This is a genomic window from Actinoplanes philippinensis (assembly GCF_900113015.1).
Lineage (GTDB): Bacteria > Actinomycetota > Actinomycetes > Mycobacteriales > Micromonosporaceae > Actinoplanes > Actinoplanes philippinensis.
On the sequence record NZ_FONV01000018.1, the window covers coordinates 57,672 to 114,788 of the forward strand.

Here is a 57,117-nt window from a genome sequence, read left to right on the forward strand (position 1 = left end):
ACATCCGCACGTACCGTCCGGTGCCGGTGGCGTTGACGACGTCCTTCAGACCGTCACCGGTGGTGGTGCTGTAGAAGGTGGTCCAGTTGACGTTGTCCGGCGACACCTGCAGCTGGTAGGAGCGGGCGTACGCCGGATCCCACTGCAGCACGACCTGGCTGATCTGGGCGGTGGCGCCCAGGTCGACGGAGATCCAGCCCGGGTCGACCCAGCCGTTCGTGGAGCTGGTCGCCCAGCGGCTGGCCGGGTCGTTGTCGAACGCCTTGTCGGGGCTGCACGGGTTGCAGTTGACGTCGTTCTGCCAGGTGGAGGCGAGGGCCGGCTTGCCGTAGGAGAGCAGCCGCGTGGTCCCGTCCGGCGGCGTGTCGCCGTTGCCGGAGTAGACCTGGAACTCCCAGAACGAGTATCCGTACGCCTCCAGCGCCCGCTGTGTCAGGTTGATCCGCACGTACCGCGCGGTGCCGGAGACGGTGATGCTCTGCTGGCCGCCGGCGCCGGTCGTCGTCGCGTACGCCTGGGTCCAGGTGCTGTTGTTCGTGGAGAACTGGATGGTGAAGGCGCGGGCGTAGGCGGCCTCCCAGTTGATCGCGATCCGGCTGACCGCGGTCGAGGCGCCGAGGTCGACCTGGAACCACTGGGTCGCCGAGTACGCGCTGGCCCAGCGGGTGCCGTTGTTGCCGTCGACGGCTTCGGACGCGAGGTAGGCGCCGGCCGCCTCGGTGGACGACGCGGTGGCCGCCTTCCCTTGCGAGACGAGCACTTCGGCGGCCGATGCGGGGCCGCTGGTCACCGCGACGAAGCCGGCCATCAGGCCGGCGAGACCAACGGCAAGGGCAATCCTTCTGGTACGGCCGGAGCGCGGCCGTTGTCGGGCAGGAGTGATCATGGGACGGGACTCCTCGGGGTGTGACGAAGCGGTTTCCAGCGGGGGAACAACCTGTGAAACCGCTCTCTTGCCCGCCACCGTCGCAGCCTCGTAGAGGGGTGTCAATGCCCTCCGAAACCGGTTCCGGCACCGGTTCCGCGTTAGCGCTGCTCAGAGCCGGTTCACCCGGGAAGTTCCGGAACCGTACTGCCTCCTGCCGCCGGTCGACGGCCGTACCAGAAATGCCTTTATTGCCCGGCTTGCACGATGAAAGCGCTTCACCGCGAGGAGCCGGGACGGCCGGATTCAGGCAGCGCGATGTCGGCAGTCGGCGCGGTGGCCGTGGTCAGCCCGATTCAGCCGGCGCGGTGTCGACAGCCGGCGCGGTGGCCGTGGTCAGGCGGAGACGGCGGCGGCGCCCTCGACGAGCAGATGGTTGATCTGCTGCGGGGTCATCGGCTCGGCGGGCAGCGGGGTGCCGGCCGGGGCGCGCAGACCGTCCAGCATGAAGCCGACCGCCCGCCGCCACGCGTCCGAGCCGGCAGCAGCCGCGGCCCGGGCCAGCGGCGCGTGCGAGGCGAGGAAGAACAGCAGGTCCGAGGCGGTGAAGTCGGGCCGCAGGGAGCCGTCCCGGCGGGCCCGGTCGATGATCGACTCGGCGGCGGCGAACGAGTTGTCACAGACCGCCATGAGACGGCTCGCATCCGGGAACCGACGGGTCAGCACGTCACCGAGCGCCGGGTCGGTGGCCTGCAGCTCACACACCTCGGTCACGTATCCGGCGAAGCCCTGCCACGGATCGGGACAGGCCAGCGCCGCACGGGCGGCGTCGCCGAGGCGGGTGGCGGCCAGGTCGGCGATCACCTCGTCGATCAGCGCCTCGCGCGAGCCGAACAGGTTGTAGAGCGTCCCATGGCTCACCCCGGCGTGGCGGGCGATCTCCTTGAGCGACACCTGCAGGCCGCGCTCCTGAAAGAGATCGGCCGCGGCGGCGCGCAGCCTGGCCGCGTTGCGCTGCGCGTCCGCTCGCATGCCCCTCCGTAACTTGACCCGGTGGTCAACATGTCTGCTACCGTTGCCGGGACAAGTTGACCGCAGGGTCAGGATAGCGGAGGAGCGGCCGTGCCGGAGACCCCAGCCGAGCAGATCGACGACGAGCAGACCCCCGCCGAGGAGCTGCCCCCACTGATCATCCTCGAGGGCGCCGAGGACGCGCCCGTCTGCGAGAACGGAGTGTGCCTGTGAGCATCCACATCGACGTCTGGTCCGACGTGGTCTGCCCGTGGTGCTACATCGGCAAGCGGCGCCTGGAGACGGCGCTCGGCCGGTTCGAGCACGACGTGACCGTCACCTGGCACAGCTTCCAGCTCGACCCGACCATCCCGGCGGGCACCCGTGAGCCGGTCCACGAGATGCTGGCCAAGAAGATCGGCGCCCCCGCCTCCCAGGTGCGCGCGATGACCCACCAGGTCACGCAGCTCGCCGAGGCCGAGGGCCTGACCTACGACCTGGGCCACGCCATCTCCGTCAACACCCGCGACGCGCACCGGGTAGCCCACCTGGCCGGCCAGCACGGCCTCGGCACCGAGATGCACGAGGCGCTGCTCAAAGCTCACCTCTCCGACGCCGCGGTGGTCGACGACCCGGACACGCTGGTCCGGCTCGCGGCCGAGGTCGGCGTCCCCGAGGACGAGGCGGCCGACGTGGTGCGCGGCACCAAGTACGGCGCCGAGGTCGACGCCGACATCCGCCGGGCCCGGCAGCTGGGCATCAGCGGCGTCCCGTTCTTCCTGATCAATCAGAAGTACGGGATCTCCGGCGCCCAGCCGGCCGACGCCTTCCTCAACGCCTTGCGCAAGGTCCACGCGGAGAGCTGACGAGCGGCCCGTCCCCACGGTGAACCGGCCGGCGCACAACGCCTCCCCTACGGCGGGCCGGCCGCCGGACTCGCCTCACATCGCGAACCGACCCGCGGACAGGCCGCCGCACACGTCCGGCAGCGGCCGCCTCACACCGCGGGCCGGACCGCGACGGGCCGCCTCACCCCTCCGACCGCGGGCCGCCTCACCCGTCCGACAGCGGCCGCCTCACACCGCGAGCCGGACCGCGACAGGCCGCCTCACCCGTCCGGCAGCGGGCCGCCTCACACCGCGGGCCGGCCCGCGGACAGACCGGTCAGGAAGTCGTCGCCCGCCGCGAGCAACCGGTCGAGGTCGGCCGCGCCGCTCAGACTCGTGTAGAGGAAACTCGCCCGGCCGTCGGCCACGTCGACGGCCGGGTTCTGCACACCGGCGAGCGCGGCCAGCACCTCGGCGGTGACCAGAGCGGACAGGCTGCCGGTCACGTCGTAGCCGGCCGCGCCGGGCCGGGCGTCCAGCCGCAGGTCGCCGGTGAGTTCGGGCGTCTCCATGGTGATCACGAGAGTCAGCACCGTACTGCCGTGGTCGATCTCCAGGTGCGAGGTGAAGCCGGACGGCACCACCGCGGCCAGCACCGCCACGGTCGCCTCCCGCTGCCGGAACCGGCCGTGCGCGGCGCCGCGCTGCCGCACGTCCGGCAGGCGCTCCATCCGGCCGATCGGCACGGTCGGCGTTTGCGCGGCGGGTTCCCAGGTCCAGCGACGGGCGAGGGCCTGCTCCCGGATCCGCCGCACGGACTGGCCGGACTGGCGCAGCTTGCCGGCCTCCTGACCGGCCTTGCCGAACGCCACCACACCCTGCACGATCAGGGCCGCCAAAGCCACCATCGCGCCGATGACCGTCCAGTCCATCGTCACCCCCTCCATCCGCCTACCAGCCATTGGTACCGAAGACGGTCAACCCCGCCGATCTTCGGCCGGCCGGCTGAAGGGCAGGCGGGCCGAGCGTCCGACGCGCCTTCGCCAAGGTACGGCTGGCCGACGGCCATACACGTCCGGGGCCTGCCGACACGCCTGAGGTCAGGCCGACCGAAGGTCCAGCAGGTCGAGGGCTCCGGTGACGCGGACTGAGGTGCGGCCGACAGACGGTCAGGCCGGTCAGGGAGCCTGAGGTGCGGCCGACCGACGGTCAGGCCGGTCAGGGGCCTGAGGTGAGGTGGCTGAGGCTCGGCCGGCCGAGGGTCAGGCGGGTTTCGGGGGCGGGGAGCGGCTTGCCGTAGAGCCAGCCCTGGGCGTAGTCGCAGTCGTTGGCGCGTAGCCAGTCGCGCTGGACGACGGTCTCGACGCCCTCGGCGACGACCCGGTGCCCCATCGCGTGGGACATCGCCAGGACGGCCCGCACGATCGACTCGTCGGGGCCGCCGTCGCCGACCCCGGTGACGAACGCGCGGTCGATCTTGACGATGGAGACGGGCAGGCGCTGCAGGTAGCTGAGCGACGAGAAGCCGGTGCCGAAGTCGTCGATGCACAGGGTGATGCCGAGGTCCCGCAGTTCGTGCAGGGTGTGCAGGCAGGCGTCCGGGTCGTCCATGAAGCCGGACTCGGTGACCTCCAGCCACAGTCCCTCCGGCGGGAGCCCGGTACGAATCAGGATCTCCCCGACCCGTTCGGCCAGGCCGGGTTCGCGTAGCTGGCGGACGGCCAGGTTGACCGACACGTGCACGGGGGCGGTCGCGCGCCATTCCCGGGTACGGGCGGCCGCCTCCTCCAGCAGCCACGCCCCGGCGGTGACGATGAAACCGGTGTCCTCGGCGATCGGGATGAACTCGACCGGGGAGACCGGCCCCAGCGTGGGGTGGGTCCAGCGCATCAGCGCCTCGAACCCGTCGACCCGTTCGGTCGCCAGGTGCACGAGCGGCTGGTAGTGCACGTCGAGCTGGCCGCCGTCGAGGGCGCCGCGCAGCGCGCGTTCGAGGATGACCCGGCGTTGGAGGCGTTCGCGCAGGCCGGGGTCGAAGACGGCGTAGCGGTTGCGGCCGGACTCCTTGGCCCGGTACATCGCGGTGTCGGCGTCACGCAGCAGCTCCACGGCGCCGGTGCCGGCGTCGGCGGTCGCGATGCCGATGGACGCGGTGACGTCGACCGGCCCGACCGACAGCGGCAGCGGCTCGTCCAGGGCGGTGAGGAGGCGTCCGGCCAGACGTTCGGCCGCCGGGTCGCCGTCGGGCGCGGTCAGGGCGACCACGAACTCGTCGCCGCCGGCGCGGCAGACCAGGTCGCCGGCGCGGACGGTGGCGGTGATGCGGGTGGCGGCGGCGCGCAGCATCTCGTCGCCGACCTCGTGGCCCCAGTGGTCGTTGACGAGTTTGAACCGGTCCAGGTCGATGAGAAGCAGGCTGATCCGGGTGTCCGGGCCGGTCCAGCGGGCGACGGCGGCGGCGAGGCGTTCCCGGTTGGGCAGGCCGGTCAGCGAGTCGTGTTCGGCGCGCCAGCGGGCCTCCTGTTCGGCGCGGGCGCGGGAGTTGTTGGCCCGGACCACACGGGCGACGACGACGCCGATGAGTGCCAGTGAGAGCGCGGCCCGTACCAGCAGAAAGGTCTGACCTCGCGGCGGCGCAGCCACGCCGAGGACCGTCGGCACGCACAACGTGGCCGTGATCATCGCGATGCGGCCCCGGCGCAGCTCGTGGGAGCGGGTCAGCACACGTTCGGTGAGGACGGGCACGGTGGGGTGCAGCACGCAAGCGGCGTTGGCGAAGTCGGCGGCCAGGACGAGGGCGCCCATGGTCTTGAGCGGGATGCCGTCGGGGCCCTGGACGAACCAGCCGCGGTTGGCGAGCACGATGTTCGCCGCCAGCAGGGCCATGCCGCTGGTGACGAAGAACCACATCGCGGGGGCGCGGGCGCGGCCGAGCAGGAGCACCGGCAGGGCGATGGTGACCAGCAGTGCAGGGGCCAGGGGCAGGGCCGCCGCGACCAGGTTCTGCCAGCGGGGGTCGCCGGCGGTGATCCACGGTTCGATCCACAGCGCCCAGACCAGGAGTGCGGCGGCGACGCCGATGAGGGCGGCGTCGACGCGCGCCGGGTCGTCGGCGGTGGCCCGGGTTCGCCGGACGAGGTCGGCGACGCCCGCGGTGAGCAGCAGGTAGATGGGTAGCAGGGCGATGTCGGGGAGCATGGCGAGCACGGTGCCGCCGGGGGCGAGCACCCGGGTCGACTCGCCGGCCAGCGACATCACCATGGCGGCCAGGATGAGCAGCCACGGGCGGCGGTGGCCGGCGGGGAGGTTGTGGCGGATGCCGACGGCGCCCGCGATCACGCAGACGAGGACGCCGGCCAGGTAGGCGTAGGTGGCGGCGGGAGGAGCGGCGACGCCGACGAACACCGCGGTCGGCATGCCCGCGCCCAGCAGCGTCCAGGAGGAGACGGCCCACCGGTCTCTCACCCTGGTCCCATCGGCCTTTCCGTACGGCGGCTTAGCGCCTGCGCCGGGACGGAGCAGGCGGTGACACAGGACTCCGCGGCCATCACCCGAGGGCGATGACCGCGGAGAATGCCGTCACCCGAGCTCTGTCAGAGAGTCAGGGTCCAGCTGTTGATGTAGCCGGTGTCGGCGCTGGCGGCGTCCTGGACCCGCAGGGTCCAGGTGCCGTTGGCCGCCTCGGAGGAGACGTTGGCGGTGTAGGTGGTGTCGATGTTGTCGGCGCTGCCACCGCTGCGGTTGCGCAGCGTGTAGACGCTGCCGTCCGGGGCGACGAGGGCGACGACCAGGTCACCGACGTAGGTGTGGACGATGTGGATCTCCACGGTGCTGGTCGACGAGGCGTTGCGGGCGCAGCCGCTGATCGCGATCGTCGAGGTGACGGTGGTGTTGTCCGGGATCGTCACGTCGGTGGCGTTGGTTCCGGAGCAGCTGCCGCCGGCGCCGTTGACGGTCAGCGAGAACGTTGCCGTCTTGGTGGCCGCGGTGCCGGTGCCGGTGATGGTGATGGCGTAGGTGCCGGGGGCGGCCGCGGTGGTGGTGGCCAGGGTGAGCGTGGAGCTGGCGCCGGCGGTGACCGACGACGGGCTGAAGCTCGCGGTGACCCCGGACGGCAGGCCGGAGGCGGTGAGGGCGACCGTCTGGGCGCTGCCGCTGGTGACGGCGGTGGCGATGGTGGCGGTCGCCGACGAGCCCGGGTTCACCGAGGCGGAGGCAGGGCTGGCGGTCAGCGAGAAGTCGTTGCCGGTGGAGCAGGTGGCGTCGTTGCCGGCGACGTTGACAGCGGTCCAGGCGGCCTGGACGGCCTTGTACTCGGTGGAGCACGAGCCGTACAGGTCGGTGGCGGCGCGCAGGGTGTAGGCGCGGGCCGTGTTGGCGAGGTTCGACGCCAGGTAGTAGCGGGTGTTGGAGGTGAAGTACGAGTCGAGGGCGCGGAACCAGATCTTCTCGGCCTTGGCGCGGCCGATGCCGGTGACGGCGGGGGCCGAGCCGCAGACGGGCGAGGTGCCGTACGCGGTGGCGCCGGTGCCCTCGGCGAGGTTGAAGAAGAAGTGGTTGCCCGGGCCGGACGAGTAGTGCACGTCGATGCTGTTGGTGTTGGAGGCCCAGCAGCCGTGCGACGAGCCGTCCAGGGTCGGGTTGTACATGTACCGCAGCGGCGTGTTGTTGCCGTTGATGTTGATCTTCTCGCCGACCTGATAGTCACCCGGGTCCGCGGAGGTGTTGGCGTAGAACTCGACCATGTTGCCGAAGATGTCGCTGGTGGCCTCGTTGAGGCCGCCGGACTCGCCGGAGTAGGTGAGGCCGCCGGAGACGACCGCCTCGGTCACGCCGTGGGACATCTCGTGGCCGGCCACGTCGAGGGAGACGAGCGGGCGGTTGTTGCCGGAGCCGTCACCGTAGGTCATCTGGGCGCCGTCCCAGAAGGCGTTGACGTACGCGCTGCCGTAGTGGACCCGGGACGGCACGCCCGCGCCGGTGCCGAAGATGCCGTTGCGGCCGTGCACGTTCTTGAAGTAGTCGAACGTCTTGGCGGCGCCGAAGTGGGCGTCGACGGCGGCCGACTGGCGGTTGGAGTTGGCGCCGGTGCCCCACGTGTTGTCGGCGTCGGTGAAGGTGGTGCAGGTGCTGGTGCCGTTGTTCATGTCGCAGGTACGCCCGTTGCCGTGCGACGGGTCGATCATGCTGTAGGTGGAGCCGGAGAGCGTCGTGTCGACGGACACCGCGCCGGAGTAGACGCTGTTGCCGGTGCCGGCGACCGTCTCGATCTCGTCGAACTCGCCGATGTAGGCGCCGGTCTGCGCGTCGCTGATGACGTGCAGGCGCGACGGGGTCTGCTTGTCGGGGGCCCAGCCGCTGACGACGGTCTCCCAGGCGAGGCGGCCGTTGCCGGTGCTCGCGTCGACGAACAGCTCGGGGGCGCCGGTGGCGGTACGGGTGCCCTCGAAGTTGGCCTCGGCGGTCTTGGTGGCCTTGGCGGCGCTGACCTTCGGGGTGACGCTCAGCGAGAGCGGGGACAGCAGGCCGACCGAGGCGCCGTCGTAGGCGCCGCCGGGCTTGCTGTGCACGACGAAGTCACCGCCGTAGACACGCAGGCCGTGGTAGAGCCGGTCGTAGCGGACGTGCGCGGCGCCGTTGGCGTCGACCAGCGTGCGGTACACCCGGTAGCTCTCGCCGTCGGCGGCCACGATGTCCGCGGGGCGGCCGGCGATGTGACTCTCCGCCCGGGCGGCGGCCTGTGCCTCGGACGGCGGGGCGACGGGGGACGGCGGTGCGGCTGAGGTGCTCGTGGCGGTGGCCACGAGCGCGCTACCGACCAGCAGGGTGGCGCTGGTCAGCGCAAAGGCTCTCTTCACTCGGTTCCTCCCCGAACCTGATATTCACACATGACTATGTGTGGCGTTCAGTATGGGGATCAGTAAACGACAGACGTATATATCTCTACGGTCATACCGTGGACATACGTCCAGCGTGACGGCGTGCTGACGGACGGTTTCGCGGCATCAGCGACTTGGGCCGTTCCGTCACCACCCCGCTCGGACGGGGACAGTCCTGCGCGATCCGGCTCTGCGGCCCGGCAAGATCGGCGCATGCATTACGCGGTGGCGACGCCGGCCGGGGCGTCGATGGCCTATCAGGATCTCGGCGCCGGCCCGGAGGTGCGGGTTATCGTGGCCGAGCCCAACCTCGACCGCGGGGCCGCGCCGCTACATCAGCGGCGAGCTGTCCCGGGAGGAGCTCGCGCCACTGCGCGACGCCGGCTGTGACGTACGGGTGGTCGCCGGCGCCGGGCACGTGCTGATGTGGGACAACCTGGACGGTTTCGTCGAGGCGCTGCGCTGAGCGGCACAGCGCCTGTACCGGGAGCCGGCGCGGGAGCTACGGGTGATCACACCGCGGCCCGGCCGCACGGGGTGCGACCGGGCCGGCCGGCGAGCGTGGCGATCAGCGCCAGGTGTCGGTCAGGGTCACCTGGCCACCGGCCGGGACCGTGGCGGTCCGGTTGCTGCCGGACTCCCAGGTGACGCTGCCGTCGGTGTTCTTGCGGATGTACTTGTACTCGAACGCCGTGCCCGCGGGCAGTGACACCGTGCCCTTCCACACCGGGTAGGAGGCGGCGGACAGGGCGACCGCGCTCGCCGGGGCCCAGTTGCCGAGCGCCGCCTGGTTGCCGACGACGAAGATGTTCTGGCCGAGCGTGGTGGTCGCCGTGACGTTGAAGCCGGCGCCGGCCGTGGCGGTGCCGGTCGGGGTGGGCGAGACCGAGGTGGTCGGGGTCACGCCGCTGGCGCCGACGTAGAGGGCGACCGCGTCACCGGCGGCGATCGTGGCGGTGAACTGGCCGGACGAGTTGACGGCGTAGGTCGTACCCGTGCATCCGCCGTTGGCCGTGGGGTCGCCGTGCTGGACGTCGCAGTAGGTCCCGGCCGGAAGAGACGTCTGGAACGTTCGCGTCAGCGAGGCGCCCTCGTGGTTGATGGCGACGTAGCCCTTGCTGCCACGGCCGAAGGCGATCTGGTCGGCGCCGTTGGACCACCAGTTGGTGACCGCCGTGCCGCGGGTGGCGTTGCGGAACCCGACCATGTTGCCGATCTGCCGCCACGCGTGCTGGCACTTCCACCCGTCGGCGTAGCAGGCGCTGACCGCCCCGTTGTTCGGCGGGCCGGCGTCGTTGTTGCTGAACTCGTAGCCGGAGTTGACGTCCGGCGCGCCGTACGGCCAGGCCAGCGTGAAGACCTGGGCCAGCGTGTACGCCGAGCCGTTCTTGTAGCTGAGGGTGTCGCCGCCGCGCTCGGTGTCGTGGTTGTCCACGAAGACGGCCGCCTGGTTGCTGGGCAGGTAGCCCCACGCCGTGCCGAAGTTCGACAGGTAGGCGAGGTTCTCGTTGAGGAAGACGCGCTTGAGGTCACGGGCGAACCGGAACTCCTGGACGTCGCCGGTGCCGGTGTACTCGGTCGGCTGGACCGCCTCGCCGGAGCCGAAGATGACCTCCTGCTTCCAGTACGCCCCGGTGTTGCTCAGCTTCGCCTTGATGCCGGACAGGTCGCCCGCGGCGATGTGCTTGGCCGCGTCGATCCGGAAGCCGTCGACGCCCAGTGACGCCAGGTCGTTCATGTACCCGGCGATCCTGCCGCGGACGTAGTCGCTGCCGGTGTTCAGGTCGGACAGGTTGACCAGCTCGCAGTCCTGCACGTTGCTGCGATTGGCGTAGTCGGTGATCGCGGTCCGGCAGGAGTGGAAGTCCGCGTCGGAGTAGACGCCCGGGTAGTTGTACTTGGAGTACGAGGTGCCGCCGGTGCCGGTGCCGGAGCCCGCGGACATGTGGTTGATCACCGTGTCGACGACGACCTTGACACCGGCCGCGTGGCAGGTGTTCACCATGTTGGTGAAGGCGGCGCGGTTACCGAGGCGGCCGGCGATCTGGTACGACACCGGCTGGTAGGAGGTCCACCACTGGCTGCCCTGGATGTGCTCCTGCGGCGGGGAGACCTGCACGTAGCCGTACCCGAGCGGGCCGAGGGTGGTGGTGCACTCGCGCGCGATCGAGGCGAAGCTCCACTCGAACATGACAGCGGTGACGTCCTTCTCGCCGGGCGGCGACGCGAAGGCGTCCGGGCCGGTGAGCACTTGGGCGACGCCGAAGCCGCCGACGCCGACGGCGAGGGTGGCGGCGGCCAGGATGCGGGTCAGACGTCGCCGCCTGCGGGGACTGTCCACATCTACCTCCGGGCAAAGGGGGGAAGGTTGCAAGCCCTTGCAGCAACAGGCTTGAAACTTTCTGAAAATCTTTGCGGCAAAGATAGATACCAGCGAGTACAGCCGTCAAGACATCCGCCGGAAACAAAAACGCCGCCCCGGAGGGCGGCGTCTCTGTCGACGAACCTAGCCGAGGCCGTTCTCCGAGAGGAACGCCTTGGCCACCACGGTGATGTCCTTCTTGTCCACCTGCACCTGGGCCAGGTAGCTGGTCAGGTTCTCGGTGGTCAGCTTGCCGGAGACCGCGTCCAGAGCGCCGGTCACCGTCGCGCTGTTCGCCTCCTTGCGGATCAGCGGGATGATGTTCTGCGAGGTGAACAGGTTCTTCGGGTCGGCCAGCGTGACGAACTTGTTGGTCACGATCGACGAGTCGGTGGAGAACAGGTTGGCGACCTGGATGTCCCCGTCCTTGAGAGCGTTGACCGTCAGCGGGCCACCCGGGTCGAGCGGCTTCCACTCCTTGAACTCGACGCCGTACACCTCCTTGAGGCCCTTGAGGCCCTGCTGACGCTCGGAGAACTCGGGACCGCCGCCGGCGACCAGCGTGGGGGCGACCGCCTTGAGGTCCTCGATGGTCTTCAGGTTGTTCTTCGTGGCGGTGTCCGCGCTGACCGTCAGGGTGTCCTTGTCCTCGGCGGCCGACTGGGCCAGCACCTCGGTGCCGGACGGCAGCACCTTCTTCAGCTCGGTGAGCACCGCGTCGGGGCTGCTCACCCCGGCCGGGATCCCGTTCGGGGAGAGCGCGGCCAGCAGGGCGCCGTTGTACTCCGGGAGCAGCGAGATCGAGCCGTCCTGCAGCGCCTTGAGGTAGACCTCGCGGGCGCCGATGTTGAACTTGCGGGTGACCTTGACGCCCTTGGCCTCCAGGGCCTGCGAGTAGATCTCGGCGAGCAGCTGGCTCTCCGGGAAGTTCGCCGAGCCGACGGTGACGGCGCCACCACCGGCGGCGCCGGACGAGGCCGGTTCGTTGGACAGCGGATCAGAGTTCGCGCCGCACGCGGTGAGCGTGAGCGCCATGGCGACTGCAGCGACGATGCGCTTCATTCTCTACGAGCCTTTCAATCCGGGTGAGACGATCAGGCGCTGGATCAGCGCCAGAAAGAGATCGACGAGTACGGCCAGGGCGGCGACGACGATGGCGCCGGCCAGCACTCGGGAGTAGTCGTTGACGGCCAGGCCGTCGATCAGCAGCCGGCCCAGCCCGCCCAGCCCGACCGCGGCCGCCACGGTGGCGGTCGCGACCACCTGCAGGGCGGCGTTGCGGAAACCGCTGAGCATGATCGGCAGCGCCATCGGGAGCTCGACGCGGGTGAGCACCTGCCAGGGGCGCATGCCCATCCCCCGGGCGGCGTCGACGACCCGGTGGTCCAGGTTGCGCATCCCGGCGTACGCCGAGGTCAGGATCGGTGGGATGACCAGGACGGTCAGCGCGATCAGCACCGGCAGCAGGCCCAGCCCGAGCAGGGTGACCATCAGCATCAGCAGGCCCAGGGTGGGCAGCGACCGGCCGGCGTTGCCCGCGTTGATGGCGATGAACGAGCCCTTGCCGGTGTGCCCGATGTAGAGCCCGACCGGCAGGGCGATCACCGCGCCGATCAGCAGGGCCAGCGCGGTGTAGCCCAGGTGCGACAGGATCAGGTTCGGGATGCTGCCGGGGTTGCTCGGGTCCCAGTGGGCCGGATCGGTCAGGTAGGAGAAGTTCATGCGGCACGCGTCCACGGGGTGACGGCCCGCTGCACGAGCACGATGATCAGGTCGGCGATGGCGGCGAGCACCACCGACAGGATGATGCCGACCAGGATCGGCTCCAGGTAGAACAGCTGGAAGCCGCGGGTGAACAGCTGCCCGAGGCCGCCGATGCCGATCAGCGAGCCGACACTGACCAGGCTGATGTTGGAGACCGTGGCGACCCGCAGACCGGCCAGGACGACCGGCAGCGCGATCGGCAGCTCGACGTCGATCAACCGGCGGGTACGGCGGTAGCCCATCGCGGTGGCCGCCTGCACCACCACCGGATCGACCGAGCGCAGGCCGTCCGCGACCGTACGCGCCAGCAGCGCCACCGTGTAGACGGTCAGCGCCACCACCACGTTGACCGGGGACAGCACCTTGGTCCCGAGGATGACCGGCAGGAACACGAACAGCGCCAGCGACGGGATCGAGTAGAGCACCCCGAACGTGTTGATCAGCGGGTGGTAGAGCCACGAGAACCGCACCGCCAGATAACCCAGCGGCAGCGAGATGGCGAACCCGAACAGGATCGGCAGCAGCGCGAGATACAGATGTTCCTGCAACGCCTGCCAGACGATCTCGTGGTTGTTCGTCAGATACTGGATCATGAGCGGCGGCTCGCCAGATAGTCGGCCAGGTCGTGGTGGCTGACCAGCCCGTCGGCGGCCCCGTCCGGCCCGACCCGCACCGCCACCCCGCCCGGCGAGCTGATCACCAGGTCGGTGACCACGCGCAGCGAGTCGTCCTTGGTGAAGACGCCGGGCAGCCCGACCGGCCGGCCGGCGTCGTCCAGCTCGATGCCGTCCACCGGGCGGACCGGCAGCTCGGCGGCGCTGTCGAAGGAGAGGCTGCGCAGGCCGCGGTCGCGTCCCACGAAGGAGGCCACGAAGTCGTCGGCCGGCGCGGCCAGCAGCTCCCGCGGCGTCGCGAACTGGGCCAGCCGGCCACCGGTACGGAGCACCGCCACATGGTCGCCCAGCTTGATCGCCTCGTCGATGTCGTGGGTCACCATCGCGATGGTCTTGCCCAGATCCTGCTGCAGGCGCAGGAACTCGGCGTGCAACTGGGCCCGGACCACCGGGTCGACGGCGCTGAACGGCTCGTCCATCAGCATGATCGGCGGGTCGGCGGCGAGCGCCCGGGCCACCCCGACACGCTGCTGCTGACCGCCGCCGAGCTGGGCCGGGTAGCGCTTGGCGAAGTCGGCGGTCAGGCCCACCCGCTCGAGCAGGCCGAGCGCGGCCGTACGGGCCTCCCGGCGGGTCTTGCCGAGCAGCACCGGGACGGTCGCCACGTTGTCCAGCACGGTCCGGTGCGGGAACAGCCCGGCGTGCTGGATGACGTAGCCGATGCCCCGCCGCAGCTGCGCGGCGTCCTGCTGGGTGACGTCGCGGCCGTCGATCAGGATCCGGCCGGAGGTCGGGTCGACCATCCGGTTGATCATCCGCAGGGAGGTGGTCTTACCGCAACCGGAGGGCCCGACCAGCACGGTGATCTTGCCGGTGGGCAGCTCGAGACTGAGGTGGTCCACCGCCGTGGCGCCGCCGGGGTATACCTTGACGACGTCCTCGAATGTGATCATGGCACTCCCAGTTGATCTTATGAATCATACTATTCATACTCGCTAAGTAGTGAATAATGTGTCAACGTTCGGTCACGGTTCTGGAGACTTCGTGCAGGTCCGGCTAGATGGTCACTCCCTGACGATCCCCGAGCTGGAGACGATCGCCTCCGGCACGACCGGGATCACCGTCGATCCCGCGGCCCTCACCCTCGTCGACGAACGGCACAGCGGGCTCCGCGGCGCGCAGGCCCGGGGAGCCGTCTACGGCGCCAACACCGGCGTCGGCGCGAACCGGCACGAACAGGCCGGCGACCCCGACGGTCATGCGCTGCGCCTGCTGCGCAGCCACTGCGCCGGCGTCGGGCCGGAGGAGGACGACCGTACCGCGCGGGCGGTCATGGCCGTACGCCTCAACCAGCTCCTCGCCGGCGGCTCCGGCGTCTCCCGCCGGGTCGCCGAGGCGCTCGCCACCGCCCTGCACGACGGCGCCGTGCCCACCCTGCACCGCTGGGGCGCCATCGGCACCTCCGACCTGTCTGCGCTCGCCGAACTCACCCTGACCCTCGCCGGGGACCGCCCGTGGCGCAGCGGCGCCGCGCCGGCCGTCGAGCTGGACGCCACCGACGCCCTGCCGATGATCAGCTCCAGCGCTCTCACCGTCGCCACCTCCGCCCTGGCCGTCTCGGACGTCCACCGTCATCTACGCGCCTCAACGATCATCGCCGCGCTTTCCTTCCTGGCGCTGCGCGGCAACCCCGAGGCCTACGATCCTGCCGTGCACGCCGCCCGCGCGCATCCGCACCAGATCGCCGTGACCAACACGCTGCACACCCTGGTCAGTGGAGCCTCCCCGGCGCTGCGTCTCCAGGACCCGTTCGGCCTGCGGGTGGTCCCCCAGGTCACCGCCCCGGCCCTGCACGCCGCCGAGACGCTGACCGCCGCGGTCACCGCCGAGATCAACGCCGCCGTGGAGAACCCGCTGGTCACCGCGGACGGCGTGCACCACCACGGCCAGTTCCACACGGCCGCCCTCGCCGCCGGGCTGGACGCGGTCCGGGGCGCCTTCCTGCCGGTGATGTCGCTCTCCGCAGCCCGGCTCAGCCTGCTGATGCGCCCCGACATGACCGGTCTGCGCGCCTTCCTGGCCGACGGGCCGCCCGGCAGCTCCGGGCTGATGATCACCGAGTACGTGGTGCAGGACCTGCTCGCCGAGATGCGCGTCACGGTCCAGCCGACCGTGTCCGGCACCGTGTCGATCTCCCTCGGCCTGGAGGAGCACGCCAGCTTCGCCACCCAGGGCGCCCGCACGCTGCGGACCATGACACGCCTCGCCCCGACCCTGCTCGGCGCCGAGCTGGTCGCCGCCGTCCGCGCCCTGCGCCTCTCCCCCGAGCGCCTCACCACCGGCACCCTGCGCGAGGCGTACGACCTGGCCGCGGCCCAGCTCTCCGACGACCTCACCGACCGTCCCCTGGACACCGACCTCACCCGGGCCGCCGCGCTGCTGCCCACTCTCGCCGCGCTCCTCTGACACCGTCCCGGTCACGGGCACAGACGCCGCGGGCCGGTTCCCGGGAAATACCGGTCCCAGTCCACGGCGAGCGGCCGGGCCGCGCACACCTCCCGGATCACCCGGGCCAGGTCGCTGTCCAGATGCCACAGCTCGCCCCGCCCCTGGAGCACGGCGAGCCGATCGTCCTCGATGCGCGGCGAGAACAGACCCAGACCCCGGGTGTCGATCGACATCAACGTCTCCCCGGACGCCACACTGACCAGCCGCACGCGGTCCGAGGCGGTCAGGGCCACCGTCCGGCCGGCCGGATCGAAAGTGACCATGGGCGGATAGCTCACCCCCTCGATCCGGGCGATCGTGCGCACGGCAAGCGGGTCGCTCGCGTCCAGCAGCAGCACCTGGCCGTTCTCCTGGACCGCGGCGATCAGGCCACCGGGTCCGGCGAACGGCGTCATCGAGGACGGCGCCCGCAGCAGTGTGGCGACCCGGGAGCCGTCGAGCGTCCACTGCTCCAGCAGGAACCCGCTCTCGTCGCGCCGGCACAACACGATGCCCGACCCGTCCGCCAGCACAGCCGTGCCGGTGACACCGGTCGCCGGCAGACGCCGCAACGCACCGTCGCTGACCTGCCACACCAGGGCCGCCTTGTCGTCGGACACACCGGTCAGCAGGGAGCCGTCGCGGCCGAGATCGTTCACCATCCGCAACTGGCCCGGCACCTCGATCCGGCGGGGGCGGTCCGGATCGGCGAGGTCCCAGAGGATCGAGCGGTCGCCACCCCAGTAGAGCGCCCGGCGCTCGTCGGCGCTCATCGCGTACAGGAAGGAATTCTCGCCGGTGGGCAGCTCACCGGCGGGTGTCCACGAGCCGTTGCTCGGGCGCCACAGCTGTTCGGTGGCGGGCCGGTCGCCGAAGGCCGGCTGCATGGTGATCGCGATCCGGCCGGGGGTGGTCACATAGCCGAGGCCGAGGGTGCCCGCCTCGGCGGCGGCGTGCGCGAGCACCAGCATGTCACGGGACTCGGCGGTGGGGGCGATCCGATAGGCGGCCAGCGCCAGCGCCTCCGCCTCGTACGGCCGTGACCCCAGCAGTCCACGGGCCGCGTCGGTGGCCCGCAACGACAGCGCCTCGTTGCGCTGCAGCGTGGCCGACCGCTGGGCGGCGACCGCGACGATCGACGTGCCGGCCAGCAGCACGGTGAGCACGGCCAGCCCGATCATCAGCATGCTGCGGCGGCGGGCCGACCGGCGGCGGGCGACCGCGACCGCGCGTTCCGCGGCCAGGCCGGCGTCGACGAACGCGGCCTCCCGCGCGGTGAGCCGCTCCCGCAGCCGCGCGGCCTGCTCCAGCCGGGCGCCACGATAGAGGGTGTCCGGGTCACGGCCGTGCGCCTCCCAGACCGTGGTGGCCTCGGCGATCCGGTGCTGGGTACGCAGATCCTCCCGGTCGTGGGCGATCCAGCCGGCCAGCCGGGGCCAGGCGTGCAGCAGCGCCTCGTGGGCCGGCTCCACACTGTCCCGGTCGATGCTGATCAGGCGGGCGGCGGCCAGCCGTTCGAGCAACTCGTCCGGCGTGTCCAGGTCCGACCGCGGCACCCGGCGCTTGGTGTCCTCGGTGCCGTCGCCGGGCACCACCAGGCGCAGGAACAACCGCCGGGCCGCGGCCTGGCCCGGCTCGTCCAGGGCACCGAAGGTCTCCTCGGCGGTACGGGCCAGCGCGTACCGGATGCCCCCGACGTCCTCGTAGCCGGTCAGGGTGAGCGCCAGCCCGCGCCGCCGCCGCCAGGCCTCGGCGAGCGTGTGCGACACCAGCGGCAGCGCGGCCGGCTGCCCGGCCGCATCGGAGACCAGCCGGGCCACGAGCGCGGTCTCCAGCGACGCCCCGGCCCGGGTGGCCGGCTCGGTCACCGCCCACCGGAACTCCTCGATGGACATCGGGCCGACCAGCACCTGAGCCCGGTGCAGCGCGGCCACCAGATCGGGGTGGGCGCCGCAGTGGCCGTAGAAGTCGGCCCGGACCCCGATCACCACCCGGCTGCGCGGCCCGGCCGCCAGGGTCAGCGCGCGGATCAGCCAGTCCCGCCCGGTGTCGTCGCAGAGCGTGAAGCACTCCTCGAACTGGTCGACCACCAGCAGCAGGTCGTCGGCGGCCTTCGCCAGCCAGCCGCGCAGCGCCTGCGGGTCGGCCGCCAGGTCGTCGCGGACCCGGCCGGCCGGCTCGTCGGCGAGCGCGGCCACCGCGACGGCGAACTCGTCCACCGGATCGGCGCCCGGCGTGACGACCAGGGCCGCACGCGGCGACCGGGCGGCCAGCCCGGCACGCAGCAGCGACGACTTGCCGGCGCCGGACGCGCCGAAGACACCGACGAACGGCCGCTCCTCGACCAGCGCCAGCAGCGTCTCGGTGAGGGCCTCCCGGCCGAAGAAGCGATCGGCGTCCTCGACCTGGTAGGCGGCCAGCCCGACATACGGCGGCGGCGCCTCCCCCGGCGCGCCCGGCTGCCCGGCGGCCAGCTCCCGCCAGCGGGCGCTCCACGCGTCGGCGTCGCCGTCACAGGCGCGCACGAACGCGACCGTGACGGCGAGGCTGGGCAGGCGCCGGCCGGACACCGCCTCGGACAGCGCGGCGGCCGAGTAGTTGGTCCGCCTGCCGAGTTCCCGGTACGTCGGCTCGCCCGCACGCCTGCGCAGCCGCCGCAGATCACCGGCGAACCGCAGCAGCGGCGAGTCCTCGGACTCCAGCGGACGTTCCCGACGCGGCACACCTGCTGTATATACGACGCCCTCAACTGGGGCGACAGCGACTGGGACCGCTCCCACGAATCGACGTTGTTCAGGGTTCTTTGTTCAGCGCCGACGACCGAACACGAACAACGCACGGCTGCCTAACGTCCAGGACGTTTCCCCTGAATGTCGACCTGCGAAGGAGCACCCATGCGCTCGAAACACACCCGTCGCGCCTTCCTCGGCCTCGGCGCCGCCGTCGCCGGCGGAACGCTGCTGTCCGCGTGCGGCGGCGGATCCGCGTCCGGAGGCGGCAAGCTCAAGTTCTGGGACATGCCGTGGGGACAGGCCGACTACACGGCCGCGGCCCGCAAGCTCACCGAGGCGTACCAGCCGGCCGGCGACCTGCCCGCGGCCGGATACCAGGAGATCCAGTGGGCGAACTTCGCGCAGACGTTCTCCTCGGCGATCGCCTCGAAGACCGGACCGGCGGTCAGCACCGGCGGCGGCTTCCAGGCGTTCCAGTTCGCCGACCAGGGGGCCATCGCGTACGCCGACAACGTGATCGAGCAGTTCCGCAAGGACGGCACGCTCGACGACTTCCTGCCCGGACAGGTCGACGCGATGAAGACCGCCAAGGGCTACGCGGCGGTGCCGTGGCAGCTCGACTTCCGCGTGTGGTGGTACCGCAAGTCGCTGCTCGACGAGGCCGGCGTCGCCGTGCCGACCACCTGGGACGAGCTGCTGACCGCGAGCCGGACGCTGGCCGCCAAGGGGATCTTCGGCTTCGGCACCGGCACCGGCGCCGGCAACAACCTGGGCAGCCAGGGCCTGCTGCTGATGATGCTGAACAACGGCGGCGGCCTGTTCGACCCGGACGGCAAGGTCGACGTGGTCACCGACGCCAACCTCGAGGCGATGCGGTTCGTGCAGGAGCTGGTCAAGGCGAAGGCGGTCGACCCGGCGTCGATCAGCTACACCACCGACAACCTGATCACGCAGTGGAAGATGAAGAAGGTCGCCATGGGCGTCCACACCGCCGGCCTCGACACCGACACCGGCGAGACCGACGGCGACCTGCGGGTGATGAGCCCGCTGACCGGGCCGAGCGGCGCCAAGGCGGGGCTGGTCTTCCAGAACAACATCATGATGTACGCCAACACGCCGTCCACCGCCGGCTCGGAGGCGTTCCTGTCGTACTACATCCGCAACATGAAGGCTCTCTGGCAGCAGAACGTGGTGGCCGGCCTGCCGGTGCTGAAGTCGATCGTCGCGCTGCCCGCTTTCCAGAAGCAGACCCAGAAAGCGAAGATCATCGCCGAGTGGGCGCCGGTCGCCAAGACCTTCGCCAGCCGGTCGACGACCCTGTTCGGCGGACTGGCCGCGGTCGACTCCAGCCAGCCGCTCACCCAGTTCGCCCAGACCGTCCTGGCCGGCGGCGAGCCGAAGGCCGCGCTGAGCACGCTGCAGGGCGCGCTGCAGGCGATCGTGAAGTGACCCGGGCCCGGCGGACCCTGCTCCTGCTGGTCGCGCCCTCGCTGGCGCTGCTGGTCCTGATCAACGCTTATCCCCTGGTCTACGCGGCCGTCCAGTCGGTACGCGACGGCACCCTGATCGACCCGGGTGACTTCGTCGGCCTGGACAACTACCGGGACACGCTGACCAGCCCCGCGTTCTGGCGATCGGTCCGGTTCACCCTGATCTTCACCGCCGTCGGGGTGTTCGGCAGCTGGCTGGGCGGGCTCGGCCTGGCCCTGCTGCTGCGCACCCGCATCCCGGGCCGGACCGTGTTCAAGACACTGCTCCTGCTGCCCTGGGTGGTCCCGGTCGTGGTGTCGTCCACGGCGTGGAACTGGCTGGTCGCCACCCCGCAGAGCCTGCTGCCGACGCTGGTGCACGCGCTCGGCCTGGGCACGCCGCTGTTCCTGGCCGACCCGGTATGGGCACGGATCACGGTCTGCGTCTTCAAGGTGTGGATCAGCGTCCCGTTCATGATGATGATGATCAGCGCGGCGCTGACCGGCGTGGACCGGGCCGTCTACGAGGCAGCGGACGTCGACGGCGCGACCCGGTGGCAGCAGTTCGCACACATCACGCTGCCGATGATCGCCCGGTCGACGTACATCTCGTGGATCCTCATGACGATCTTCTGCGTCAACGACTTCCCGACCATCTACCTGCTCACCGGCGGGGGCCCGGTCGACGCCACCACGTCGCTGGTGGTGCTCTCCTACCGCACCGTCTTCCAGAACTTCCAGGTCGGCCCAGGCGTGGCGATCGCCTTCGTGATGACCCTGAGCCTGGTCGTCGTGTCGGTGGCGCTGTACCGCCAGATCAGAAAGGCTCATGCATGAGGACCGCTGACAGCCGCGGCCAGTGGTGGCGGTTCGGGTTGCTCCTGGTGATCACCGGGGTCGTGCTCGTGCCGGTGGCGGCGGTGCTGGTGCTGGCGTTGCGGCCGGGCGTGGCCTCGGGCAGCACCGCCTCCTTCGGCATCGCGAACTTCACCCACGTCTTCACCGACGTGCCGACCCTGATCTGGCTGGCCAACAGTCTCGGGGTCACGCTGGCGACCGTGCTGGTGTCGGTCGCCGTCGCCGCCCCGGCCGGGTACGTGCTGTCCCGCGGCCGCAGCCGGGCCGTGTCGGCGTACTCGCTGCTGCTCTTCGTCGTGCAGTCGCTGCCGGTGATCACGGCGGTGATCCCGCTGTTCCTGCTGTTCGCCGAGATCGGCCTGGTCGACAACCTGATCGGGCTGGGCATCGTCTACGTCGGGGCGTCGATGTCGGTGGCGGTGTGGATGATGGCCGCCTACATCGACACGATCCCGGTGTCGTTGGAGGAGGCGGCCTGGATCGACGGCGCGTCGCTGTTCACCGGGTTCACCCGGATCGTGCTGCGCAACTCGCTGCCCGGGGTGCTGTCGACGGCGATCTTCACGTTCCTGGTGTCCTGGAACGACTACCTGGTGGCGATCGTCTTCCTGCGGTCGGAGGAGCGGTTCACCCTGCCGATCGGGGTCCAGTCGTTCTTCCAGCAGAACGGGACCGACTGGGGCTCGGTGATGGCCCTCGCGGTCGTGATGATGCTGCCGCCGGTGATCGTCTTCACCACGCTCAACCGGTACTTCAGCGTCGGCGGCATCGGCGGGTCACTCGCGGGCACCTGAGGCGGCACGCAGGCGGGTGACGACGGCGAGCAGCGCCACCACGGCGAAGGCGGCGGCCGTCCAGCCGATCCCGATGGCGTCCAGCCACGTGGTGACGGCGCCCTGGAGCTCCCCCACCGCCCCGATCACCGGGTCGGCGGGGGAGCCGCCCGCGGCCAGGCGCAGCTCGTACCAGCCGTAGTAGGTCACGTAGAGCCCGGCCGCCAGCAGGAACGCCCCGGACAGCCGGGAGATCCAGGGCAGCACGGCCCGGGTACGCCGGACGGTCGCCTCCCGGGCGAACGCGACGAGCATCGCCAGCAGGCCTACCACCAGCCCCATGCCCACGCCGTAGGCCACGAACGCGGCCACCCCCGACCGGAGGTCCGCGCCGCCGGAGACCAGGCCGGTCACGGCCAGGAACGGCGCGATCGTGCAGGACAGCGACGCCACGGCGTAGGAGGCGCCGTAGCCGTACAGCGCCAGCACCGAGCCGGCCGGGGACCCGGCGGCCGGCCGTGGGAGCGGGACCTGCAGCTCCCGCCCGGACAGCAGCCAGGCGCCCAGCAGGACCAGGACGCCGCCGGTGACCACGGCGGCCCACGGCAGGTGCCGCTGGATCGGCACGGTCGTCACCGCGAGCACCACCCCGATCAGGCCGAAGACGGTGACGAAGCCGGCCGTCATCGCCGCCGACAGGCGCAGCGCCCGCAGCACGCCACCGGGACCGGCGACCAGCAGCGCCAGGAACGACGGCAGCAGCGCGAACCCGCACGGGTTGAACGCCGCGAGCAGCCCGGCCGCCAGCGCGAAGGTGATCGTGTCGTAGTCCACGACCGTGCATACGGCTGCGGACCGCCCTCCGGATTACCCGCTGGGCCGATCCGCACGGCTGAGCGGGGTTTCGGCCGTTCGACCAGGAAAGTCCGGTACGCCGACGGGCCCCGCCGGGCGCGGGCACGATGGTCAGCGACTGTTCGGCGACGACCTGAAACGGGGACCGGCAATGCGAAAGAACATGATCGCGCTCACCGCCACGACGATTATGGCGGCCGGCGCCATTCCCGCTGTGAGCGCTTCTCCGGCGTACGCCGACGGCCGGTTCGGCTGCGATTATCCGCGGGTCTGCTTCTACCTGACCAGCGCGGACTGGCTCGCGCGTAAACCGACGTCGGCGTTCCGCGACATCACCCGGCATTTCCAGAAACTGGGGCCGAGGGCCCGGTACGCGTATGCCGCCTACAATTCCCGGATCGACGACTCGGCGTGGCTGGAGATGTCGGACGGATCGCAGACGTGTCTGGGCCCGGACGACACCTGGTTCTTCGATCAGGCCGACGGACCGCAGACGGTGATCGGGGTCCAGATCGTCGACGAGAACGAGTGCTACCGGCCCTGAGTCAGCCGGGCTGGGTGAAGAGACGGCGCCACCACGGGACGGGGACCGGCGCGGGCGGCTCCTCCGGCGGCGGCGGGGCCGGTCGGGTGGCCAGCCAGCCGGCGACCACCGGCTCCGGGTCGACCTTGCGGACGAACAGGCCGGGCTGGGCCGGCAGCCGCCACGACTCGGTGATGCGCCTGTTCAGGTCGGCGACCGCGGCCCGGACCTTCTCCTCGGTGGGCAGGTCGTGGACGGTGGCGTCGAGGGTGTCGGCCTCCTTGCGCAGCAGCAGCGGCAGGGGCAGCGCGGCGTCGGCGGAGACCTCCTCGCGCTCCAGGTAGTCGCGGAACCACCAGTCCTCGTCGTCGGCGCCCGGGGGCAGGGCCTTGCCCGTGCCGGGCAGGTTGTCGAAGTCGCCACGCTCGGCGGCCTCGGTGATCTGCTGGTCGATCCACGACTCGTAGCTCATGCCGAGTGGTTTGCGGTCGGTCATCGGCGGCCCCCGAATCCATCGAGAGTGGTGACGTCCGTCCAGCGTAACCGTCGCATACGCCCGGCGGCCGCGCTGTCGGCCGGGAGCGGGCAGCCCCGTCGCGGGGCCGGCCCGGGACAGGGTGGAATGCGGTTGGTCAGGTGTGGTTCGTACCGGATGAGGGGTCTTGCAGTAGGCGGGACGGGTTCGCGGTGAAGTAGCCGCCGTGGAATGCGATGGGGTCCAGCGGCTCGGCGTAGGGCCGGTCGGAGCCGTGCACGACGGCGGCCGGGCCGACGACGCGGGCCACGGCGGCGATCGCGTCGGAGTGGTAGGACGACGTCTCGTAGTAGACGTCCGGGTCGGGGGTGAAGGCCGGGCCGCCGCGGGCGGCGAGGCGTTCGTGGTGCAGCGGGGCGAGGCCGGCCAGGGCGACGAACGCGATGCGCAGGGTGGGGTGGCGTGCCCGCCCGGCGACGTGCCAGGCCATCCAGGAGCGGTGCATCTGCGCGACGTACGGCACCAGCGCCGGCCACCAGCCGGGCAGCTCACCGGCCTCGACGGGAGCCGGCCCCGGATGCACGAGCAGCGGTTTCCCGGAGCGTTCGAGCACCTCCAGCAGCGGCGCGACGTGACCGAGGGCGTCCGGGCTGCCGAGCGCCGTGGCGGGCAGCTGCAGGCCGGCGACGCGGTCCTCGCGGAGCACCCGGGTCAGGGCGGCCGGGTCGGGTTCCGCCACCGACGCGGCGGCCCAGAGGTGGAACGGGTCGGGCAGGCCGAGGGCGCTCGCGTGCCAGATGTCGATCAGCTCGGCGCCGTCGGGGGCGTGCTCGATGCCGAGCGGGCTGGAGAGCGAGACGAGGACCCGGTCGGCGTGCTCGGCGGCGCGCCGGCGTTCCACATCGTGGGCGGCCGGGTCCACCCGGTACGGGTTCTCGCCCGCCAGATACAGCGTCCAGTCCCGCAGATACGGCAGGGCGTCGCGCTCGCGCAACGCTGTGACCAGCGCCGGAGGCCAGAGGTGCTGGTGACAGTCGTAGCGCATGCCGGTGAGCCTACCGACCGAGGTGAGCGTTAACAGCGACCGCTTATCTGGCACGATGAGCGCCCATGACGAGTATCGACAGGGTGACATTCGGCGAGCTGGCCGACGGCACGGGCATCGAGAAGTGGACGCTGACCAACGCGGGCGGCGTGTCCGTGTCGATCCTCACCTGGGGCGCGACGATCCAGTCCGTGCTGGTGCCGGACCGCGACGGCAACCTCGGCAACGTGACGCTCGGGTTCGCCGACCTCGCCGGGTACACCGATCCCGCCTATCTGGCCGGCAACCCGTTCTTCGGCGCGACGGTGGGGCGGTATGCGAATCGCATCGCGGGCGGCGGTTTCACGCTCGACGGGGAGAGCTACAAGCTCGCGCAGAACGAGGGCCAGACCACCCTGCACGGCGGCTCGCACGGTTTCGACCAGCGGGTCTGGTCGGCCACCGAGGTGACGAACGGCGTGCGGATGAGCTACACCTCCGCCGACGGCGAGCAGGGCTTCCCGGGGACGCTCCAGGTCAGCGTCACCTTCACCCTCGACGAGCGGGACGCGCTGCGGCTGGACTACGAGGCGACGACCGACCGCGCGACGGTGGTGGCGCTGACCAACCACGCCTACTGGAACCTGGCCGGCGAGGGCAGCGGCAGTGCCGAGGGCCATCTGCTGCGTATCGACGCGGAGCACTTCACGCCGGTGGACGCGACGCTGATCCCGACCGGGGAGATCGCGCCGGTGGCGGGCACGCCGTTCGACTTCCGCGAGTTCCACCCGATCGGCGAGCGGATCCGCGGCGAGCACCCGCAACTCGGGATCGGCCGTGGTTACGACCACAACTACGTGCTCAACGACGGCGACGGGCTGCGGGCGGTGGCGGTCGTGCGTGACCCGTCGAGCGGGCGTGAGCTGACCATCGAGACGACCGAGCCGGGTCTGCAGTTCTACTCGGGCAACTTCCTGGACGGCAAGCTGCGCGGCGGGGCCGGTCTCACCTACCGTCAGGGCGACGCGTTCGCGCTGGAGACGCAGCACTTCCCGGACAGCCCGAACCAGCCCGGCTTCCCGTCGACGGTGCTGCGGCCGGGCGAGACCTACCGATCGACGACGGTTCACGTCTTCTCACTGTTCGCCTGACCTGCCGGCCCGACCCTGGCCATTCTCTCCGGTCGATGGTATGACTCTGGGAGCGCTCCCAGAAATCACCCGTTTCCCCATCCCCCGGAGTGATCAGATGGCTAGGTTCCGCCTCCTCGTCCTCACGATGGCGGTGGTGGCCCTGGGCTTGATCGGCAGCCCAGCCACCGCCGCCACCACACCCGCCGTGACCACCGGCTACGCACACACCTGCACCATCCCCGCCGACGGCTCGCTGTGGTGCTGGGGCGGCAACTACACCGGCGCCCTCGGCGACGGCACCACCACCCACCGGACCACCCCCGGCCGCGTCGGCACCGCCACCGACTGGGTCACCATCGACGCCGGCTTCCTGCACAACTGCGCGGTCCGCACCGGCGGCACCCTATGGTGCTGGGGCAACAACTTCCGCGGCCAGCTCGGCGACGGCACCACCACCACCCGCAACGCGCCGGTCCAGGTCGGCACCGCCACCAACTGGGCGACGGTCAGCGCCGGCGACAGCCACACCTGCGGCGTCCGCACCGACGGCTCGCTGTGGTGCTGGGGCTTCAACCGGTCCGGGCAGCTCGGCGCCGGCGGTTACACCGAGACCGCCCCGGTACGCGTCGGCACCGCGAGCAACTGGGCGAAGGTGACCACCGGGTTCGCGCACACCTGCGCCCTCCGGACCGACGGGACCCTGTGGTGCTGGGGCGACAGCACGACCGGGCAGCTCGGGCTGGGCATCCTCAACTACCGGGCCGCGCCCGAGCAGGTCGGCACCCTGACCACCTGGAGCAGCATCACCGCGGGGTACGCGTTCACCTGCGGCACCCGGACCGACGGGACCCTGTGGTGCTGGGGCGAGAACGGGTACGGGCAGCTCGGCCAGAGCGGGACCTTCCAGACCACGCCGGTCCGGGTCGGTGACGCCGCCACGTGGACCAGGGTCACCGGCAACGACAACTCGGCGTGCGCCTCGCGTACCGACGGGAGCCTGTGGTGCTGGGGCAACAACATGGAGGCCCAGCTCGCCGACGGGACCACCACCAACCGGTACGCCCCGACCCGCATCGGCACGGCCACCGACTGGACCGGTGACTTCGCGATCGGCTACCACGGCTGCGGCCTGCGGACCGGCGGCGCCCTGTGGTGCTGGGGCAACAACGCCAACGGGCAGCTCGGCGACGGGACCACCACCCGCCGTCCGGCCCCGCAGGCGGTGGCCCTGCCCAACTGAGTCGTAGGCCATTAACATCCGTCTATGACCTACCGGATCGGCGGGAACCTGGCCGGCTCATCGCGGCCGGCCGGGTTCGCCGTCGTGACCCTCGCCTACGTGGCGGCCGGCCTCGCCGCGTGGGCGGTCGCCGCGCTCGTGACCGGGCCGCACCCGCTGCCGGTCACCTTCTACGCCGACCTCACCGCCACCGTCGTGGTGTTCCTGGCGAGCCTGCTGGTCGCCAACGCGAGCCTCTACGACCCGTACTGGAGTGTCGCCCCGGCGGTGATCGTGATCGCCTGGGTGCTCTCCGCGCCACCCCTGACCGGCCGGCAGATCGCGGTGCTGCTGCTGGTGCTGGCCTGGTCGGTCCGGCTCACCGCCAACTGGGCGCTGTCCTGGCGCGGCCTGAGCCACGAGGACTGGCGCTACGTGCAGTTGCGGGAGCAGCGCCGGCCCGGCGTCCCGTGGTGGCTGATCAACCTGGTCGGCATCCAGCTGATGCCGACCCTCGTGGTCTTCGCCGGCCTGCTCGCCGTCTGGCCGGCCACCACCGTCACCGGCCGCCCGTGGAGCCTGCTCGACGTCGCCGCGACGGCCGTCACCGCCGGCGCGATCCTGCTGGAGGCCACCGCCGACCGGCAGCTGCACCGGTTCGCCGGCGACCCGGCCAACCGCGGCGCGATCATCGACCAGGGCCTGTGGCGGCACTCCCGGCATCCCAACTATCTCGGCGAGATCGCCTTCTGGTGGGGGATGTGGCTGTTCGGGCTGGCCGCCGCCCCGGACTGGTGGTGGACGGTGGTCGGCCCGGTCACCATGGTGCTGCTGTTCACCTTCGTCAGCGTGCCGATGATGGACCGGCGGTCCCTGATCCGGCGGCCCGCCTACGCCGAGCACATGCGGCGGGTCCCGGCGCTCCTGCCCCGGCCGTCCGGTTTCCGGATCCGCGGTTGAGGCCCGCGTTCCGGGGCACACGGGCGGCATGACGACTTCAAGCGAGAACCGGTTCGCCGTGATCACCGGAGCATCCAGCGGCATCGGGTACGAACTGGCCCGGCAGCTCGCCGCCCAGGGGTTCGACCTGCTGATCGTCGCCGAGGACGCGGGCATCGAGGAGGCCGCCACCGACCTGCGCCGCGACGGCCGCAACCAGATCACCGCGGTCCGCGCCGACCTCGCCCGCCACGACGGCGTCGAGCAGGCCTGGGCCGCCGTCGAGGCGACCGGCCGGGACGTGGACGTGCTGGCCCTCAACGCGGGCCGCGGCATCGGCGGCGAGTTCGTCGGCGGCACCGCCCTGGCCGACGAGCTGAACGTCATCGACGTCAACGTCACCTCCACCGTGCACCTGGCCAAACGCGCCCTGCCCGGGATGGTGGCCCGGGGCCGCGGCCGGGTCCTGATCACCTCGTCGATCGCGTCGATGATGCCCGGGACCTACCAGGCGGTGTACAACGCGTCGAAATCGTTCGTGCAGTCGTTCGCCGAGGCGGTGCGCGCCGAGCTGAAGGACACCGGCGTGACGGTGACGTCGCTGATGCCCGGCCCGACCGAGACCAACTTCTTCCACCGCGCCGAGATGGACGACACCCGGGTCGGCGCGAGCGACAAGGACGACCCGGCGCAGGTCGCCGAGCAGGCCATCCGGGCGCTGCTCGACGGCCGGGAGAAAGTGGTGGCCGGCTCGGTGAAGACCCGCGCCCAGGGCGTCGTGGACAAGGTCGCACCCGACCGGGTCAAGGCCGCCCTGCACGGCCGGATGGCGGAGCCGGGATCGGCGGCACACTGAGTGCCTGCCGGGCCGGCCGGCGAACCGGCCGGCCCGGCAGGCCGGCGATCAGTCCGCCTTCGCACCGGCCCGGGTCCGTCGCAGCACCGTCAGCACCGCCGGCCCGGCGGGCTCGGTCAGGGTGACGGTGAAGTCGGCGGGACCGTGCCCGGCGAACAGCGCGTCTCCCGCGCCGGCCACGGTGGGGTAGGTGACGAGCCGGTACTCGTCGATCTCGCCGGCGGCGGCCAGCGACCGCACCAGGCTCAGGCTGCCGACCACCACGACGTCCCGGACGGCACGCTCCCGCGCCGCCCAGCGCACCGGATCGCCGTCGATGGCGGCCGAGTTGCTCCAGGCTCCGGCGTCGATGCCGGTCCGGGTGGCGACCCGCTTCGGGACGGTGTTCATGAGCCGGGCGAAGTCGCCCTCCCGGCCGGGCCACAGCCGGGCGAAGTGCTCCCACGTGCGGCGCCCGTAGAGCTGGACTCCGGCGGCCATCCGCTCGCCGAGCCGGAACCTGTCGTCGCCCACCGGCCCGGTCCCGTGCCGGAAGGCCCAGCCGCCGTGGCCGGTCCCCCACCGTCCGTCCGGATCGGACACCACACCGTCCAGTGTCACGAACTGGGTCACGATGACATCACCCATCAGGGGTTCCCTTCTGCCGCGGCGGCCCGCCCACCGGGCCGCCCTCACCACGCACATACCGGCGTCACGCCGCGAACTCATCGGCGGCCGTAGGCTGGGGCGGATGGACGACGCCTTCGAGATGTTCCGCGGCGACCTGCTGGCGCACTGCTACCGGATGTCCGGCTCGTTCACCGAGGCCGAGGACCTGGTGCAGGAGACGATGCTGCGGGCCTGGAAGGCGGCCGACCGGTACGACCCGTCGCGGGCGTCGGTGCGGACCTGGCTGCACCGGATCGCCACGAACGTCTGCCTCACCGCGTTGGCGGGCCGCTCCCGGCGGCCACTGCCGAGCGGCCTCGGCCCGGCCGGCGATCCGCACACCCCGCTCACCCCGGACCCCGGCGTCACCTGGCTGGAGCCGTTTCCGGACATGCGGCTCGGTGACCCGGCCGACACCGCGCAGCAGCGGGCCGGCCTACGGCTCGCCCTGGTCGCGGCGCTGCAACTGCTGCCCGCCCGGCAGCGGGCGGCGCTGGTGCTGCGGGAGGTGCTCCAGTTGCCGGCGGCCGAGGTCGCGATCGCCCTGGACTGCACCGTCGCCGCGGTGAACAGCGGCCTCCAGCGGGCGCGGGCCACGCTGCGGCAGGCCGGGCCGCTGCTGGACGAGATGCGCGAGCCGGCCGACCCGGGCGAGCGGGCCACCGTCGAACGGTATCTGGCGGCCTTCGAGGCGGCCGACGTTCCCGGGTTGACCCGGCTGCTCGCCGAGGACGTGGCCCTCGAGATGCCGCCGGTGCCGCTCTGGCTGACCGGACGAGCGCACTACGGCACGTTCCTGGACGGGGTCTTCGGCCGGCGCGGGACCGGCTGGCGGATGTGGCCGGTCCCGGCGAACGGCGCAACCGCGCTGGCCGCCTACGCTCCCGATCCGGCCCGCGGTGACCTGCTCCGGGCGCACTCGCTGCAGGTGTTCACGGTCGCCGGCGGGCTCGTCACGCGATGCGTGACCTTCGTCGAGCCGGCCCGGTTCGCCCACTTCGGGCTTCCGGCGACCCGGCCGGCCGGAGGCGTGTGACGATTCGCGGCGGGCCGGTTCGTCATCAGGGTGACGGTTTCCGAACTGCAGGGAGACGAACATGCGGTACGCGTTGCTGATGCACCACCACGAGCCGGCCGACGGGGAGCTCGACGCCGCGGTGATCGCCGAGGCGCAACGGGCCTTCGCGACCTACGCGACGGCGCTGGAGCAGGCCGGTGTCCTGCTGTCGGCGGATGTGCTGCAACCGACGGTGTCGACGACGACCGTCACGCGGCGCGACGGGACGCCCCGGGTGCAGGACGGGCCGTTCGCGGAGACGAAGGAGGCGCTGGCCGGGGTGTTCCTGATCGACGTGCCGGATCTGGACGCGGCGATCGGCTGGGCACAGCAGAACCCGGCCACCCAGTGGGGGGTCGTGGAGATCCGGCCGGTGTCGACCTCGTTCCTGAACGGTGGATGGACCCGCTGACCGAGGCCGCCGCGGCCGCCCGTGACTGGCACGGGCGGCTGCTGGCCCTGCTCGCGGCCGGGTCGGGCGACATCGCGGCGGTGGAGGACGCGCTCGCCGACGCGTACGAGGCGGCCGTGCGGACATGGCCGGAGCAGGGGGTTCCCGGCAATCCGGGCGGCTGGCTGCTGACCGTGGCCCGTAATCGGCTGCGGGACCGGTGGCGGACGGCCGAGTTCCGGCGGACCGTGGCGCTCGACGTCGACCGGGACGCGCCGGAGCACCGGGACGACGTGGACGTGGACGCGATCCCGGACCGGCGGCTGGAGCTGATGCTGGTCTGCGCGCACCCGGCGATCGACCGGGCCATGCACACGCCGCTGATGCTCAACACCGTGCTCGGGTTCACGGCCGAGCAGGTCGGGCGGGCCTTCTCGGTGCCGGCGGCCACCATGGCGACGCGTCTGGTGCGGGTGAAGAAGCGGATCCGGACGACCGGGATCGCGTTCCGGATACCGGATCGGGCGGACCTTCCGGGCCGGATGACGGCGGTGCTCGAAGCCGTCTACGGGACCTACGCGATCGATCGGGCCGAGGCGCTTCACCTGGTGGGGGTACTGGCCGCCCTGGCGCCCGACGATCCGGAGGCGCACGGGCTCGCGGCGCTCGTGCAGCTGTCGGCGGCCCGGGCGGCCGCGCGGACCGGCGCGGACGGGCGGTTCGTGCCGCTGGACGAGCAGGATCCGGCGCGGTGGGATCGCGGGCTTATCGCGCGGGCGCACGAGCATCTGCGGGCGGCGCACCGGCTCGGGCGGCTGGGCCGGTTCCAGGTGGAGGCGGCCATCCAGGCGCTGCACTGCTCGGGGGCGGCGAACGTCCGTACCCTGCTGGAACTGCATTTGATCTTGAATGATCTCGCGCCGTCGCTGGGTGGCGGGGTGGCGCTGGCCGCGGTGACCGCCGAGGCGGACGGCGCGGAGGCCGGGCTGGAACGCCTCGACGACGTGCTGGCCGCGGCCGGTGCGGCCGGTGACCGGTTCCAGCCGGCCCGGGCGACCCGGGCCCACCTGCTGCGGCGTCTCGGCCGGCACGAGGAGGCGACGGCCGAGTACGACCGGGCGATCGCCCTCACCGACGACGCCGCGGAACGGGAACACCTGCGCAGCCGCCGGGCACACTAGGAGACGGTGAACTCGGCGAGCCGGGACATGTCGCCGACGCCGTTGCCGGCCAGGGTCAGGAGGCGCAGCGCCTTCACCTGGTGTGGCGGGAACGTGCTGGTCCGGGTGGTCGCCGTGTTGCCGCGGACGGAGGCGACGGTCTGCCAGGCGCCGGTCCACACCTGCACGTCCCAGTCGCGCAGGCCGCCCTCGGCCGGTGTCCGGACCTCGGCGCGGGAGACGGTGACCGAGGTGTGCCAGTCGAGCTGGAACCAGTCCGGCCAGACCCGGTTCGTGCCGTCGGTCCAGAAGGTGGCCGGGTCGCCGTCGGCGGCGGCGCAGATCGGGTTGGTGGCGCGGAACGACGCGGCGGTCACCTCGGCGGCGCGGGTGGTCAGGCCCGCCGTGGGCGGCGGGGCGGTCACCGTGACCGGGACGTCGGTGTGCTGGTCGCCGCTGCTGACCCGGATCCGGTAGTCGCCGGGCGGGGTGCCGGTGGCGGCGCTGACCCGGACCGGCACGGCGCTGGTCCAGCCGGCCGGCAGCCACGTCGACACCAGGGTGCGCTGCAGGTGCAGGGCGTCCGGCGCGGTGAGTTCGGCGTCGGCGTACACCGGCGTGGTGGAGGTGTTCGCCAGCCGTACCGACAGATTGCGGGCATTGCACGGGCCGGTGGTGACCGGAAGGGATTGCGGGCTCACCGTCAGGTGGACCGGGCCCGGCGCGGGCAGCGCCGGCAGGAGCGCGCAGAGCAGCGCGGCCGTGACTCTCATGCCGTGACCAGCCCGGGCCGGGCGCGCTCGGAGACGAACGTGGCGCGCGTGGTGATCGGCGCGCCCGGGCGGGTCACGTGCGGCAGCACCCGGAAGTCGGCGCGCAGCGTGTCCCGGGTCAGCTCGCAACGCACGTAGCCGCGCTGCCCGTTGGTGAACCGCAGGTGCGGGCTGTACCGCTGCTGCTGCTGGAGTTTCGGGACCGCGTCGAGGCCGTCGCCGCCGCTGGTGACGGAGGTGCCGACGAGTTCCACGGCGACCGGCGGGGTCTCCGGGCGGCTGAAGTCGGTGCGCAGGTCGGCGGCGTAGTTGAAGTGGATGTCGCCGGTCAGCACGACCGTTCCGGGGACGCGGGCGGCGGTGGCCAGGATCGCGGCGCGGTCGCCCGGGTAGCCGTCCCACTTGTCCATGTCGAGCCGTCCGGCCTCGCCGCCGTAACGGCACTCGGCCATCATCACCTGCTGGGCCAGCAGGTTCCACCGGACCTCCGACGTCGCCAGGCCGTTGAGCAGCCAGGCCCGCTGGCCGGGGCCGAGCAGGGTACGGCCGCGCTCCTCCCGCTGCCGGCAGCCGGCCAGGATGCCGTCGCCGCACGCCTGGTCGGTGCGGTACTGGCGGGTGTCGAGCACGTACGCGTCGGCCAGGTCCCCGAACCGGAGCTTGCGGTGCAGGGGCATGTCGGGCCCGGCCGGCTGGCGGGGCCGGCGCAGCGGCTGGTTCTCCCAGTAGGCGCGGTACGCGTTGGCGCGGTGCACCAGGAAGTCCGCGGCCGGGACGTCGTCGTGCCGGGACGCCGCGGCCGCGTAGTTGTCCTCCACCTCGTGGTCGTCCCAGGTCAGCGCCCACGGGACCGCGGCGTGCGCGGCCTGCAGGTCCGGGTCGGTGCGGTAGAGGGCGTAGCGCATCCGGTACAGGTCGAGGGTGTCGGTGGCCAGCTCGAAGGTGTCCGGCAGCCGCAGTGAGGCGTCGTCGCGGTCACCGCCGTGGCGCGACACGGCGCCCTCGTAGATGTAGTCGCCGAGGAAGAACAGCACGTCCAGGTCCTCGGCGGCCAGGTGGCGGTGGGCGGTGAACCAGCCGTCGGTGTAGTTCTGGCAGGACGCGACGGCGAACCGCAGCCGCTCCGGTTTCGCCGTCCGCGCCGGGGCGGTCCTGGTCCGGCCGGCCGGGCTCACGTGCCGGTCGGTGCGGAACCGGTAGAAGTAGTCGCGGCCCGGCCGCAGCCCGTGCACGTCGACGTGCACCGAGTGGCCGTAGGCGGCGGCCGCGGTGGCGGTGCCGTCCTTGACCACCCGGGCGAACTTCTCGTCCTCGGCGACCTGCCACTTCACCGGGTAGTCGGCCCTCGGCAGGCCACCGGTCGGCTCGAACGGCCGCGGGGCCAGCCGGGTCCACAGGACCACACCCTCGGGCAGCGGATCCCCGGAGGCCACGCCGAGGGTGAACGGGTCACCGGCCGGGGCGGCCCGGGCCGGCATCGGGGTCATCGCCGCGACGAGGGCGGCGCTGCCCGCGGTGAACAGCCCACGACGACCGAGCATCCCCATTCCTCCCCCGTTCACCAGGAGAAACGTACCTGCGGGCGGTCAGCTCGGCAGGCGTACGGTGAACACCGTCCCGACCCCCCGGGTGCTCGCCACCTCGATCGTGCCGCCGTGCGCCTCGACCAGTTTCCGGGTGATCGCCAGGCCCAGGCCGCTGCCGCCGGTGGCCCGGCTGCGGGACTCGTCGGCCCGCCAGAACCTGTCGAAGACACGGGGCAGATCGTCCTCGCTGATGCCGATGCCGGTGTCGCGTACCGTGATCGTGCTCTGTGATGCGGAGACCGTGACCGACCCGCCCTCCGGGGTGTAACGGATCGCGTTGGACACCAGGTTGCCGACCACCTGCCGCAACCGGACCGGGTCGGCGCGCACCACCGGATCCCCGTCGACCAGCGTCTCCAGCCGCACCGGCCCGGTCCCCCGGTGAGCGTCGGCGACCTGCTCGACCACGTCGCGGACCCGGATCGGCTCCGGATGCACCCGCAGCGTGCCCGCGTCCACCGCGGCCAGGTCGCCCAGGTCGTCGATCAGGTGCTGCAGCAGCACCGACTCCTCGTGCAGCAGGTCCACCAGCTGCGCGTCGGTGGGCGCGAGGTCGTCCTGGGCGGCCTCCAGCCAGCTGCGGATGTTGGTCAGCGGGGTCCGCAGCTCGTGCGCCACGTCGTTGACCATGGCCCGGCGCTGTTCCGCCGACGCGTGCAGGGCCCGGGCCAGGTGGGCGATCTCGTCGCGGCCGGAGATCACCACGGGCGCCTGCCGGTCGGCGGCCTCGGTGAGCGCCCGCAACGGCCGGACCAGGCGGCGGCCGGCCAGGACGGTCACCACGATGGTGGCCAGCAGGACCGATCCGGTGACCGTGACGATCCGGACGGTGTTCTCCCGGGACAGCGTGAACCTGGTCTCGTCGACGCCGACGTCCGGGTCGGTGACGAACAGCAGGGCGGGCGGGGCGACGTACGGCTGGAGCTGGGCCCGGCGCGACTTCTCCAGACACGACTGGACCCGGGCGGAACGTCCCTCCGTCGCGCCCTTGTGATCCGAGGGCAGCAGCGGCACCACGATCCGGCCGGCCTCCTCGGCGGACAGGATGAACGCGCTGAACTGCGGCGACACCAGCACGGTTCCGCCGTTCACGCCGCCGAGACAGGCGCTGGTCAGCTTGCCGAGCGTACGCAGCGCCTTCTCCTCGGTCCGGGTGGGCGTCTCGGTGAGGTCGGCCGTGCACCGGGCCAGCGCCCCGGTCGTGTCCGGCGCGACCGTCTCCACCAGCGGACGGCCGCTCGGGGTGGTCACGACCCGGCCGGACACGCCGACGTTGTCCAGGCAGTCCATCGCCTTCACGACGGAGGCGCGCAGCTCGTTCCGTTCCGCGGCGGGCAGCAGGTACGGCCCGACCGCGCGCGAGTCGATGCGATCGGTGCCGCCGGTCAGGCCCAGGTCGAGGTCGAGCGGATCGATCTCGGCCGACGGGCGGGCCGCGGCCAGCGACGGGCCCGGCCCCGAGTCGATGATCACCTGCCGGTCCTCGGTCATCAGGGTGATCCGCCGGTCCAGCTTCGCGGCCCGCTCCCGGATCAGGTCCGGCGCCTCCGACCAGTCCGGATGCGCCGCCGCGTAGGCGATCAGCATGTCGTAGACGCCCTTGTCGTCGGTGAGCGACCGGCCCTGCTCCTGGCTGATCGCGCGGGTCGCGGTCCGTACGGCCAGCCAGGCGGTCGCCCCGATCGCGGCGATCGCGATCAGCACCGACGTGGCCAGCAGACGGGTCACCAGGCTGTGCCGCCACGGCACCCGCGTCACGCCGCGCCCGCCGTCAGCCGGTAGCCCACCCCGTACACCGTGAGCAGCTGCACCGGCCGCTGCGGATCCACCTCGATCTTGCGGCGCAGGTTCATCACGTGCACGTCGATGGTGCGCTCGGTGGAGCTGCGGTCGATGCCGCGGGTGTGGTGCAGCAGCTGGGCGCGGCTGAACACCCGGTCCGGCTGCTCGCACATCGCCGCCAGGATCGCGAACTCGCCGCGCGTGCAGACGATCGGCTCGCCGTCGACGGTCACCCGGTGCGTGGCCGGATCGAGCGTCACCCGGCCGATCGTGTGCGACGGCCTCGGCGCCGCCGACCGGTTCGCCCGGCGCAGCAGCGTACGCACCCGGGCCATCAACTCCCGCGGACTGTACGGCTTCGTCAGGTAGTCGTCGGCGCCCAGCTCCAGGCCGAGCAGCAGATCCTCCTCGCCGGTGCGGGCGGTCAGCATCAGCACCAGCACGTCCGACTCCTCGCGCAGCGTCCGGCACACGTGCAGGCCGTCCAGCTCCGGCATCATCACGTCCAGCACCAGCAGGTCGGGACGCAGCCGCCGAGCCTGCTCCAGCGCCTGCCGCCCGTCGTGCACGACCGTCGCCTCGTGGCCGGCCGCCAGCAGGTACCGCCGGATCACCTCGGCCTGCCGCGAATCGTCGTCGGCGACCAGCACATGTGCGCACATGGCGGCGACTATAGGTGCGCCTGCCGCCTCTCAGCCCGTCACCGGAGCAGACCTGACAGCTTTCTAAAGATCTCCGCACAGGCTCTGCGCCATGTCTGCTCACTCTCATCTCCGGCGGGCCGGGCTCGGGCTCGTCCTGCTGCTGCTCGTGGCCGCCGGGATCTTCGTCCTCACCCGGCACCGGTCCGCGGCGGCCCCCGCGCCCGGCCCCTCGGCGGCGGTCGCGACCGCCAAGCTCGAGCGACGAGATCTGAGCACGTCGAAGACCATTTCCGGGACCATCGGGTACGGCAACCCGCGCGCCGTGGAGGGGCATCGGCAGGCGACCGTCACGTGGCTGCCGGCGCCGGGGGCGAGCATCAAGCGGGGACAGCAGCTGTACCGGGCCGACGACCGGCCGGTGCCGCTGTTCTACGGCGGGATGCCGCTCTACCGCCCGATCGAGGGCAAGGGCCTGGTCGGACGCGATGTCCAGATCGTGGCGGACAACCTGGAGAAGCTGGGCTACTCACTCGGCTACCGGCCCCGCGCCGGGGAGTGGGTGACGCCGCCCGCCGCACCGGCGCCCTCGCCGTCGTCCACTCCCCCGCCGGCTCCGCCCGCCGTCAAGGTCAAGAAGGACGAGGGCGTGCTCACCGCCGCGATGATCACGGCGATCAAGAAGTGGCAGCGCGACCAGGGCCTGCCCGAGACCGGCACGATCGCTGTCGGTGACGTCGAGGTGCTCTCCGGCGCCGTCCGCGTCGAGTCGGTCGCCGTGCAACCCGGCGCCCCGGCGAACGGCCCGCTCATGTCGGTCACCCCCACCCGCAAGGTGATCACCGTGGCGGCGAGCCTGTCCGAGGCGGCGTCGATCGAACGCGGCGCGGCCGTCACCGTGATCCTGCCCGACGAGAAGGAGATCCCGGCCCGGGTGCTGTCCGTCGGCCGGGCCCTGGCCGCCCCCGAGGGCAGCGTCGGCGACACCACCCCCCAGCTGACCGTCACGGTCACCGTCAACGACCCGGCCACCCTGTCGAAGATCGACTCGGCCGAGGTGACCGTCGGATTCGCCGGGAAGGCGCGCGAGGACGTGCTGGCCGCGCCGGTCGAGGCCCTCATCGCGCTGGCCGAGGGCGGGTACGCCGTACAGACGCCGACCGGTCTCGTCGCCGTGACCACCGGGATGTTCGCCCAGGGCTGGGTCGAGATCACCGGCGACGGGCTGGCCGAGGGCACCGACGTGGTGGTGGCGTCATGACCCCTCCGGTACTCGCGGTCCGTGACGCCGGCATGATCTACCCCGGCGGCGTGACCGCCCTCGACGGCATCAACCTCGACATCCACGCCGGCGAGTTCGTGGCGATCGTCGGCCGCTCCGGCTCCGGCAAATCCACCCTTCTCAACATCATCGGTACGCTGGACCGGCCCACGTCCGGCACCGTCCGGATCGCCGGCCAGGACGTCACCACCCTCTCCGACCGGCGGCTGTCCGAGCTGCGGGCCCGCGAGATCGGCTTCGTCTTCCAGCAGTTCCACCTCACCGACGGGCTCAGCGCCACCGACATCGTCGCCACCGGCCTGCTCTACGCCGGAGTCCCCCGCCGCCGGCGACGCGGCATGGCGCTGCAGGCCCTCGAACGTGTCGGCCTCGCCCACCGGGCCGGCCACCGCCCGCACCAGCTCTCCGGTGGCGAACGGCAGCGCGTCGCCATCGCCCGCGCCCTGGTCAACAGCCCCGCCCTGATCCTCGCCGACGAGCCGACCGGCGCCCTCGACACCGCCACCGGGCAGACCGTGCTGGCCCTGCTGCGCCGGCTCAACCAGGAGGGCGCCACGATCGCCCTGATCACCCACGACCGGGAGATCGCCGCCGCCCTGCCCCGCCGGGTGGAGATCCGCGACGGGCGGCTGGTCGCATGATGAACCCCGTCGACCTGCTCAGCCTCGGCGTCGTCGGACTGCGGACCCGGCCGCTGCGGGCGCTGCTCTCCGGACTCGGCATCGCCATCGGCATCGCCACCATGATCGTGGTGACCGGCATCCCCGCCTCCAGCCAGGCCGCCCTCGTCCGCGAACTGACCGCGCTCGGCACCGACACGCTGCAGGTGATGCCGGTCCCCGACCAGCAGCCGCCGGCGCGGCTGCCGGAATCAGCGGTCGCGATGGCGAAACGGATCGGCCCGGTCCGGGCCGCCAGCGCGGTCGGCAACACCCATGCAGCGGTACGCCGCAGCGACCGCGCCGAACCCACCAGCGGCACCGGGCTGACCGTGCTGGCCGCCCGCCTCGACCTGCCGCCGGTGATCAACGCGCGGATCGCGTCCGGCCGCTGGCTGACCGCGGCCGGCGCCGAGTTCCCCACCGTCGTCCTCGGCTCGGTCGCCGCCACCCGGCTCGGCATCACCGCCGTCACCGCCGGCCCGCAGGTGCTGATCGGCGACCGCTGGTTCACCGTCGTCGGGATCCTCGCCGCCACACCCCTGTCGCCCGACATCGACCGCTCCGTGCTGATCGGCTGGGACGCGGCCCGCACCGAGCTGCGCTTCGACGGCCGGCCCACCGTCGTCTACCTGCGCGCCGACGAATCCCAGCTGGAGACCGTCCGGTCGGTGCTCGCCGAATCGATCAACCCGGAACGGCCCGGCCAGGTGCTCGTCACCCGCCCGTCCGACGCGCTCGCCGCCAAACGGGCCACCGAGAACAGCTTCTCCGTGCTGTTCCTCGCCCTCGCCGCGGTCGCGCTCGTCATCGGCGGGATCGGCGTCGCCAACACGATGGTGGTGTCCGTCCTGGAACGCCGCTCCGAGATCGGGCTCCGCCGCGCCCTCGGCGCCACCCGCGGCCGGATCCGCGCCCAGTTCCTCACCGAGTCGATGGTGCTGTCCACCGCCGGAGGCCTCGCCGGCACCGCGCTGGGTCTGGTCGCCACGGTCGCCTACGCCCACTGGCAGAACTGGCCGATCGTGGTGCCCGTCCAGTCCGCCGTCGTGGGCGTGGGCGGCGCCGTCGTCATCGGCGTGCTGGCGGGGGTGTATCCGTCCGTACGCGCGGCTCGCCTGCCTCCCGCACAGGCCCTGCACTGAACCGTCACGACAACGGCGGCCGGGTCTCCCCCGGCCGCCGTTGTCGTCGCGTCTCAGTTCTTCGCCGCGACCTCCCGCTCGCAGTCCGGGATCCGGTCCATTCCCAGCGTGATCGACCGCTTGTCGTTCTGGTCGCCGCCCAGCGCGATCGAGATGCCGTCCTCGCTCACCTCGACGAACTTCACGCCCTCCCGCTTCAGGCACTTCACCACGTCCAGCGCGAAGTCCCGCGCCTCCGGGTTCGCCGGATCCTTCTCCCACGGCGGCAACGGCAGGTACTGCGGCTCACAGATCTGGTTCGCCTTCTCCACCTTCTTCTCCGCGTCCGACCCGGGCACCGCCACCTCGCCCTTCGTCCGCGAATCGCGCGGATCGAAGCCCTGCTCGCGCATGCACTTGTTGTACGGCTCCAGCAGCGCCTCGTACTCCTCCGGCGTCATGTCGAGCCGCTCCCGGGGCCGCTCCGCCTTCTTCGACGGCGCGGACGCGGCGCCACTCTGCAACGTCGCCACCCGCGGCGCGGCCCCCGACTCCGGCTTCCCCGGCTCCTCCGCCGAACCACAACCCGGCAGCACGGTGAGCGCAACCGCGGCGAACATGAGCGCGGCATTCCTGCGCATGGCAACCTCCTGTCCGGCGAGGACGATCCCCGCCGCGCCGGACAGCCTGACGAGCAATGTTGAGGAAGTCGTCAGATTCGATCAGGGCAACGCCACCGATCGCCGTCAGGACGGCCCGGTCCTCCCGATATCGCGGATACTGCTCCCGGTCGACATGATCACTCATCCTGCCGGCGCGACGGCGGGCAGCGAGGGAGAGGCGAACGCCATCCAGTACTGGGGCACCGGCTACGGCCCGCACATCGACGAGGAGGACGGCCGGCTGGTCTACTCGCTGCTCGTCGAGTCGAGCTACGTCACCATGGGATTCCGTTTCGACATCGAGCGCGCCGACCTCACGGTCCTCGCCACCGACCGTTACCGGCACGCGGCCCTGTACGTCGTCCTGCACACCCTGCTGCAGACGACCTTCGGCCCGAACGTCAGCCGGCCGAGGAGATTCACCCAGCAGGAGTTCACCGACGTCGTCGCCAGGGTGCTGCACAGCTCCGCCGAGAGCCTGGCGACCTACCTGGACGAGTTCGACCACACCTGGAGGATCGTGACCCGCTACTACATCGACGGGTTCCTTGCCGACGGCGTGCGGGACAGCTGATCATCCGCACCTACGATGCCCACCTGGTCGCGCAGATCATCACCGCCGGTCGCCTTCAGTCGTCGAACTCGAACCCGGTGGCGGCCGCCAGATCAACGAGTTGCCGCAGCCTGCTCTCCTCTGTCGCAACCTTGTGCAGTCGAACGGCCAAGTCCTGGAGCACGGCGAGGTCGTCGCTGTAGGCGCAGAAGGCTCCGCCTTCCGGATCGGGCGAGAACCGCCCCGCGAGACCCGGTGCTTCAGAGGCTACGAGCAGTTCGGCGACCCCCTCCCAGAAGTAGCTGTTCGCCTCGTGGCCGAGTTCGCGGATGAGCCCGTCCACGTCGGTGGTGCCGGCTTCCAGCCAAAGGCTGTACCCGCCCGACTCCGTCGGCTCGATCTCGATCGGATCCACGGACCGATCTTGTCACATGGCTCTTGCGGGAATCTACTCGGTCAATTTGGCATGATCTACTTCTTACACTTCCGGACAAGGCTTCGGGAGAATTGATGTATGAGGCAAGGGTCGCTTTTCAGCCGGGCTGAGATTGCTGGGATGCGGGATCGGACTGCCGCTCGGAATTATTCTGCCGAGCGGGAGGATTTTCGGCGGGAGCATGAGCGGCGACGGTTCTGGGGGCTGCGGCGGCGTCATGCCGAGAAGCTGCGTCGGCTTCATGGCGGCGGGGATGGTCAACGTGAGAGCGTTAGTGATTCGGGTCGCCGGGGTGGGGCCGGGGCTGGGGTTCCAGTCGTTGTCGGCGGGTCGGATGCGGTCGAGTCCGGTCGCCCTTCTGTGGTTGCGGTCAAGTCTTCAGGACTGTTTTTCTCCGCAGCGTTGGCATTGAGTGGGGCAGGGTGTTTGTGGTGTTGTTCTGCTCAGTCCGCTTTCTTTCATGATTGTTCTGACGGCCTGTTCGAAGCTTGCGTTTTCGGGGATTATCTTCTCGTTCGGGATGCCGAGCAGGTCTGTTTTGGTGTACCACTCCTGCATCATCTCCGGCGTTACCGGGATCGGGTCTTCTCTGGTCCGGTGGCGTCTCACCGTCTCCTCGAAACCGATGTCCATGTAGAAGCAGGCGGTTCGGCCGGGGTGGGACGCCACAAGGTTCCGCAGCGGGAGGCCGTATTCGCCGGTGTGCAGGATGCCTTCGAGGATGACGTGGTATCCGGCGTCCAGGGCCGCTTTCGTGGTCGCCACGATGAAACGCGGGGCCAGTGCCTCGTCGCCGAGGCCGCCGTGTTCTCGCAGGATGACCCGGCGCAGGTGGTCCTGTTCGATCAGGGCGCAGCCCCGGCCGTACCGTCGCCGGGCCTCTCTTGCCGTTGTCGTCTTGCCGCTTCCCGAGTTGCCTCGCAGGATCACCAGGGTGGGGGTCTCAGGCATGCGAGATCTCCTGGGGGACGGGCGCGGGGCGGCGACGGGCGGCCAGGGCGAAGGCGGCGCCGCCGGCGGCCACCGTCACGCCGCAGAGGACCAGGGTTGCCCGGTGTCCGAAATGTTCCACTGCCACGCCGGACAGGATGCCGGAGACCAGCAGGCCGGTGGTGGATGCGTTGGAGAAAAGGCTGGTGGCCCGGCCTGTCGCGGGGGCCAGGTAGTCCTGGAAGTAGCGGATCCCGGCGGTCGCCACGATCGCGATGCCGATGCCTCTCAGGACCTGACCGGCGATCAGCAGCGGCATCCCGGTGGCCGCCACCGTCAGCAGGTGATAGGCGGCGAACGTGGCGAAACCTCCGAGGATCAGCGCCACCTGGCTGATCCTCGTGGGGAGGGCGGCCAGGGCCAGGGTGGCCACCACCTCCACCGCGGCGCACACGCTGAAGAGGATGCCCATCGTCGCGGACGGCTGGTGCAGGCCCCTCGTGACGAAGAGCGACAGGGCCAGGCCGCCGGCGAACATGGCGGTGAAGAACAGGGTCACCGCCAGGGTCAGCAGGACGGGGGTGTCGCCGCGGGTCGACGACGGGGTGGCCGTCACCGGGCCGGGACGGGGCACCACCAGCACCGTCAGCGCGGCTATCAGGTAGGCGCCCGACGCCGTCCACATCAGCCAGGAGTAACCGCCACGCGACAGGATCAGCGCGCCCAGCAGGGGGCCGACCGCCCAGGCCAACGACCACGCCGCCCGCAGGAACGGGGTCGATCCGCCCTCACCGAGCGTGGCCCGGCCCAGTGCGAAAAGCTGGGGGAACGCGGCGCTCACCGCTCCGAAGACGGTGGCCGCCATCAGCAGCAGCACGGGGTAACTGGTCACCTGCGGCAGCACCAGATAACCCGCCGAACCGAGCAGGATCACCCCGATGGCGTACGCGCGAGCCGGGCGCCGGTCGAACAGGTGGCCCAGGGTCCAGCTGATCGTGATGCCGCCCAGGGCGTACACCGAGGTCCAGGCGCCGAGCTGCAGTGGTGACATGCCTGCCACGTCGGCGCCGAACAGGACTATGTAGGAGTTGACCATCGAGTCCGCGATCCCGAAGACGAGGATCGCGGACGCCAGCGTCAGAAGGGGCACGAAGACTTCGTACCGGTTCGGGGCTAGGAACGCGCGTGAATTCTCTCCTGGAGCAACTGGACGAGGTGGACTCCTGTCACACCGGCCAGGTCGTCGGCCTGCGTGCGGCAGGAGAAACCGTCGGCGAGCAGGATGTCGCCGTCCTCCGCCTGCTCCAGCGCGGGCAGCAGCTGCTGCTCGGCCACCTGCACGGACACCTCGTAGTGGCCACGCTCGACACCGAAGTTGCCGGCCAGACCGCAGCAGCCGCCCAGCCGCTTCACCGTCGCGCCGGCCCGCTTCAGCAGTTTGGCGTCCGCGTCCCAGCCCATCACGGCGTGGTGATGACAGTGCGGCTGCGCGATCACCCGTACCCCCTCGAGGTTGGGAGGGGTGTAACCGGGAGTGGCGGCAAGCAGCTCGGCCACCGTCATCGTCGCCTCCGCGACCGCCTTGGCGGCCTCGTTGTCGACCAGCTCGACCGCGTCCTGGCGCAGCACGCCGGTGCACGACGGCTCCAGCCCGACGATCGGGATGCCCTTCTTGACCGACTCGTGCAGCTCGGCGACCGTGCCGCCGAGGATCCGCCGGGCCGCGTCGAGCTGACCGGTGGAGATCCAGGTCAGGCCGCAGCAGGCCTTACGGCTCGCCACCTGCGGGGCGTAACCGGCGTCGACCAGCACGTCCACGGCGGCGCGGGCGATCTCCGGCGAGAAATGGTCGGTGAAACTGTCGACGAACAGGATGACCGGTTTGCCCGTCTCGGGCGGGGTGTAGGACGACCGGAACGTCTTCGGCGCGAACGCCGGGATGTTGCGGCGCTTGTCGACACCGGCCACCCACAGCGCCAGCCCGCGGATGCCCGGCAGCGACGTCGCCAGGTTGGCGAGCGCCGGCATCTTCGAGGCGAGCCGGGACCAGCGCGGCAGCCAGCCGAGCGAGTAATGCGACCGTGGCCGCACCCGGCCCTTGAAACTCTGGTGCAGAACCTCGGATTTGTAGGCCGCCATGTCGATCCCGGTCGGACAGTCCGACGCACAACCCTTGCAGGAAAGACAAAGATCAAGCGCATCGTGTACGGCCGGAGCCCGCCAGTCCGGAGCGAGATCCCCGTCGAGCATCTCCTGCAGAACCCGGGCGCGCCCCCGGGTCGAGTCCTTCTCGTCCTTCGTGGCCAGGAACGACGGGCACATCACCCCGCCCAGCACCCGGGTGTCGACGCGGCACTTGCCGACGCCGGTGCACCGGTGCACGGCCTGGTTGAAGTCGCCGCCGTCGTGGTGATAGGCCAGCGCCAGCGGCACCGTCACCTTGCGCGCCTGCGACACGCGGATGTTGGCGTCCACCGGATCCGGGTCGACGATGTTGCCCGGGTTCAGCAGGTTACGCGGATCGAAGACGCCCTTGATCTGCCGGAACAGGTCCATCGCCGCCGGCGAGTACATCCGGGCCAGCAGCTCCGAGCGCGCCCGGCCGTCGCCGTGCTCGCCGGAGAGCGACCCGCCGTAGCTGACCACGAGGTCGGCGGCGTCCTCCAGGAACGCGCGGAACAGCTTCGGCCCGTCCGGCTTGTCCAGCGGGAAGTCCAGGCGGACGTGGACACAACCGTCGCCGAGATGGCCGTACGGCATGACGGAGAGACCGTGCCGGGCCGTCAGCGCGTCGAAGTCACGCAGGTAGGCGCCGATCCGCGCGGGCGGGACCGCGGCGTCCTCCCAGCCGGCGTGCGCGGGCAACCCGGACGGGGCCCGGCCGGCCAGGCCCGCGCCGTCCTCCCGTATCTTCCACAGCGGGGCCGCCTCCGCGACGTCCTCCACGATCCGGTGATCGACCGCGCCCGCGGCTTTCACCAGGCGGGCCGTCCGGTCGCGGACATCGTCGAGGTCGTCACCGGCGATCTCCACCATCAGCCACGCCGTGCCGGCCGGCAGCGGCGGCACCGCGCCCGGACCGCGACGGGACCGCACGACGTCACAGATGCGGTGGTCCAGGCCCTCGCAGGCGGTCGGCTGGAACTCCAGGATCGACGGGATGACGTCGCCGGCGGCGCCGAAGTCGGGGTAGCCGAGCACGATCAGCGTCCGGTGGGCCGGGTCGGCGACCAGCCGTACCGTCGCCTCGGTGATCACCGCGAGGGTGCCCTCGCTGCCGACCAGGAACTCGGTGAGGTTGAAGCCGTTCTCCGGCAGCAGGTGCTCGACGGCGTAGCCGGAGACCTGCCGGCCGAACGTCGCGAACTCGGTGCGCCCGATCGCCAGGTGCGCCCCGATCACGTCCCGCAGCCGGTCGACCGTCTTCGACGTGGACAGCTCCTCGCCGTCGATCGTGAACGCCTTCAGGCCGAGCGTGTTGTCCGACGTCCGGCCGTAGCCGAGAGTGCGGGCGCCGCACGAGTTGTTGCCGATCATGCCGCCGATCGTGCAGCGGGTGTGCGTCGACGGGTCCGGCCCGAACCGCAGCCCGAACGGCTTCGCGGCCGCCTGCAGCGTCGCCTGGACCGTGCCGGCCTGCACCCGCGCCGTCCGCGCCGCACCGTCGACCTCGAGCACCCTGTTCATGTGGCGGCTGAAATCCAGGATGATGCCGGGGCCGATCGCGTTGCCGGCCACGCTCGTGCCGGCGCCCCGGGCGGTGATCGGCACCCCCGACTCGCGGCTCACCGCCAGGGTGGCCAGGACGTCGTCGTCGTGCCGCGGACGGACGATCACCTGCGGCACGATCCGATAGAGAGAGGCGTCACTCGCATACGCCGACCGGTGCGCCGCATCGGTGAGGACGTCGGTGACGCCCGCCCGGCTCAGCAGGGCGGCGAGGTCGTTGCTCACGCGGATCTCCAAGGCTGTCGGCGTGCTGGTCCGCCTTGGCAGCGTGCGGCGGTGAACCTGCTTCGGACGTCGCCGTCATGGTAGTCGCCGCCGATTCCAACCCTGAGCGACGCCGGTTTCACTGTGAGATCGGTAATCGACGGGACCACTGTTGGCAACTCGACAAAAGGGCGATAACCTCCTGGCCGTACGTTCCACCGATGATCGGATTCGAAGCGCCGCAAGGAGACGCGTGTGGGGCGGATTGAGCCTCCCTCGGACGAGGGCCAGCGTCCTTCCGCGCTGAGGGTCGGTGGATACGTCAAGAGCCGCCGGGCAGCCCGGCATCGGGCGCCCGAGACCGACGAGCAGCAGGTACGCCTGCCGGACATCGCGGACTACTGGCCGGACGCGCCGCACCGGCTGCGCTCCTCGTGGGAGGGGTTCCTGCCGCTGCCGCCGAACGCCGTCACCTCGGTGGCGGTCGAGACACGGCGGCCCGGCAGACTCGACCGCCGGTGGCCGATCGTGCTCACCGGGGTGCTGGCCCTGTCGGTGGTCGCCGGGACGATGCTGCTGGCCCGGCCGCTCGCCGAGTCGGAGATCCGCCAGCAGCGGGCCGCGCTGCCGCCGTCCGCCGTCGCCATCGAGCCGCAGATCACCGTCGCCCCGATGCCGCCGCCGCTGCTTCTCTCCCCCACCCCGCCCCCGTCGACGTCGCCCACCCCCACCGCGCCGGACGTCAGCTCGGCGCGGCTCGAGTTCGTCACCGGGGTCACCGACCTGTCGGTCCGGATCGCCGACCTCGGCGACCAGCCGTTCGAGGTGACCGCGCCGGACGGGTCACCCGTCGACGCCGCCACCACGTTCACCGACGGGGTGCTGCGCATCGAGATCGAGTCGGCCGGCTCCCACGGGTCCGTCGAGGTCCGGCTCAGCAACCGCATCGTCTGGGGCCTCCAGCTGTCGGCCGGGGTGAAATCGGCCCGCTTCGACACCACCGCGGGCACGGTCAGCCGCATCGACCTGGACGGCGGGGCGGAGAACTTCAACCTGGTGCTCGGCAAGCTGTCCGGGGTCGTGCCGATCCGGATGACCGGCGGAGTGAGCGGGTGGCACATCTGGACCGACGGCCGCGTCCCGACCCGGGTCACCGTCGGTAACGGCGCCGGAAACGTCACCGTCTACGGCGACGAACACGGCGGCACCGGCCCCGGCACCGTCTACCGATCGGGCGACCTCGGCGGCGGCACCGGCCTCGACATCGACGCCGCCGCCGGCATGGGCTCGCTGGAGATCAGCTCCACGGACCAGTCCGGCCGAGGCCGGACCCGCCGCTGACCCAGCCGGCCTACCCGCCCGCCCCGCCGGCCAGACCCAACGCTGCATCCCGACACCGGAAACAGCGCTGCACGCCGGCCGGCGAAGCGCGGCCAGAAGCCGGCGCTGCATCCGGACGGTGGATACAACGCTCAGCGCCGGCCCGCGGTGAGGCTACTCCTGCTGGAGAGCCTCGGCGATGCGCTTGATGCGCTGCAGGCGGGCGTCCCACGCCGCACCGACCGACGACAGCTGGGCCACCGCGCGGGCCAGCTGGGCGTCGTCGACCCGGTAGCGGCGTTCCCGGCCGGCGGCGGTGCCGTGCACCAGCCCGGCCCGCTCCAGGACGACGAGGTGCTTGGCGACACCCTGCCGGGTGACCGACAGCCGGTTGCCCAACGTGGTCGCGGTGCCGTCGCCGTCGGTCAGGAGCAGGTCGAGCATCCGGCGCCGGGTGGGGTCGCCGATCGCCGACCAGAGATCGTCGTCGACGATCACGAGCGCACTGCCAGGTTTTCCGCGTAGGGCGTGAGCCGCGGCAGGAAGAAGTCCCAGCCGTTGACGTGGTCACGCCAGGCCTCTTCGGCGACGGCCTCGGTCCAGCCGCGCTCCCGGAAGCCGGTCTCGCTCATCCGCAGCAGCGTCCCGTCACCTTTCGGCGTCAGGTCGAAGGTCACCAGGAACGAGTTGCCGACGGCGGCGGCCTCGTCCTGCGGGTGCGTCCACCGGAACGCGAACGACCGCGGCGGCCGCGCGTCGACGACGGTGAACGTCTCGGACTTGTCGCCGAACGAGATGCGGCCCTGCTCGCCGGGAACGAGCGTGTAGTCGGCCTCGTCGGGCCACCACTGCTTCACGTGGCCGGGGTCGCTCACCACCTGGAAGACGATCTCCGGCGCCGCCTCGATGTAGATCTCACGCTCGATGCTTCCGTACTCCATCTCAACCTCCCGCAACCATTGGTTGCGTGTCACTCTATGCCACCTCGGCGCCATGCGCAACCAATAGTTGCGCGAAGGGAGGGCCGTGCCGTCCCGCGACGACACGGCCCAGGCTCCTCAGCCGAGAACGTCCCCCTCTCTCAGACGATCACCCGGTGGACTCCGCCGGACAGTTCGGCGTCGTCCCGGCCGGGCAGCGACAGCACCCCGGTCACCCCCGCGGGCAGGGTGACGTCGACGGTGAGCTCACCGTCGCCGAGGCGCCAGGACACTTCGATGCGGCCGTGCCGGGTCTCCAGTCCGGCCCGGCTCCAGGTCAGCCCGCCGCCGGGGCGCGGCGCGATCAGCACCCGCGAGTAGCCGGGCTCCAGCGGCGCGATGCCGCCGATCACCCGGTGCATCCAGTCGGCGACGGCGCCCAGCGCGTAGTGGTTGAAGCTGGTCATCTCGCCCGGGTTGATCGAGCCGTCCGGCAGCATCGAGTCCCAGCGTTCCCAGATCGTGGTGGCGCCCATCGTCACCGGATACAGCCAGGAGGGGCATCCCCGCTCCAGGAGCAGCCGATAGGCGACATCGAGGTGGCCGGTCCGGGTCAGAGCGTCGAGGATGTACGGGGTGCCGGCGAACCCGGTCGAGATGCGGTATCCGCTGTCGGCCACCAGCCCGGCGAGCCGCCGCCCGGCCGTCGCCTCGTCGTCGACCAGCCCGAACACCAGCGCCAGGGTGTAGACGGTGGCGCAGTCGGAGACGATCGTGCCGTCGGCCGACACGTACTGCTCGTTGAACGCCGCCCGGATCCGTGCGGCCAGGTCACGGAACCCGGCCGCGTCCTGCTGGCGGCCCAGGACGGCCGCGGTCTCGGCGGTGATCGTCGCGGACCGGTAGCAGGCGGCGGTCGCGACGACACCCGGGTCGGCCTTCGCCTTGGCCGGGTTGTCCGGCGGCGCGTCCGGGTCGAGCCAGTCGCCGAACTGGAACGACGTGTCCCACACCCCGGCCGGGGACAGCAGCGTCTCGACCCGGCGCACGTGCGCGGTCATCGAGTCGTACTGGTGCTCCAGGATCGTGCGGTCGCCGTAGGCCTGCCAGAGGGTCCACGGCACCCAGACGGCGGCGTCGGACCAGAAGGCGGTGCTGTCCGGTGCGGGGAACTCCGGCACGTCGGGCAGGTATTTCAGCACGTCCGGAATGACGAACGGGACCAGACCGCCGGCGGCCTTCTGCTCGGCGGCCAGGTCGGCGAGCCAGTCGGCGAGGAACGGGCCGGTGTCGAAGAGGTAGGCGGCCGACGGGGCGAAGACCGCGATGTCGCCGGTCCAGCCGAGACGCTCGTTGCGTTGCGGGCAGTCGGTCGGCAGGTCGAGGAAGTTGCCCTTGGTGCTCCACACGACGTTGCGGTGCAGCTGGTTCAGCAGGTCGTCGGAGCATGCGAAGGTGCCGGTGCGGGTCAGGTCGGTGTGCACGACCACGGCTTCGACGTCGAGGGCCTCCTGCTCGGACAGGCCGGTGATCTCGGCGTACCGGAATCCGTGGAACGTCATGGTCGGCTCGAAGAAGTCCTCCGCGCCGCTGAGGATGAAACGGTCCGTGGCCTGCGCGTCGCGCAGCGGCCGCGCGCCCAGCTCGCCGTCCTCGAGGACCTCGGCGTGCCGGATCCGGATCTCCGATCCGGCCGGTCCGGTGGTGGTGAAGCGGATCCAGCCGACCAGGTTCTGTCCGAAATCGACAAGGGTCCGCCCGGCGGGCGATTTCCAGACCTTCACCGGCGCGAGGACGTCCTGCCTGGTCACCGGAGCGCTGAGGTACGGGGTGAGCACGCTCGCGTCGAAGTCGAGTTCCTTGACCGGCAGGAACCACTCGGGCTCACCGCCGGCCACGTGCCACTTCGCGGAGCGCCGCCGCGCGTCGACGGTCTGCCCGTCGTAGAGGTCGTCGGCGAGCACGTCGGAGCCGCCGGCCGTCCACGTCTCGTCGGTGACGACGGTCTGCCGGTGCCCGTCGGCGAAGGTGATCTCCAGGTCGGCGATCACCCCGAGCCGGTCGCCGTAGAAGGCGCGCCCGCCCATGAATCCGAGCCGCCCCCGGTGCCAGCCGTTGCCGACCAGCACGGTCAGCACGTCGTGGCCGGTCAGCAGCGCGGTGACGTCGTGGGTGAGGTAGCGCAGCCGGTGCTCGTAGGAGCTCCAGCCGGGGCTGAGCACGTCGTCGCCGACCGGCCGCCCGTTGATCCGGGCCTCGTGCACGCCGAGGCTGCTGATCCGCAGCGTCGCCGCGGTGACCGGCCCGTGACCGTCGTCGAGGGTGATCTCGGTGCGGAACAGCGGCGCGCTGCCCAGCTCGCTCACTCCGGTGATCATCCGACCTTGCAAGGCACTCATCCCTTCACCGAGCCGGCCACCATGCCCGACACGATCTGACGCTGGAAGATCATGAACATGATCAGCGGCGGGACCGTGACCAGCAGGATGTCCATGAACAGGAGGTTGTAGGAGTTGGTGTACTGGCCCTGGAAGTTGAAGAGCGTCAACTGGACGGTGGCGTTCTCGTCCCCGGGCAGGAAGTAGAGCGGGCTGGTGAAGTCGTTCCAGATAAACACCGTCTGCACGACCACCACGGTCACGATGATCGGCCGCAGCAGCGGCAGCACGACCCGGAAGAACAGGCTCAGCGGGCCGGCGCCGTCGATGGTGGCGGCCTCGTCCAGCTCCTTCGGGATGCCCGCGATGAAGGCCTGGAAGAGCAGGACACAGAAGGCCATGGCGTACGCGATCTCGACCAGGATCAGGCCGGGCATCGTCTTGAACAGTCCCAGCCGCTGCAGCACCCAGATGGTCGGGACGACAGCGGGCGGGAGCACCAGTCCGGAAAGGATCACCAGGTTGACGGCCTTGGTCAGCCGGGTCCGGCGGCGTTGGAGGACGAACCCGGCCATCGCGGCCAGCACCACGACCACCGACACGCTCGCGACGGTGAGGATCGTGCTGTTGATGAACGCGATGATCAGCAGGTAGTCGCGGGCCTCCACGACGGCCTGGAAGTTCTCCGCGAACGCCCACCGGGTCGGCCAGGAGAAGTCGAGCAGCGCCGACTCGGGCGCGGTCTTGCCGGCGGTGAGCAGGATGAACGCGAACGGGACCAGGAAGACGACCCCGAACACGACGATCGTCAGGCCGCTGAGCGGATAGTTGGGCCGGGTCCTCACGCGTCCTCCTTCCGGTTGAAGAACCAGAACAGCGGCAGCGCGATCAGGATCACCAGCAGGAACAGCACGACGTTGCCGGCCGTGGAGAGCCCGTAGAAGCCCGCCTGGTACTGCTTGTAGATGACCGACGCCATCACGTCGGAGGTGAAGCCCGGCCCGCCCTTGGTCATCGCCCAGATCAGGTCGAACTTGCGCAGCCCGCCGATCAGCGACAGCAGGATCACCGACACGGTCGCCGGCCGGGCCAGCGGCAGCGTGATGTTGCGGAAGCGGTGCCAGGCGCCCGCGCCGTCCATCGTGGCGGCCTCGAAGTACTCGCCGGGGATCGACAGGATGCCGGCCATGTAGATGACCAGCGCCAGGCCGACACCCTGCCAGACGTCGACGAACGCGACCGACAGCAGCGCCCAGTCCGGGTCGGCCAGCCAGGCCGGGCCGGTGATGCCGGCCAGGTCCAGCGCCTGGTTGATCACGCCGCGGGTGGGGTGCATCAGGATCTGGAAGGTCAGGCCGACCCCGATCGTGCTGACCAGCACCGGGAAGAACGCGACCGACCGCATGAAGCCGCGGCCCAGGATCGGCCCGGTCAGCAGCACGGCCAGCGCCATCCCGAGGACCACCTTCAGCCCCGAGGTCACCACGGCGTAGATCAGCGTGTGCCACAGCCCGGACGCCAGCGCCGGCTCCCGGAAGAACTGCACGTAGTTGTCGAGGCCGATGAATTCCTGGTCGAACAGGGTCCAGCGGGTGAGGCTGAACCAGAACGCCATCACCGACGGCACCAGGAAGAAGACGGTGAAGATGACACCGCCCGGAAGGATGAACCAGTACGGGTACGGACTCCTGCGGCGGACCGGCTCCGGGACCGTGGTCGCCGGAGCCTCTGTCACCGCGTCGGTGACGGTCGTCATCACCAGCCCTGGAGCCCGAGCTGCTGCGCCTGCTTCTTCACGTCCTCGTCGTAGAGCTTCGCCCCGTCGGCGGCGGGACGGATGCCGGAGCCGACCTCGACGGTGATCTGCTCGAGGGCCGGGCCCTTGATCGGGGACAGGAACTCCAGCGCCGGGCTGGCGGCGCCGGCGTCCACGTACACACTCAGGTCCTTGACCGCGGTGGCCACGTCGTCCGGCAGCTTGCAGGTCTTCACTGCGAACGGGCCGCCCAGCGACGTCGCGCTCGCCTCGGCCGCGCAGCCGTCCGGCGTGGCCAGGAACGCCTGGAACTTCTTGGCCGCGGTCAGCTTGTCGCCGGTGGTGCTCTTCGGGATGTAGAGGCCGGACGGCTCCCACAGGGTCACGCCGTTCTTGCTCGCGTCGGTGCCGGGCAGCGCGAAGAAGCCGACGTCGTTGGTCTTGCCGGGGGCCGCGGTCTCGATGGCGGTGACCGCGAACGTGATCATCGGGTAGTGCGCGGCGGTGCCGTCGGCCACTGCCGCCAGGCCCTCGTTGTACTTGGCCGACGCGTAGTCGTCGTTCCAGTAGCCGGCCTTCTTCAACTCCTCCAGGTGCTGGAAACCGGCCAGGGCGGCGGGCGTCGTCGCGTACTTCGCCTGGTTGTTCGTGTATTTGTCGGCGAAGCCGGGGTCGGCGGCGGAGACGTTGTGGAAGTCGGCGAGCACCAGGATCTGCGACGTCCAGGTCTCGCTGTAGGTCTGGGCGACCGGAGCCGTACCCGCGGCTTTGATCCTGCTGTTGTTGGTCATGAAGTCCGCCCAGGTCTTGGGCGGCTGGAGACCGAGCTTGGCGTAGAGCGGCTTGTTGTAGAGGATGCCGCCGCCGGAGATGGTCTGCCACGGCGAGCCGTAGACCTCGGCGCCGCTGGAGACGACCTTCTTGAACGTGTCGTCCAGGTCGCCGGCCCAGGCCTCGCCGGTGACCGGCGTCAGGTTCGCCGACGGGGCGATGGCCTGCAGCAACGAGCCGGAGTTGTACTCGAAGACGTCGGCCATGTCGCCGGTGGAGAGCCGGGTCTTGACCAGGTTGTCGCCCTCGCTGCCCTGCGGGCGGGTGTCGAGCTTGACGTCCACGTCGGCGTTCTTGGCCTCGAACGCGGCGATGACCGCCTCGGCGACCTTCACGTTGGCCGGGTCGTTGTTGGTCAGGAAGGTGATCTGGGTCTTGCCGCCGGCCGCGTCGTCACTGGACCCCAGGGATCCGGCGCTGCAGGCCGACAGGGAGAGGACGCCAGCGAGCAGCACCGCCGCACCGAGCCTCATATGAACCTCCGGTTTCGCGCATGTTTGTAGATCGGTCTCCGCGTGTAACAGCCGTCACAGTAGACCGATCTACGGCGGGCACACAAGACGCAACTCGAAACGTTTCAAGGATTGGTGAACCCGCTGTTCCGGGGTGCGGAGAACGGTCTACAGTGAGGCATATGTCGATCACGAGGGGCCGGGGCGTCACGATCAGTGACGTGGCCGCGGCCGCGGGAGTCTCCCGGGCCGCGGTGTCGAAGGTGATCCGCAACGCGTACGGGGTGAGCCCCGCCATGCGCCGGCGCGTCGAAGCCGCCATCGAGGAGCTCGGCTACCGGCCCAGCGTCGCCGCCCGGGCCCTGCGCGGCTCCAGCTACCGGCTCGGGCTGGAGATCCCCTACGTCAGCGCGCGGTTCATGAGCCAGATCGTCGAGGGCGCCAACCGGGCCGTCGCCGGCACCCCCTACCAGCTGGTTCTCGCCCCCGCCGACGGCCCGGAGTACAGCACGCTCGAGTCGCTCGCCGACGGCCTCGTCGACGGGATCATCGCCGTCTCGCCCCGGGTCGACCCGCCCTGGCTGGAGGAGCTCGCCCGGCGTGTGCCGATGGTGATGCTCGGCCGTCACGACGACCCGGTGGCGTACGACACGGTCGTCGGCGACGACGAGGCCGGCGCCGGCGCCGTGATGGACCACCTGCTCGCCCTCGGCCACCGGCGGATCGCCCACCTCACCGAGCCGGAGGCGGTGACCCTCGCCACACCGGTCACGCCGCACGTCGTCCGGGTCGCCGTCTACCGGTCGCGGATGGCCGCGGCCGGGCTCGCGCCGATCATCGAGGTGGCCCGCTGGGAGGACGGTGACAGCGGCGTCCGGGAGGCCACCGCGCGGCTGCTGTCGCTGCCCGACCCGCCGACCGCGATCTTCGCCGGGCACGACGACATCGCCCTGATCGTGCTGGCCGGCGTCGCGGCGGCCGGGCGGCTCGGGGAGGTCTCCGTCGCCGGATACGACAACACCGACATGGCGCAGCACCCGCTGATCGACCTGACCTCGGTCGACCAGCAGGGCGCCGAGATGGGCGCCCGGGCGGCGACGATGCTGCTGGAACGCCTGCAGGGCCGGACCGAGCGGCGGCAGCACGTGGTGGCCACCAGCCTGCGGGTCCGGGGTTCCACCCGGCCGCCGCTGTCCTGAACGTCACCGGCCGCGCTGCGCGACCCCGGTCACGCCCCGTCGCCCTGGCGATCTTGCGGTTCCGGTCACGCCCCGTCGCCCCGGCGATCCTGCGGTCACGTCCCGTCGCCCCGTCGCCCCTTCGCCCCTTCGCCCCTTCGCCCCTTCGCCCCTTCGCCCCTTCGCCCTGGCGATCTTGCAGTTTCCGGTCACGTCGCCCGGGCGATCTTGCGGTTTCCGTCACGCCCCGTCGGCGCGATGTCACAGGACCGCTATGACAGGTCAGGCGGCGGGCATTCCGTCGTCAAACCGACATGGACGCGGTAACCAAGAAGCGTGATCACCTTGAGTAGACTCCCGGGGCGCGACGGCCCGAAGGGATGAGAACCAGATGAACATGCCGCTGCGTCCGGGTGACCCGGTCGCCCTCGGCCGGTACGAGCTTGTCGAGCGGCTCGGCGAAGGCGGCATGGGGACGGTGTTCCTGGCCCGCGACCCGGGCGGCCGCCCGGTGGCGATCAAGATGGTCCGGCCCGAGTTCGCCAACGAGACCGAGTTCCGGGGCCGCTTCCGCAGCGAGGTCACCCGGGCCAAGCAGGTGCCGCCGTTCTCGACCGCCGAGGTCCTCGACGCCGACCCCGACCACGAGCCGCCGTACCTGGTCGTCGAGTATGTCGACGGCCCGAGCCTGGCCGCCGAGATCAAGGCGAAGGGCCCGCTCTCCGGGGCGGCGCTGCACGGCGTGGCCGTCGGCATCGCCACCGCGCTGACCGCCATCCACGGCGCCGGGGTCATCCACCGCGACCTCAAACCGGGCAACGTGCTGTTCGCCCGCGGCGGCATCAAGGTGATCGACTTCGGCATCGCCCGGGCGTTCGAGGCGACCAGCCAGCACACCCGTACCGACCAGTTGGTGGGCACGGTGGCGTACATGGCGCCGGAACGCTTCGACCCGGTGGACGGGCGGCCCGTCACCGCGGCCGCCGACATCTTCGCCTGGGGCGCCGTCGTCGCCTACGCCGCGACCGGGCGTACCCCGTTCGCCGCCGAGTCGGCGCCGGCCACCGCCATGCGGATCCTCACCCAGGCGCCCGACCTCACCGGCCTGCCCGAGTCGCTGCGCGGGCCGGTGTCGCGGGCGCTGTCCAAGGAGCCGGAGAACCGGCCGACCGCCCGGGAGCTGCTGGACCTGCTGCTGGCGGGCGTGGCCGTACGGCCGCCGGAGGCCGACACCATGCTGCTGGCGACCGTCACGCCGACGTCTCCCTCGGCCCCGTCGCCTTTCCCTGCCCCGTCGGCTCACGGGTCACCCCCGGCCGCGCCGCCTTTCCCTGCCCCGTCGGGTCCCGGGTCTCCCCCGGCCGCGCCGCCTTTCCCTGCCCCGTCGGCTCCGGGGTCTTTCCCGGCCGCGTCGTCGTCGGCCGCGCCCGTTCCGGCGTCGCCGGCACCGTCGTCCTTCGCGGCCACGCCTGTCCCGGCCGCGCCCTTCCCACCGACCGGACCCACCGCGGTCACCGCCGCGCCCGGCCGGCCGGCCCGCCGCCGCCGCCGGACCGTGGCAGTCGCCGCGACCGCGGTAGCCGTGCTGCTCGCCACCGCGGTGGGCGTCCTGATCAGGTACAACGGTCTGTCCACTCCGGACCGCACGGCCGGTGGTCCCGGCGGCGGCTCCGCGTCCGCGCCGGCCTCGGGCGCCGCCTCGGCCCCGCCTCCGGCCTCCCCGAACACGGGTCGCACCCCGACCGCCGAGGAACGGCTGCACGCCATCAAGACCGGCAAGAACCGCACCCTGATCCACGTCGCCGAGATCGACCGGGATCTCGCGCTCGAGGACCATTACGTCGAGCTGGGCGCGGGTGACGGCACCGGGCCCAAGTCCGAGTTCGCGCTCATCCCGATGGGCGTCGACTACATGATCCGGTCCCTGTACGACCCGGCCGACGAAGAGGTCTGCCTGGGCATCCGGCTCAAACCCGACGCGTCGGCCAAGGTGGTCTCGG

The 57,117-nt window shown here is 71.5% G+C and carries 51 protein-coding genes (2 of these 51 running past the window's edge); 21 read left to right on the forward strand and 30 right to left on the reverse strand.

All coding sequences use genetic code 11. The annotated features are described in order from the left end of the window. Together BM290_RS50865 and BM290_RS38365 are read right to left on the reverse strand one after the other, a co-directional pair. On the reverse strand, positions 1–808 hold the 5' end (the start) of the coding sequence (locus BM290_RS50865; protein ID WP_275413320.1) for a galactose-binding domain-containing protein. 830 nt of this gene lie to the left of the window's left edge; 808 of the gene's 1,638 nt are visible here — the first part of the coding sequence; it begins with the start codon at positions 806–808; its stop codon lies off the left edge, out of view. A 453-nt stretch (positions 809–1,261) separates the two neighbouring features. Beyond that, a complete protein-coding gene (locus BM290_RS38365; RefSeq protein ID WP_093620871.1) occupies positions 1,262–1,897 on the reverse strand; it encodes a TetR/AcrR family transcriptional regulator in 636 nt (211 codons plus the stop codon). Positions 1,898–1,987: 90 nt separating this feature from the next. Between BM290_RS38365 and BM290_RS50870 the strand changes: the two genes are divergently transcribed. Further along, the gene (locus BM290_RS50870) at positions 1,988–2,110 is read left to right on the forward strand and encodes a hypothetical protein (protein WP_275413321.1); all 123 of its coding nucleotides are present in this window, start codon (positions 1,988–1,990) and stop codon (positions 2,108–2,110) included. Further along, a complete protein-coding gene (locus BM290_RS38370; RefSeq protein ID WP_239144014.1) occupies positions 2,107–2,742 on the forward strand; it encodes a DsbA family oxidoreductase in 636 nt (211 codons plus the stop codon). Before BM290_RS50870 ends, BM290_RS38370 begins: the two co-directional genes overlap by 4 nt. Before the next feature lie 266 nt (positions 2,743–3,008). On the opposite strand, the gene BM290_RS38375 is transcribed toward BM290_RS38370, so the two are convergent. The 8 genes from BM290_RS38375 to BM290_RS38410 all read right to left on the reverse strand — a co-directional run bounded on the left by BM290_RS38375 (position 3,009) and on the right by BM290_RS38410 (position 14,275). Next, positions 3,009–3,635 carry a hypothetical protein gene (locus tag BM290_RS38375; protein WP_143134082.1) on the reverse strand — a complete coding sequence of 209 codons (627 nt, stop codon included), beginning with the start codon at positions 3,633–3,635 and terminating at the stop codon, positions 3,009–3,011. A gap of 286 nt (positions 3,636–3,921) precedes the next feature. Then, positions 3,922–6,168 carry a putative bifunctional diguanylate cyclase/phosphodiesterase gene (locus tag BM290_RS38380; protein WP_093620873.1) on the reverse strand — a complete coding sequence of 749 codons (2,247 nt, stop codon included), beginning with the start codon at positions 6,166–6,168 and terminating at the stop codon, positions 3,922–3,924. 128 nt (positions 6,169–6,296) lie between these two features. Next, a complete protein-coding gene (locus BM290_RS38385; protein ID WP_093620874.1) occupies positions 6,297–8,561 on the reverse strand; it encodes a M4 family metallopeptidase in 2,265 nt (754 codons plus the stop codon). A gap of 589 nt (positions 8,562–9,150) precedes the next feature. Further along, positions 9,151–10,923, reverse strand: a complete 1,773-nt coding sequence (locus tag BM290_RS38390) for a carbohydrate-binding module family 20 domain-containing protein (RefSeq protein WP_177320074.1) — start codon at positions 10,921–10,923, stop codon at positions 9,151–9,153. Positions 10,924–11,088: 165 nt separating this feature from the next. Further along, complete coding sequence (locus BM290_RS38395) at positions 11,089–12,006, reverse strand: ABC transporter substrate-binding protein (protein WP_093620875.1); 918 nt, start codon at positions 12,004–12,006, stop codon at positions 11,089–11,091. A 3-nt stretch (positions 12,007–12,009) separates the two neighbouring features. Beyond that, positions 12,010–12,666, reverse strand: coding sequence for an ABC transporter permease (locus BM290_RS38400; RefSeq protein ID WP_093620976.1), 657 nt, complete (start codon positions 12,664–12,666; stop codon positions 12,010–12,012). After that, a complete protein-coding gene (locus tag BM290_RS38405) occupies positions 12,663–13,301 on the reverse strand; it encodes an ABC transporter permease (RefSeq protein ID WP_093620876.1) in 639 nt (212 codons plus the stop codon). The genes BM290_RS38400 and BM290_RS38405 overlap by 4 nt, the downstream gene beginning before the upstream one ends. Further along, the gene (locus BM290_RS38410; RefSeq protein ID WP_093620877.1) at positions 13,298–14,275 is read right to left on the reverse strand and encodes an ABC transporter ATP-binding protein; all 978 of its coding nucleotides are present in this window, start codon (positions 14,273–14,275) and stop codon (positions 13,298–13,300) included. The genes BM290_RS38405 and BM290_RS38410 overlap by 4 nt, the downstream gene beginning before the upstream one ends. A 91-nt stretch (positions 14,276–14,366) precedes the next feature. On the opposite strand from BM290_RS38410, the gene BM290_RS38415 reads away from it, so the two are divergent. Continuing rightward, positions 14,367–15,788 (forward strand): aromatic amino acid lyase, encoded by a 1,422-nt coding sequence (locus tag BM290_RS38415; RefSeq protein WP_093620878.1) that lies wholly within the window; start codon positions 14,367–14,369, stop codon positions 15,786–15,788. 11 nt (positions 15,789–15,799) lie between these two features. Here the strand turns inward: BM290_RS38415 and BM290_RS38420 are convergent, their stop codons facing one another. Next, the gene (locus BM290_RS38420) at positions 15,800–18,532 is read right to left on the reverse strand and encodes an nSTAND1 domain-containing NTPase (RefSeq protein ID WP_093620879.1); all 2,733 of its coding nucleotides are present in this window, start codon (positions 18,530–18,532) and stop codon (positions 15,800–15,802) included. Positions 18,533–18,703: 171 nt separating this feature from the next. Here BM290_RS38420 and BM290_RS38425 point away from each other — a divergent pair, with 171 nt between their 5' ends. The 3 genes from BM290_RS38425 to BM290_RS38435 are packed head-to-tail and all read left to right on the forward strand — an operon-like array spanning position 18,704 to position 21,662. Then, entirely contained in the window at positions 18,704–19,990 is a 1,287-nt protein-coding gene (locus tag BM290_RS38425; protein WP_203779742.1) for an ABC transporter substrate-binding protein, read from the forward strand. Next, on the forward strand, positions 19,987–20,847 hold the full coding sequence (locus tag BM290_RS38430; RefSeq protein WP_203779744.1) for a carbohydrate ABC transporter permease: 861 nt from the start codon (positions 19,987–19,989) through the stop codon (positions 20,845–20,847). The genes BM290_RS38425 and BM290_RS38430 overlap by 4 nt, the downstream gene beginning before the upstream one ends. Then, positions 20,844–21,662 carry a carbohydrate ABC transporter permease gene (locus BM290_RS38435; protein WP_093620881.1) on the forward strand — a complete coding sequence of 273 codons (819 nt, stop codon included), beginning with the start codon at positions 20,844–20,846 and terminating at the stop codon, positions 21,660–21,662. Before BM290_RS38430 ends, BM290_RS38435 begins: the two co-directional genes overlap by 4 nt. Here BM290_RS38435 and BM290_RS38440 read toward each other — a convergent pair. Further along, positions 21,645–22,475 carry a cytochrome c biogenesis CcdA family protein gene (locus tag BM290_RS38440; RefSeq protein WP_203779746.1) on the reverse strand — a complete coding sequence of 277 codons (831 nt, stop codon included), beginning with the start codon at positions 22,473–22,475 and terminating at the stop codon, positions 21,645–21,647. The two genes, BM290_RS38435 and BM290_RS38440, sit on opposite strands and share 18 nt — an antisense overlap. Before the next feature lie 172 nt (positions 22,476–22,647). Here BM290_RS38440 and BM290_RS38445 point away from each other — a divergent pair, with 172 nt between their 5' ends. Then, positions 22,648–23,040 (forward strand): hypothetical protein, encoded by a 393-nt coding sequence (locus BM290_RS38445; RefSeq protein WP_093620882.1) that lies wholly within the window; start codon positions 22,648–22,650, stop codon positions 23,038–23,040. A gap of 1 nt (position 23,041) precedes the next feature. On the opposite strand, the gene BM290_RS38450 is transcribed toward BM290_RS38445, so the two are convergent. Together BM290_RS38450 and BM290_RS38455 are read right to left on the reverse strand one after the other, a co-directional pair. Next, complete coding sequence (locus BM290_RS38450) at positions 23,042–23,515, reverse strand: DnaJ family domain-containing protein (protein WP_093620883.1); 474 nt, start codon at positions 23,513–23,515, stop codon at positions 23,042–23,044. 136 nt (positions 23,516–23,651) lie between these two features. Then, positions 23,652–24,539, reverse strand: a complete 888-nt coding sequence (locus BM290_RS38455) for an amidohydrolase family protein (protein WP_093620884.1) — start codon at positions 24,537–24,539, stop codon at positions 23,652–23,654. 65 nt (positions 24,540–24,604) lie between these two features. Between BM290_RS38455 and BM290_RS38460 the strand changes: the two genes are divergently transcribed. The 4 genes from BM290_RS38460 (at position 24,605) to BM290_RS38475 (ending at position 28,665) form a co-directional block, all read left to right on the forward strand. Beyond that, entirely contained in the window at positions 24,605–25,669 is a 1,065-nt protein-coding gene (locus tag BM290_RS38460; RefSeq protein ID WP_093620885.1) for an aldose epimerase family protein, read from the forward strand. A gap of 97 nt (positions 25,670–25,766) precedes the next feature. Continuing rightward, complete coding sequence (locus BM290_RS38465; protein ID WP_373871141.1) at positions 25,767–26,891, forward strand: RCC1 domain-containing protein; 1,125 nt, start codon at positions 25,767–25,769, stop codon at positions 26,889–26,891. A gap of 24 nt (positions 26,892–26,915) precedes the next feature. After that, complete coding sequence (locus BM290_RS38470; protein ID WP_093620887.1) at positions 26,916–27,830, forward strand: DUF1295 domain-containing protein; 915 nt, start codon at positions 26,916–26,918, stop codon at positions 27,828–27,830. A gap of 28 nt (positions 27,831–27,858) precedes the next feature. Further along, complete coding sequence (locus BM290_RS38475) at positions 27,859–28,665, forward strand: SDR family NAD(P)-dependent oxidoreductase (protein WP_093620888.1); 807 nt, start codon at positions 27,859–27,861, stop codon at positions 28,663–28,665. Between the two features lie 48 nt (positions 28,666–28,713). On the opposite strand, the gene BM290_RS38480 is transcribed toward BM290_RS38475, so the two are convergent. Next, a complete protein-coding gene (locus tag BM290_RS38480; RefSeq protein WP_093620889.1) occupies positions 28,714–29,292 on the reverse strand; it encodes a dihydrofolate reductase family protein in 579 nt (192 codons plus the stop codon). 103 nt (positions 29,293–29,395) lie between these two features. Between BM290_RS38480 and BM290_RS38485 the strand changes: the two genes are divergently transcribed. The 3 genes from BM290_RS38485 (at position 29,396) to BM290_RS38495 (ending at position 31,942) form a co-directional block, all read left to right on the forward strand. Further along, positions 29,396–30,349: an RNA polymerase subunit sigma-70 gene (locus tag BM290_RS38485; RefSeq protein WP_093620890.1), complete on the forward strand. Its 954-nt coding sequence runs from the start codon at positions 29,396–29,398 to the stop codon at positions 30,347–30,349. Positions 30,350–30,410: 61 nt separating this feature from the next. Beyond that, positions 30,411–30,782 carry a YciI family protein gene (locus BM290_RS38490; protein ID WP_093620891.1) on the forward strand — a complete coding sequence of 124 codons (372 nt, stop codon included), beginning with the start codon at positions 30,411–30,413 and terminating at the stop codon, positions 30,780–30,782. After that, the gene (locus BM290_RS38495; protein WP_177320075.1) at positions 30,770–31,942 is read left to right on the forward strand and encodes an RNA polymerase sigma factor; all 1,173 of its coding nucleotides are present in this window, start codon (positions 30,770–30,772) and stop codon (positions 31,940–31,942) included. Before BM290_RS38490 ends, BM290_RS38495 begins: the two co-directional genes overlap by 13 nt. Here the strand turns inward: BM290_RS38495 and BM290_RS38500 are convergent. From BM290_RS38500 to BM290_RS38515, 4 genes are read right to left on the reverse strand one after another with little or no spacing between them, the layout of a single operon-like run. Further along, positions 31,939–32,694, reverse strand: coding sequence for a galactose-binding domain-containing protein (locus BM290_RS38500; protein ID WP_093620892.1), 756 nt, complete (start codon positions 32,692–32,694; stop codon positions 31,939–31,941). The two genes, BM290_RS38495 and BM290_RS38500, sit on opposite strands and share 4 nt — an antisense overlap. Beyond that, the gene (locus tag BM290_RS38505) at positions 32,691–34,235 is read right to left on the reverse strand and encodes an alkaline phosphatase D family protein (RefSeq protein WP_239144015.1); all 1,545 of its coding nucleotides are present in this window, start codon (positions 34,233–34,235) and stop codon (positions 32,691–32,693) included. Before BM290_RS38505 ends, BM290_RS38500 begins: the two co-directional genes overlap by 4 nt. Before the next feature lie 45 nt (positions 34,236–34,280). Further along, positions 34,281–36,038, reverse strand: a complete 1,758-nt coding sequence (locus tag BM290_RS38510) for a sensor histidine kinase (protein ID WP_093620894.1) — start codon at positions 36,036–36,038, stop codon at positions 34,281–34,283. Next, entirely contained in the window at positions 36,035–36,724 is a 690-nt protein-coding gene (locus tag BM290_RS38515) for a response regulator transcription factor (RefSeq protein ID WP_093620895.1), read from the reverse strand. The genes BM290_RS38510 and BM290_RS38515 overlap by 4 nt, the downstream gene beginning before the upstream one ends. 91 nt (positions 36,725–36,815) lie before the next feature. Here BM290_RS38515 and BM290_RS38520 point away from each other — a divergent pair, with 91 nt between their 5' ends. The 3 genes from BM290_RS38520 to BM290_RS38530 are packed head-to-tail and all read left to right on the forward strand — an operon-like array spanning position 36,816 to position 39,789. Further along, positions 36,816–37,964: an efflux RND transporter periplasmic adaptor subunit gene (locus BM290_RS38520; RefSeq protein WP_093620896.1), complete on the forward strand. Its 1,149-nt coding sequence runs from the start codon at positions 36,816–36,818 to the stop codon at positions 37,962–37,964. After that, positions 37,961–38,626 carry an ABC transporter ATP-binding protein gene (locus tag BM290_RS38525; protein WP_093620897.1) on the forward strand — a complete coding sequence of 222 codons (666 nt, stop codon included), beginning with the start codon at positions 37,961–37,963 and terminating at the stop codon, positions 38,624–38,626. Before BM290_RS38520 ends, BM290_RS38525 begins: the two co-directional genes overlap by 4 nt. Beyond that, positions 38,623–39,789 carry an ABC transporter permease gene (locus BM290_RS38530; protein WP_093620898.1) on the forward strand — a complete coding sequence of 389 codons (1,167 nt, stop codon included), beginning with the start codon at positions 38,623–38,625 and terminating at the stop codon, positions 39,787–39,789. The genes BM290_RS38525 and BM290_RS38530 overlap by 4 nt, the downstream gene beginning before the upstream one ends. A 53-nt stretch (positions 39,790–39,842) precedes the next feature. Here the strand turns inward: BM290_RS38530 and BM290_RS38535 are convergent, their stop codons facing one another. Continuing rightward, the gene (locus BM290_RS38535) at positions 39,843–40,409 is read right to left on the reverse strand and encodes a hypothetical protein (protein ID WP_143134083.1); all 567 of its coding nucleotides are present in this window, start codon (positions 40,407–40,409) and stop codon (positions 39,843–39,845) included. Between the two features lie 154 nt (positions 40,410–40,563). On the opposite strand from BM290_RS38535, the gene BM290_RS38540 reads away from it, so the two are divergent. Beyond that, on the forward strand, positions 40,564–41,004 hold the full coding sequence (locus BM290_RS38540; protein ID WP_093620900.1) for a hypothetical protein: 441 nt from the start codon (positions 40,564–40,566) through the stop codon (positions 41,002–41,004). Positions 41,005–41,059: 55 nt separating this feature from the next. Here the strand turns inward: BM290_RS38540 and BM290_RS38545 are convergent, their stop codons facing one another. From BM290_RS38545 to BM290_RS38560, 4 genes are all read right to left on the reverse strand, one after another. After that, positions 41,060–41,398, reverse strand: a complete 339-nt coding sequence (locus BM290_RS38545) for an Imm51 family immunity protein (protein ID WP_093620901.1) — start codon at positions 41,396–41,398, stop codon at positions 41,060–41,062. 399 nt (positions 41,399–41,797) lie between these two features. Then, positions 41,798–42,370, reverse strand: a complete 573-nt coding sequence (locus tag BM290_RS38550; RefSeq protein ID WP_093620902.1) for an AAA family ATPase — start codon at positions 42,368–42,370, stop codon at positions 41,798–41,800. Continuing rightward, positions 42,363–43,610, reverse strand: a complete 1,248-nt coding sequence (locus BM290_RS38555; RefSeq protein WP_342352062.1) for a sugar efflux transporter — start codon at positions 43,608–43,610, stop codon at positions 42,363–42,365. Before BM290_RS38555 ends, BM290_RS38550 begins: the two co-directional genes overlap by 8 nt. Continuing rightward, on the reverse strand, positions 43,523–46,303 hold the full coding sequence (locus BM290_RS38560) for an FAD-binding and (Fe-S)-binding domain-containing protein (RefSeq protein WP_239144016.1): 2,781 nt from the start codon (positions 46,301–46,303) through the stop codon (positions 43,523–43,525). The genes BM290_RS38555 and BM290_RS38560 overlap by 88 nt, the downstream gene beginning before the upstream one ends. A gap of 234 nt (positions 46,304–46,537) precedes the next feature. On the opposite strand from BM290_RS38560, the gene BM290_RS38565 reads away from it, so the two are divergent. Further along, on the forward strand, positions 46,538–47,623 hold the full coding sequence (locus tag BM290_RS38565) for a hypothetical protein (protein ID WP_093620904.1): 1,086 nt from the start codon (positions 46,538–46,540) through the stop codon (positions 47,621–47,623). A gap of 153 nt (positions 47,624–47,776) precedes the next feature. Here BM290_RS38565 and BM290_RS38570 read toward each other — a convergent pair whose 3' ends face one another. The 6 genes from BM290_RS38570 to BM290_RS38595 form a co-directional block, all read right to left on the reverse strand. Continuing rightward, positions 47,777–48,100: an ArsR/SmtB family transcription factor gene (locus tag BM290_RS38570; protein ID WP_275413322.1), complete on the reverse strand. Its 324-nt coding sequence runs from the start codon at positions 48,098–48,100 to the stop codon at positions 47,777–47,779. Then, positions 48,097–48,543, reverse strand: coding sequence for an SRPBCC domain-containing protein (locus BM290_RS38575; protein ID WP_093620906.1), 447 nt, complete (start codon positions 48,541–48,543; stop codon positions 48,097–48,099). Before BM290_RS38575 ends, BM290_RS38570 begins: the two co-directional genes overlap by 4 nt. A 140-nt stretch (positions 48,544–48,683) precedes the next feature. Then, on the reverse strand, positions 48,684–50,888 hold the full coding sequence (locus BM290_RS38580; protein WP_244903958.1) for a family 78 glycoside hydrolase catalytic domain: 2,205 nt from the start codon (positions 50,886–50,888) through the stop codon (positions 48,684–48,686). 29 nt (positions 50,889–50,917) lie between these two features. Then, a complete protein-coding gene (locus BM290_RS38585) occupies positions 50,918–51,745 on the reverse strand; it encodes a carbohydrate ABC transporter permease (RefSeq protein WP_093620908.1) in 828 nt (275 codons plus the stop codon). Continuing rightward, on the reverse strand, positions 51,742–52,656 hold the full coding sequence (locus tag BM290_RS38590; protein ID WP_093620909.1) for a carbohydrate ABC transporter permease: 915 nt from the start codon (positions 52,654–52,656) through the stop codon (positions 51,742–51,744). The genes BM290_RS38585 and BM290_RS38590 overlap by 4 nt, the downstream gene beginning before the upstream one ends. Then, a complete protein-coding gene (locus BM290_RS38595) occupies positions 52,656–53,960 on the reverse strand; it encodes an ABC transporter substrate-binding protein (protein WP_093620910.1) in 1,305 nt (434 codons plus the stop codon). The genes BM290_RS38590 and BM290_RS38595 overlap by 1 nt, the downstream gene beginning before the upstream one ends. Before the next feature lie 161 nt (positions 53,961–54,121). On the opposite strand from BM290_RS38595, the gene BM290_RS38600 reads away from it, so the two are divergent. Beyond that, positions 54,122–55,138 carry a LacI family DNA-binding transcriptional regulator gene (locus BM290_RS38600; protein WP_093620911.1) on the forward strand — a complete coding sequence of 339 codons (1,017 nt, stop codon included), beginning with the start codon at positions 54,122–54,124 and terminating at the stop codon, positions 55,136–55,138. Positions 55,139–55,508: 370 nt separating this feature from the next. Then, on the forward strand, positions 55,509–57,117 hold the 5' portion of the coding sequence (locus BM290_RS38605) for a serine/threonine protein kinase (RefSeq protein ID WP_093620912.1). Its footprint extends 236 nt past the window's final position; 1,609 of the gene's 1,845 nt are visible here — the first part of the coding sequence; its start codon is at positions 55,509–55,511; its stop codon lies off the right edge, out of view.

Excerpts from the sequence above, each read along its gene's own strand:
- BM290_RS38365 (WP_093620871.1), bottom strand. The coding sequence starts at position 1,897 with ATGCGAGCGGACGCGCAGCGCAACGCGGCCAGGCTGCGCGCCGCCGCG.
- BM290_RS38375 (WP_143134082.1), bottom strand. The coding sequence starts at position 3,635 with ATGGACTGGACGGTCATCGGCGCGATGGTGGCTTTGGCGGCCCTGATC.
- BM290_RS38395 (WP_093620875.1), bottom strand. The coding sequence starts at position 12,006 with ATGAAGCGCATCGTCGCTGCAGTCGCCATGGCGCTCACGCTCACCGCG.
- BM290_RS38400 (WP_093620976.1), bottom strand. The coding sequence starts at position 12,666 with ATGAACTTCTCCTACCTGACCGATCCGGCCCACTGGGACCCGAGCAAC.
- BM290_RS38405 (WP_093620876.1), bottom strand. The coding sequence starts at position 13,301 with ATGATCCAGTATCTGACGAACAACCACGAGATCGTCTGGCAGGCGTTG.
- BM290_RS38410 (WP_093620877.1), bottom strand. The coding sequence starts at position 14,275 with ATGATCACATTCGAGGACGTCGTCAAGGTATACCCCGGCGGCGCCACG.
- BM290_RS38425 (WP_203779742.1), top strand. The coding sequence starts at position 18,704 with ATGCGCTCGAAACACACCCGTCGCGCCTTCCTCGGCCTCGGCGCCGCC.
- BM290_RS38435 (WP_093620881.1), top strand. The coding sequence starts at position 20,844 with ATGAGGACCGCTGACAGCCGCGGCCAGTGGTGGCGGTTCGGGTTGCTC.
- BM290_RS38445 (WP_093620882.1), top strand. The coding sequence starts at position 22,648 with ATGCGAAAGAACATGATCGCGCTCACCGCCACGACGATTATGGCGGCC.
- BM290_RS38450 (WP_093620883.1), bottom strand. The coding sequence starts at position 23,515 with ATGACCGACCGCAAACCACTCGGCATGAGCTACGAGTCGTGGATCGAC.
- BM290_RS38455 (WP_093620884.1), bottom strand. The coding sequence starts at position 24,539 with ATGCGCTACGACTGTCACCAGCACCTCTGGCCTCCGGCGCTGGTCACA.
- BM290_RS38460 (WP_093620885.1), top strand. The coding sequence starts at position 24,605 with ATGACGAGTATCGACAGGGTGACATTCGGCGAGCTGGCCGACGGCACG.
- BM290_RS38465 (WP_373871141.1), top strand. The coding sequence starts at position 25,767 with ATGGCTAGGTTCCGCCTCCTCGTCCTCACGATGGCGGTGGTGGCCCTG.
- BM290_RS38470 (WP_093620887.1), top strand. The coding sequence starts at position 26,916 with ATGACCTACCGGATCGGCGGGAACCTGGCCGGCTCATCGCGGCCGGCC.
- BM290_RS38475 (WP_093620888.1), top strand. The coding sequence starts at position 27,859 with ATGACGACTTCAAGCGAGAACCGGTTCGCCGTGATCACCGGAGCATCC.
- BM290_RS38480 (WP_093620889.1), bottom strand. The coding sequence starts at position 29,292 with ATGGGTGATGTCATCGTGACCCAGTTCGTGACACTGGACGGTGTGGTG.
- BM290_RS38485 (WP_093620890.1), top strand. The coding sequence starts at position 29,396 with ATGGACGACGCCTTCGAGATGTTCCGCGGCGACCTGCTGGCGCACTGC.
- BM290_RS38490 (WP_093620891.1), top strand. The coding sequence starts at position 30,411 with ATGCGGTACGCGTTGCTGATGCACCACCACGAGCCGGCCGACGGGGAG.
- BM290_RS38495 (WP_177320075.1), top strand. The coding sequence starts at position 30,770 with ATGGACCCGCTGACCGAGGCCGCCGCGGCCGCCCGTGACTGGCACGGG.
- BM290_RS38500 (WP_093620892.1), bottom strand. The coding sequence starts at position 32,694 with ATGAGAGTCACGGCCGCGCTGCTCTGCGCGCTCCTGCCGGCGCTGCCC.
- BM290_RS38505 (WP_239144015.1), bottom strand. The coding sequence starts at position 34,235 with ATGCTCGGTCGTCGTGGGCTGTTCACCGCGGGCAGCGCCGCCCTCGTC.
- BM290_RS38515 (WP_093620895.1), bottom strand. The coding sequence starts at position 36,724 with ATGTGCGCACATGTGCTGGTCGCCGACGACGATTCGCGGCAGGCCGAG.
- BM290_RS38520 (WP_093620896.1), top strand. The coding sequence starts at position 36,816 with ATGTCTGCTCACTCTCATCTCCGGCGGGCCGGGCTCGGGCTCGTCCTG.
- BM290_RS38525 (WP_093620897.1), top strand. The coding sequence starts at position 37,961 with ATGACCCCTCCGGTACTCGCGGTCCGTGACGCCGGCATGATCTACCCC.
- BM290_RS38530 (WP_093620898.1), top strand. The coding sequence starts at position 38,623 with ATGATGAACCCCGTCGACCTGCTCAGCCTCGGCGTCGTCGGACTGCGG.
- BM290_RS38535 (WP_143134083.1), bottom strand. The coding sequence starts at position 40,409 with ATGCGCAGGAATGCCGCGCTCATGTTCGCCGCGGTTGCGCTCACCGTG.
- BM290_RS38540 (WP_093620900.1), top strand. The coding sequence starts at position 40,564 with ATGATCACTCATCCTGCCGGCGCGACGGCGGGCAGCGAGGGAGAGGCG.
- BM290_RS38550 (WP_093620902.1), bottom strand. The coding sequence starts at position 42,370 with ATGCCTGAGACCCCCACCCTGGTGATCCTGCGAGGCAACTCGGGAAGC.
- BM290_RS38575 (WP_093620906.1), bottom strand. The coding sequence starts at position 48,543 with ATGGAGTACGGAAGCATCGAGCGTGAGATCTACATCGAGGCGGCGCCG.
- BM290_RS38590 (WP_093620909.1), bottom strand. The coding sequence starts at position 52,656 with ATGACGACCGTCACCGACGCGGTGACAGAGGCTCCGGCGACCACGGTC.
- BM290_RS38595 (WP_093620910.1), bottom strand. The coding sequence starts at position 53,960 with ATGAGGCTCGGTGCGGCGGTGCTGCTCGCTGGCGTCCTCTCCCTGTCG.
- BM290_RS38600 (WP_093620911.1), top strand. The coding sequence starts at position 54,122 with ATGTCGATCACGAGGGGCCGGGGCGTCACGATCAGTGACGTGGCCGCG.